The organism is Intestinibacter sp. (assembly GCF_034113885.1).
Taxonomy (GTDB): domain Bacteria; phylum Bacillota; class Clostridia; order Peptostreptococcales; family Peptostreptococcaceae; genus Intestinibacter.
This window is the reverse complement of the sequence record NZ_JAXEWM010000146.1, coordinates 1-57671: the sequence shown is the minus strand read 5'-3', so window position 1 is coordinate 57671 and position 57671 is coordinate 1. Positions and strand designations below refer to the sequence as shown.

The window sequence follows — 57671 nt, the reverse complement described above, 5'->3', positions numbered from 1 at the left end:
TTCTAGATGTCTAGAACCGGTGGAAGTGCCAATAAGTTATACAATTGATGGTTTCTTAGTTAGTGAAGGCTTTGACGAAGATGACTTTGAAGATTACGATGCTTTTATTGTAGAAACTGATGAAGTAGATTTAATTAAAGTAATAGAGCAGACTTTAGACTTTAACTTACCTCATAAGGTTCTTTGTAAAGAGGACTGTAAGGGTCTTTGTCCAGGATGCGGAGCTAATTTAAACAAAGAAACTTGCTCATGTAGCGAAACTGCAAGTGACGAGGATGATATAGATCCACGTTTTGCTAAATTAAAAGATTTGTTCAAAAATGATTAAGGAGGTGGCTTAAATGGCAGTACCTAAACGTAAAACAGCTAAATCAAAAACTAAAATGAGAAGAGCGGCTAATTCAAAAATGACAGTTAAAGGATTCGTAGAATGCCCACAATGTCATGAACCAAAATTACCACATAGAGTTTGTCCTTCTTGCGGACACTACAATGGTAAAGAAATCGTAGCTGAATAGTGATATAAAAAAACATGTAGTTTAGACTACATGTTTTTTTTTACTTAAATATAAGTTATAATATAATAGATAGTTTTAAATTTTGAATGAATAAAAGGGGAGTTAACTCATACTCCTCTAAATTTATTTGAGGATAGTTATATAAAATAAAAAATGGAAATACTATAAATTAATAATTTATAAAGAGGAGGAAATAAATGAAAATAGTAATAGATGCAATGGGTGGAGATAATGCTCCTAAATCTACAATAGAAGGCGCTGTTTTAGCTATAAATGAATACGGTGTAGATGTCATTTTGACAGGGGATAAGGACATAATAGAAAAGGAATTGGAGTCAAAAACTTACGATAAAAGTAAACTAGAAATAGTACATACGACTGAAGTTATCGAAAACGAAGATAAACCAGTACAAGCAGTCAGACGTAAAAAGGATTCTTCAATGGTTGTAGGATTGAAATTAGTAAAAGATAAAAAAGCTGATGCAATAGTTTCTGCTGGGAATACAGGAGCTCTTTTAGCGGGAGGATTATTCGTAGTTGGAAGAATAAAGGGAATCGATAGACCTTGCCTATGTCCAGGACTTCCAAATGTAAAAGGAGGAATAACACTTCTTGCAGACGGTGGTGCTAATGCCGACTGTAAACCTAAAAACTTAGTACAATTTGCCTTCATGAGTGATATATACTTAAGAAAGGTCTTAAATATCGAAAATCCTAGAATAGGTCTTGCTAATATAGGTGTAGAAGAAGGAAAGGGAAATGACCTCATGAAAAATTCTTTCTACGAGCTTAAAGAACTAGATTTAAACTTTGTAGGAAATGTAGAAGCTAGAGATGTCATAAATTCAGTATGCGACGCTATAGTATGTGATGGATTTACAGGAAATATACTTCTAAAGACATGTGAAGGTGTTGCTATGGGACTTATGGGACTTATGAAGGAAAGATTTATGTCTTCTTTCAAAGGTAAAATGGGAGCTTTAATGCTAAAAGATGATTTCAAAGCTATAAAATCTATGATGGACTATACTGAATACGGTGGAGCACCGCTTCTAGGAGTAAAAGGTGGAGTTATAAAGGCTCATGGAAGCTCTGATGGATTTGCTATTAAAAATGCAGTCAACCAAGCTATAAAATTTGCAGGTGGAAATGTAGTTGAAGATATAGAAAAGGTATTAAAGGAATTAGAAGAAAAAGAAAGCACTAAAAAAGATGCAGAAGAACAAGCTGATACAGATAAATAGATAGAGCTTCAAAGAAATTAAAAAATGACTAAAAATACTAGAGTAAATATTATATCTGGCTTCTTAGGCTCTGGAAAGACTACATTTATAAAAAAATACTTAGATCAAGCTAAAAACCTAGGCAAGGTTGTAATCCTAGAAAATGAATTCGGCGAGGTCTCTATAGATTCAGACACTTTAAATAGCGAAGAGATAAATATATATGAAATTAACGCTGGATGTATATGCTGTAGCCTTTTAATTGATTTTAAAGCTGGTTTAGAGTATATATTGAAAAAATTCAATCCCGATACTTTATTTATAGAGCCATCAGGTGTAGCAAAGGTCAGTGATATAGCAAAGATACTAGAAGACTTTGAAGGTATTGAATTAGACAAGATAATAACTATAGTAAATGCATTTACCTTCGATATGTATATAAAAGCATTTGGAGAACACTATAAAGATCAAATAGTAAATGCCGATATAATTTATTTGACTAGAGTTGAAAGACTCGAGAAAATAAGAAAAAATGGTCTAGATAAATTGATAAATGATTTAAAATTATTAAATTCAAAAGCTTTGATAGTAGATAAAAGCTTAGATCAATTAAACATAAATGATATTATTTATGAAAATCCAAAACATGATAATAATAGCCAGACAGTAGGCGAAAATAATTTAGATTTATCTAGCTATACATTTAATGTAGATAGAATTTATTTAAAAGAGCATTTAAATAGTTTACTAGACGAATTTATAAATTTTTCAAAATACGGATTAATAATAAGGTCAAAGGGCATAGTAAATGATACTGAAGGTAAATATCTAAAGTTCGATTATGTAGATGGAGAAATGCAAATACAAAAGCTTACAGATGCATCAAAAACAGGTATAGTCGTAATAGGACAAAATTTAAATCAAAAAAGAATACACGATTTATTCGAAAATCTCTCTTAATTACAGGAGAGATTTTTTTATGCAAATTTATAGGAATATAAGAGTAATAATTTTTTGATTAAATAAATATATATTTATAAACAAGTAAGGAGGATGCAATCATGAAGCTTTCTGATGAAATTATAAATTCACTTTCGATTAATCTTAGAAAAAAGATAAACAATATAAAAGACAGCTCTGTAAATATTGAAGAGATAAGACTTAGAATAAACAAACCGATGATAATAAATGGAGATAGTAAGGATTATTTCTACGATAATATAAATAATTGTCTTGATTTAAATATTAAGAACCCGTATATAGTCACAAAGGAGGATATAGAAGAGACGTTTCAGCTAATATGTAGGTATTCTGTACATTCGTTTATGGATGACATAAAAAAAGGATTTATAACACTTAGAGGAGGTCATAGAATCGGCATCGTGGGCAAGGTGATAATAGAAAATGGACAAGTAAAAAATATTAAGCATATTTCTTCACTCAATATAAGGGTATCTAGAGAAATTAAGGGATGCTCGAAAAAAGTACTGCCACATGTAATAAAAAATAAAAATCAGATAAACAACACAATAATTATTTCGCCACCACAATGCGGAAAGACGACTCTCTTAAGAGACATAGTCAGAAATATCAGCACAGGGAATAAGAGCTATGGGTTTAATGGTGTAAAAGTAGCTTTGATAGACGAGAGAAATGAAATAGGGGGATCGTATCTAGGTGCGCCTCAGCTAGATGTAGGTATTAGAACAGATATTTTAGAAACTTGTCCAAAGGATTTAGGAATAATGATGGTTTTGAGGTCGATGTCACCTGATGTAATAGTTACAGATGAAATAGGCGATGAAAAGGAAATAAAGGCGTTGTACACAGCTTTAAATGGTGGTGTAAGCTTAATAACCACAGTACATGGAGATTCAATTGAGGATGTAAGAAACAGAAGAGAGTTAAAAAAACTACTAGACGGAGATCTATTTAAAAAGGTCGTCATACTATCCTCTAAAAGAGGTCCAGGTACAGTAGAAAAAATTTACGATTTACAAGAAAAGAGATGGTATTTTGCAGATTAAAATATTTTTAGTAGGAATGTTAATAGGCTGTAGCTATCTACTTGGAGAGGAAATTTCTAAAAGGTATATCAAAAGAAATAGACAGCTAAACGATTTAATTAGGATCTTGGAGATAATCAGAATGGATTTATCGTTTGGAATGTACACCTTAGAGGAAATTTTTAGAAATATATCCTTGAAGGATGAATACGACTTTAAAGAATTTTTTTCATCATTTGCAGATTCGCTTTTAAAAGAGGATGGAAAGAGGATAGAAGATATTTTAGAGGAGAATATAGATATTTTATACAGGAATACATATTTAAGGAAAAATGAAATTGAGGAATTAAGAAAGCTTATTTTATCCCTTGGAAAAAGTGAATTAGAGTCTCAAGAAAGACTGATAGATTTGACAGTTGAAAATCTAAAAAAATTAACAGTAGAGAGCAAGGATGATATAAAAAATAAGGGAAATCTCTATAAGAAATTGATAGTATTCAGTGGGATATGTATAGGGATAATTTTGATTTAGGAGATGATTATATGGATATAGCTTTGATATTTAAGGTGGCAGGTGTTGGCATTTTGATATCGGTTTTAAATATGATTTTGGGCAAGGTAGACAGGAGCGACTGGGCGACGCTTACTACATTGGCAGGTGTGATAATAGTTTTAGGCCTTGTAATAGGAGAGATAAGTGAATTATTCAATACAGTTAGAACAATGTTTAGATTGTATTGATGGATAAATAAAATGGAGGTGGTATTTTGGAGATAATGCAAATAATTGGAATTGCCATAATATCGACTGTACTCTGTTTAGTTTTAAAAAAGGATAGACCAGAATTTGCAAATTTTATAGCTATAACTGCAGGAGTTGTAATACTTTTATCGGTTGTTTTGAAGTTGAATTTTATAGTAGAGGAGATAAATAGTTTGGCAGAGAGGGCGAATATTCCCTCTATGTATATATCTCTAATTATAAAATTAATAGGAATAGCTTATATAATGGAGTTTGCAGTGTCTCTTTGCAAGGATTGCGGTGAAAATAATATAGCCTCTAAGTTGGAGTTTGGTGGAAAGATAATAATTATGAGTATGTCTTTTCCAATACTTTTATCAATAATAGATGTAATAATTGGAATTATACCTTAGGAGAAAAATTATGAAAAATAAATTAAAAACAATTTTATTAGCTTTATTTTTTGTAATCTGCATAACTGGCATATGCTTTGCAAATCAAAATCAGGAGGATTTGAACTCAGAAGAGTACGAGGTATCCGAAGAAACGGCAGAAAATTATATAGACAGTCAATTAAATAAAATAAATATAAATCAGCTTGAACAGTATATAAAAGGAAATGATATTTTTAAGGATTTAGATTTAAAGGTATTTGTAAAGGATCTAATAAACGGAGATGCGAAAATTTCCGATTTAATAAACATAGAAAATCTAAAAAGCTCAATTCTAGCACAATTAAGTACAAGTCTAAAGGTAATTATAATGATAATAGTTCTAGCGTTATTATCCTCGATTTTAAAAAGCCTTGAAAATTCTTTTTCATCAGGGAGTGTCACGAAGGTAGTAAATTACATAATATTTATAACTATGGTAACTCTGGTTTTAATAAATTTTAAGGAGGTTTTAGAAATTTCATATAAGACAGTCGACAGTGTAATAGGAATTGTAAATGTATTAGCACCTATATTGTTGTCGCTTATAGCTATAGGAGGTCTAGTTGTGACATCTAGCACGATGTCTCCAGTATTTATAGGTGGAATATCTATAATAAACGTAATTTTTAAAAAGATAATTTTTACATTGATAACTCTAGGGTTTTGCGTTTTAGTAGTAGACAATTTATCCGAAAATATAAAATTAAAAAAATTTGCAGATTTACTCAAAAAGGCAAATGTAGTTATTGTTGGGCTGTTATTTACTATATATTTGGGACTTATATCGATACAGGGATTATATGTAACATCCTTTGATAAATTTACAGTTAAAAGCGCCAAGTTTGCCGTTGGAAGCTTTATACCTGTTATAGGAAATTTTATCTCGGATTCAGTCGATATACTGCTATCTTCATCTATTTTGATAAAAAATGTATTCGGGGTTGTAGGACTTGTACTGTTAATAGGTGTTTGCTTAATTCCTATGGTAAAAATATTTACGATAATTTTAGTATATAAAATAGGCGCTGCATTAGTAGAGCCGATAGGAGAGGAGAATATATCGTCGTTTATGGATGAAGCTTCTAAGCTTATGACAGTGCTCTTAGTATCTGTTTTAGCGATACTTGTAATGTTTTTCGTGACAGTCGGAGTTTTGACTTCGATTAGCATTGTTTCATAGATATTTAAATTTTTGCATTGGGAGGTGGAAGCTATTAAGAGCTGGATAATTTGCGTTTTGATAGGGGCTTTTATCGTGAACATAGTAGATATGATACTTCCGAAGAGTAAATTAAAGCCATATATAAATTTAGTATCCAATTTTATATTTGTATTTATTGTAATATCTCCAATAGCAGCTTTTTTTTCAGAAGAAAACTCGCTAGAGGATAAAATTTTAAAATCTATGACAGATTACAATCAAAAATATATCGAAAGCAATGCAGAAATTTTACAGGGAAGCCAAAGCCTAGATTTAAACAAAGAGTACGAGAACAATTTAAAGAGCGTAATCCAGTTGAAGCTAGATGAATACGGATATGAGCTTGAAGATATAGATTTGAATGGAACAGATATAGAGAGCTTGAAGCTAAAAGAAAAAACAGATCAAGATAAAGGTTCAAATCAAAATGATGGAAAGGAAGTTTTTGAGAATAAAACAGAAAGGGATTTAGATAAGGGAAGGTTAAAAGACGATTTGATAAAAATCTTAGAAGTATCGATTGATAAAATTGAAATTGATTGATAGGAGAGAAACTGATGTTTAAAAAACTAGATTTAAATGAAAAAGAAAAGAAAAAATTGATAACTTTGTTATCACTAGGTTTAGTGTGTTTGATTAGCTTAGTTTTGATTAATTTTCTTCAAAATAGAAATAATACAAACCAACAAAGTGTAAATACCGAGGTTCAAGATAATGAGCAATTGGAAACAAAAGAGACTGAAAGTGAAAGAGAGGATTTAGAATCAAGGCTTACCGATATTTTAAAAGAAATAAATGGCTCTGGAGATGTATCTGTAATGATAACCTACGACAACAGCGAGGAGATAGAGCCTGCCTACAATTCAAACTCTACAAAGGAAACTACATCAGAAACTGATTCTTCAGGCGGTGAGAGAACAGTTGAGACATCGAGTGAAAATAAGACTATGGTGACATCTGATTCCTCAAAGCCTATAGTAATAAAAACAAAGGAGGCTAAAATAAAAGGAGTGATAGTAGTAGCAAGTGGCGCAAGTAATCCACAGGTCAAGGAGACATTGTACGAAGCTGTCCAAACAGCACTTCAAATATCAGGACATCAGGTTCAAGTATATGCTAAATAGATAAATTAATATATAAAATGGAGGGATTTCATGAAATTTAATTATAAAAACAGGGGATTTGTAGTAGTTTCGCTGAGTATGATGCTAGTTGCAGTTGGGGTAGTCAATTATCAGCTCAGCAAAGATTCTGCTTTAAGCGTTTCAGATGAATTTAAAGCATATGAACAGGCTCAGATAGATAAGAATTCATCTGAAGATGATACAGTTGTAGATAGCATCGAGGGGAAGATCACAGTTGGAGATAAAGACGATAAAGATACAGCTGAGGCCAGCAATGAAAACAGCGAAGTGGAAAATATAGCTAAAGAAACTAGCAAGGAGATAGAAAATACTTTGAGCTCAAAGGAAAATATAGATAGCTCCACATATATAGTAGACATGAAGATGACTAGAGAAAAACAAAGAAATGAACTTACAGAGAGATTAAACGAAATAATAAATAATCCATCTACAACAGATGAGGCAAAAGTAGAAGCGTCAAATATGAAGGTACAAATGGTAAAAAATTCAGATAAAGAATTGCAGCTTGAAAATTTACTCTTAGCTAAAGGTTATAAAGATGCAATTGTCTACATAAATGAAGGAAAAGTAAACGTAGTAGTAAATATGGAGGAAATAACACAAAATGATGCAAATAAAATATTTGAATTAATAGGATCACAAGAAAATATAGATAGAGAAAATATTAAGCTTACAAATAATAGATAAATATTAAATTTTAGAATAAATCGGCACAATTAGGTTTATAATAAAATTAAGTCTTATTTCTTGCAAATTATATAAGTATTTGATATTATATAATAAATAATAGCCTAAAAATAGGGGGTAGTGTGTCATGGAAAATAACAATTTAGGACAAGTTAAAATATCAAATGAAGTCATAGTAACAATTGCTGGATTGGCAGCTTTAGAGGTTGAAAATGTAGAAACAATAACTACAATAACTGATAAACTACTTAAAAATAACGGTGTAAAAATTCAAATAGAAGACGAACAAATAGTTCTAGACATATATGTTAACATAGAATTTGGAGAATCTATACCAGATACAGCTTTCAAAATACAAGAAAATGTTAAAAATACAGTAGAAACAATGACTGGTTTAGAAGTATCAACTGTAAACGTACATGTTCAAGGAGTTACTTTCTATAAAGAAAAAGCAGAAAAAGAAGAAGCAAAAGCTCAAAAGAAAGAAGAAGCTAGATTAGCTAAGGCTGCTAAAAAGGAAGAAGCTAGATTAGCTAAAGAAGCTAAAAAAGCTGCTAAAGAAGCAGAACAAAACGGTGAAAGTGAAGACGAAGAAATAACAATAGCAGAGTAAGAAATAAAATTAAAACCCTCTGAAAATCAGGGGGTTTTTTTAATGCATTATAGTGTATAATAAGACTGAAGGAGGATGAACATGAAAAATAGAAGAGAAAAAAGAGAAACGAGCAGAGAATATTTAATGAAATTAATGTACCAAACTTATATATCAAATGGAGATATAACTGATTTAAATAACGAAATCGATATATTCCTAGAAAATAACGAGGAATACATAGTCAATAGATATGAAGAATTAGTTTTAAATTATTCAGATAAAGAAATAGAATTTGAAGGAATTTCAGTAAATGATTGTGTGGATAGAGTTTATCTAGATACAATGTGTGAAGTATTGAGAGATAAAATCGACGATATAAATGAATTAATAGAAAACAACGCTAAAAACTGGTCTATAAATAGATTTTCAAAAATAGATTTATCAATACTACAAATAGCAATAGCAGAAATGTTATCTGATTTAAATATACCAGATAAGGTTTCTATAAATGAAGCTATAGACCTTGCAAAGATGTATTGTGAAGAAAAAACACCTAAATTTATAAACGGAATTTTAGGAAGTGTTGTAAATGAAATCAAAAAAAGATAATATTGTAATAGGAATAGATACTAGCTGCTATACAACCTCTATAGCAGCTATATCTTTAAATAAAGAGATAATTTTAAATGAAAAAGTCATGCTTAAGGTTGACAAAAATGCAAAAGGACTTAGACAAAGTGAAATGGTTTTTCAGCATATATCAAATATAGGAAAAATAAGCGAATCTATAAATGATAAATTAAATGATTATAATGTAGTTGGTATATGTGCTTCTAAAGCTCCAAGACCTGTAGAGGGATCTTATATGCCTGTTTTTACTGTCGGATTAAATACAGCTAGATTATTGAGAGCTACACATAATTGCCCTATTTTTGAGACAACACATCAAGAAAATCATATTGAGGCGAGCTTATTAGGCAAGAGTTTATCAAATGAAAACAAATTTATTGCAGTTCATATGTCGGGTGGAACTCTAGAAGTAGTATTAGCGAGTAAAAATCAATTCGGATATGATTTAGAAATCATAGGCGGTACAAAGGACGTGAGCTTTGGGCAGCTCATAGACAGATTAGGAGTTAAGTTATCGTATGATTTTCCTTGTGGCAAATACATAGATAAAAACGCCCTTGATTTTACAGGGAAAATAAAAGAAGGCTTAAAAACAAGTGTAAAAGAAGGATATATGAATTTGTCTGGAATAGAAAATCAATTAAATAGAATAATAGATAATGAGGAGTCTGTAGATAAAAATTATCTATCGAGGTTACTTATGGATACTATTGTCAGATGTATGATTAAATCTCTGGCTTATCTATGTGAAAAATACGATACTTACGAGGTTGTATTTGCAGGAGGTGTATCCGCAAGTAAATATATTTCTAAAAGCTTAACTCAAAAATTGAGAAAATACAAAATAAAAGCTTATTTTACAGAGGGAGATTTGGCTACAGACAATGCAGTGGGGTGTGCCTTGATAGGAGTTAAAAATCTAAACTTAGGAGAGTAGATATGAAGATAAGAGCTTTAGATGTAAGTGAAGCAAATTCATACATAAAGCGAATTTTGATAAATGATCCAATACTCTACAATTTGAGAATTAAAGGAGAGATTTCTAATTTTAAATTACACAGCAGTGGAAATGTTTATTTATCATTAAAGGATCAAAATTCAAAAATAAACTGTGTCGTATTTAAAAGTGATTACAATAGAAGCTTGAATTTAGAGAATGGAACAAAGGTAATAGCGAGTGGATATATTTCTGTATATGAAAGAGATGGCTCGTATCAGTTTTATATAAAAAATATAGAAGTATCGGGAATAGGAAACCTATATATCGAATTCAACAAACTAAAGGAAAAATTACAAAAAGAAGGCTTATTTGATTACAAATACAAAAAGCCAATACCTAAGATACCTACATCAATTGGAGTAGTAACATCGCCAACTGGTGCTGTCATCCGAGATATAATAAATGTAACTAAAAGAAGATATCCAAAGGTGCATATAAAATTATATCCTGTCAAAGTGCAAGGACAGGATTCAAAGGAACAAATATGTCAAGGAATAAATTTCTTTAACAAAAAACATCCAGTCGACACTATAATTGTAGGACGAGGTGGGGGTTCTATAGAGGATTTGTGGTCTTTTAATGAAGAGGAAGTAGCTAGATGTGTTTTCGAATCAAAAATACCTATTATATCTGCTGTAGGCCATGAGACAGATTTTACAATATGTGATTTTGTAGCGGATATGAGAGCTCCTACACCATCTGCTGCAGCTGAAATAGCTACACCAGATATCGAGGAGTTGTATTTTAAGCTCGATAACATAAGAGGCAGAATGAATAAATCATTAAACAATGTAGTTGAATACGATGAGCAAAAATTAAAATATACATTTACGAGAATTAAAACTATATTAAATGATTATATTATTAACAACAAAATATATGAGCTGGATAAAATAACTGAGAGAATAAACTTAAATATGGAAAATAAAATAAACAAAGAGGAGATGAATTTAAAAAATTTAGGTTCATTACTTCATAATTTAAGTCCACTTAAAACATTAGACAGAGGATATAGTATAATAAATAAAGAAGATATAGTGGTAAATAGTATATCAAATGTATCAAAGGGCGACCAAATAGAAGTGATTTTATCTGATGGGAGCTTAGATTGTACTGTCGATAAAATAAATAAAAAAGAGGTATAAAAATGGAACTTACATACGAGCAAGCTTATTCAAAATTAGAAGAAATTTTAAATAAACTTGAAACAAATACGACATCATTAGATGAATCGTTAAAGCTTTATGAAGAAGGAATAAAATTATATGCAAGATGTAATAAATTACTTGAAGGAGCAAAGCTTAAAATAAGTAAATTTAACGAAGCTCAAGAACTAGAAGATTTCGACTTGGAGGAGGAATAACTATGGCATTTAAAGAAGAATTAAAAACAAAATCAGCATATGTTGAAGAATTATTAAATAAATATATGCCAAAGGAGGAGGGCTACCAAGAAACTATTTTTAAGGCTATGAATTATAGCTTAAGTGCCGGTGGAAAGAGACTTAGACCTATACTTACACTAGAAGCTACAAAAATTGTGGGGGGAGATGAAGAAAACGCAATACCATTTTCAGTTGCTATAGAGATGATACATACGTATTCTCTAATACACGACGATCTACCTGCTTTAGATAACGATGATTTAAGAAGGGGAAAGCCTACTAATCATAAAGTATTTGGAGATGCTATGGCTACTTTAGCAGGAGACGCGCTTTTAAATTACGCATTTGAAATAATGCTAAAGGAATCTATAGATACAGAAAATCCAAACTTAAAATTAAAGGCGATTTATGAAATTGCAAGAGGTGCAGGTATTTACGGAATGATAGGTGGACAGGTTGTAGATGTTGAGAGTGAAAATAAATCTATCGAAAAGGAAAAACTAGATTTTATACATATGAACAAGACTGCAGCTATGATTGTCGGTTGTATGAGAGCAGGTGCTACTGTAGGTGGTGCTACAGAAGAGGAGCTAGAAAATATAACTAAATACGCCAAAAATATAGGATTAGCTTTTCAAATAGTAGATGATATCTTAGATATAGTTGGAGATGAAAAGGTATTGGGCAAACCTATAGGTAGCGATATAGAAAATCATAAGTCTACATATCCCGCTTTAATAGGCCTTGATGAATCTAGAAAAGTTGCTAAAAATTTAATAGAAGAAGCTAAAGAAAGTATATCAAAGCTATCAGGAGATTCTGAATTTTTGAAGGATTTAGCTGATTATATAATTTCTAGAGATCATTAATTTATAGGATATTTAGGAGGAACAATAGTGGATATTTTTCAAAATAGAATTTTACTGATTAGTATATTCTCTTGTTTTTTAGCACAGTTTATAAAAATATTTACTGGCAAAGAAAGTAAAATAGATTTTAGAAGAATTTCAATTTCAGGTGGGATGCCTAGCTCTCACAGTTCATTTGTTACAGCTCTTGCAGTGCTTGTAGGATTTGATAAGGGATTTGCATCTACGGAATTTGCAATGACTGCTGTTTTTGCCATAATTGTAATGTACGATGCATCTGGAGTTAGAAGGGCTGTAGGCAAGCAAGCTGAAATTTTAAACCAAATAGTAGATGATTTTTTTCATGGAAAATTTGATCAACATGAGAGGTTGAAGGAATTAGTTGGACATACTCCAAAAGAGGTGCTAGTTGGAGCAGCATTGGGAATATTAATTGGAATAATTGGTTCCAATATATAAATTTTGAATAATTTCTTAAATTGAAAAAGTTACGAGAATATGATATAATTCAAGTGTTTAAAATAGAGAAAGAATATACTTTATTTAAGAGAGTATATTCTTTTTTTAGTGATAAATCTGATTAAAATGTTAAAAAAATGAAAGAATAAAAATATAATAAATAATTGAAAGGTAGTTTTATGAAAAAAAGAATAGATGTTTTATTAGTAGAACAAGGATTTTTTGAAAGTAGAGAAAAGGCAAAAAGATCTATAATGGCAGGTCTTGTATTTGTAAACAACCAAAAATGTGATAAAGCTGGTACAGAAGTAAAAATAGATGCTAAAATAGAAGTAAAGGGTAATCCTATACCTTATGTAAGCAGAGGCGGATTGAAATTAGAAAAAGCTATGAAAAACTTCGATTTAAGCTTAAAAGATAAGGTATGCATGGATATCGGTGCATCTACAGGAGGATTTACAGACTGTATGCTACAAAATGGAGCAAAAAAAGTATTTTCAATAGATGTTGGTTACGGACAGTTAGCTTGGAAATTGAGACAAGACGAGAGGGTTGTCTGCATGGAGAGAACTAATATAAGATATGTAACAATAGAAGATACTAAAGAATTTGCCGATTTTGCATCTATAGATGTATCATTTATATCTCTAAGATTAGTTTTACCAGTTGCCCATAATTTAATTATACCTGGTGGAGAGATTGTAGCACTTATAAAGCCACAATTTGAAGCAGGCAAAGAAAAGGTTGGTAAAAAAGGAGTCGTTAGAGAAAAATCAACTCATATTGAAGTAATAGAAATGGTTTCAAAATTTGCTGTAGAAAATGGATTTTCAATTTTAAATTTAGATTATTCACCTATTAAGGGACCAGAAGGAAATATAGAATATCTTATTCACTTAAAAAATAGCAATGAGGGTTATACATTTAATGAAGAAGACTATAAAAAGCAAATAATTAAGGTTGTGGAAGATTCGCATAAGCTGAATCATTAATCAAAAATAAATTTAGTCGAGAAAGAGGGGGTTTAATATGATCCTTGAAATGTATATGAAAAATTGCGCTTTGATTGAGGAGTGTAGGCTTAATATAAATAACGGTTTAAATATACTTACAGGGGAAACCGGAGCAGGTAAGTCTATAATAATTGAAGCATTAGGTTTATGTTTAGGAGAAAAATACGATAGATCTTTTTTAAGAAAAGGTACAAATAAGGGAGTAGCAGAAATATTAGTTTCATCAAAAAGCTCAAACCTTAGAGAAGTTTTAGACAAATACGGCATCGATTACGAAGATGACCAAGTTATAATAACAAGAGTTATTTACTCAGACGGTAAAAGCGTGGCTAGAATAAACGGCAGAACTGTAAAGGTTTCAGTACTTAAAGAGATTGCCTGTACAATAGTAGATTTACATAGCCAGCATCAAAATCAGCTTTTACTAAATAAAGATACACATATTAGATTTTTAGATTTATTTGGAGAAAAAGATATACAAAAATTAAAAATTAGCTATAAAGAGTTATATAATCAATTTAATAAAGTAAAAAAAGAATTAAATGATTTAAATGAAAATAAAGACGATATGGAAATCCAAAGGGAAATTGATTTAATCAAATTCCAAATAAATGAAATAGATTCAGCAAATTTAAACGAAGAAGAATACGAGGATTTGAAGACTCAAAGAGATCTATGCAGAAACAGTGAAAAGATTTACAACAATTTAAGCCTATCATATGAGAGATTATATGAAGGTGAAATAAACGCAGTAGATTTAATCGGCGTTGCTTCTAGAGAGTTAGCTGATATTGCTTCTTTTGACAAAAATATCGGCGAGTACAGTGAAAATATAGAGAGAATAATGTACGAGCTTCAGGATATATCTAGAGATATCAGAAATTACAAAGAAAACATAAGCTTTAACCCTTATGAAATGGAAGAAATAGAGCAGCGAATAGACCAAATAAACAATTTGAGAAGAAAGTATGGAAATTCTATAAGCGAAATATTTGAATATAGAGAAAAAATACAAAATAGATTAGATGAAATTTTAAATAGGGATGAAAAGGTAGCTGCTTTAAAAGAAGAGCTTGAAAAATTAGAAGCTGTACTTTACGACAAGGCTAGAGAAATAAGCAGAGAAAGAAAGAAGGTAGCTATAGATTTACAGGATATACTACTAGAAGAGCTTCGAAGCCTGAATATGAAAAACGTAGTATTTGAAGTTAATTTCAGAGAAATTCCATTTAATCAAAATGGCTGTGACGACGTAGAGTTTATGGCTTCATTCAATCTAGGAGAAGATATAAAGCCTATTTATAAGGTCGCATCAGGTGGAGAAATGTCTAGATTTATGCTTGCATTTAAGACTATTTTAGCTGATATGGACGAAATAGATACACTAGTATTTGATGAAATAGACACAGGAATAAGTGGTATAGCAGCGCAAATTGTAGGAGAAAAATTATCTAACATAGGTAAAAAGAAACAAGTTATCTGCATAACACATCTACCACAGATTGCAGCTAATGGAGACACTCATTATCGCATAGAAAAAAATACATCTAATAATAGAACTTATACTCATATAAAACAACTGACAATAGATGAGAGAATAGATGAAATTGCTAGATTGATAGCTGGAAATAATATAACAGAGAAGACTATAGAGCATGCTCATGAGATAATTCAGATGGCTCAGTGTGATTAGATTTAAAGAAGTTTGTAAAATAATAGTAAGGATTATTTTACAAGCTTCTTTTTTGTGTTTAAAAATATGAATAAATATAGAAAAAATACAAAATATAAAAAAAATATGAACATGTTAGGAGTGATTTTTATAAGAAAGACATATATGATTGTACTTGCCTTGGTATTGGGATTTATATTGTTTAATTTAAATAAGCTCGAAGCTTTAGATACTTTTTCTGACAGTCAAAGGTATGTATATGTACTTGGAGATGTCATAGGAATAAAGGCAAATACAGATGGAGTTTTAGTTTTGGGGGGAGAAGATCAGGTAGAATATGTAGATAAATTAAAAAAAGGCGACAATATACTATATATAAATGGCAAAAAAATAAATAGTAGCCAAGATGTATACGATATTTTAAATAGATTAAAGACAGAATATGTAGATATAACTTTTGAAAGAGAGGGACAATTTATAACAAAATCTATAAAGACTAAAAAAGAAAATGGAATTTATAAATTGGGATTTTGGGTAAGAGATAAAGTTTCAGGAGTTGGTACGATGACATGCTACGACCCTAAAGAAAATTTATTTTACGCAATAGGTCATCCTATTTGCGATATAGATACTCAAAAGATATTAAAAATAAATCAAGGCGATATTTACAGCTTACATGATTTAAAAATATCCAAGGGTGCAGAAAATAGGATAGGTCAAATTAAAGTAGATTTTGATTTAAAAAATAAAATAGGAAGCTTCAATAAAAATTCTGATTACGGAATAGAAGGAGTTTTATCAAAGGATTTATCTAATATAGATAAAAATAGAATATTGAAGGTTGCAGGTTTTAATCAGATAAAACTGGGAAAAGCTGAGATTTTATTTCAATCTGAAAATAATACTGTAAAATACTACGATATTTTAATAAAAAATATCGATAAAGAAAGTAAAATTTTGGAAATAGAAATAATTGATAGAGAATTGATAAACTACACTGGTGGGATAATTCAGGGAATGAGTGGCACTCCGATAGTTCAAAATAAGAAATTAATTGGAAGCATTGCTTATGTTTTGAAAAATAATCCAAAAAAAGGATTTGGTATTTTTATAGGAGAAATGATAAAATGGGGAAAATAAAATAAATTTAATTTTTAATGAAGGAATATAATTTTATAATGTCGAATATGCTTAATATCAGAGTTAACAGTAACAGTTAAAATTTTCTATATTATATAGGAAGATATATTTGATTTTAAAAATTATAAAAAGTTTAGATCAATTTAAGAGTATTTATATGAAGATTTTTACAAAAAATACCATGTTGATGGGGGGAATTATAATGAAGGATAAAATAAAAATAGTTTTAGCTGATGATAATAAAGATTTTTGCCAAGTACTAAAAGAATACTTATCTAATGAAGAGGATATAGAAATATTAGGTATTGCTAAAGATGGAGTCGAAGCATTACAGCTAGTACAAGAGAAGGAACCAGATTTATTAGTTCTAGATGTGATAATGCCACATTTAGACGGTTTAGGAGTTATAGAAAAACTAAATGGTATGAACTTAAGTAAAATGCCGAAGATAATAGTATTATCAGCTGTTGGACAAGATAAAATAACACAAACAGCCATAAATTTAGGAGCTGACTATTATATTGTAAAACCTTTTGATTTTGTAATATTTATAAACAGAATAAGAGAGTTAGTTTTAAATAAACCTGTATCTCCTCAAGTAAAGACAAAACCAGTCGCTGAATTGCAAATGATGAGAACGAATGAGAGCCCAAAAGCATCTGCTGGAAATATAGAAACAGAAATAACTAATATCATACATGAAATAGGAGTTCCAGCTCATATAAAAGGATATTTGTATTTGAGAGAAGCTATAAAAATGGTAATAGATAATGTAGAATTATTGGGAGCTGTTACGAAGGAATTATATCCAAGTATAGCGAAAAAATTCAACACTACTCCAAGTAGGGTTGAAAGAGCTATAAGACATGCGATAGAAGTAGCATGGAGCAGAGGTAAAGTCGATACTATAAATAAATTATTTGGATATACAGTACATACTACTAAAGGAAAACCTACAAATTCAGAATTTATAGCTATGATAGCTGATAAATTAAGATTAGAGCACAGTATAGTTAAGTAATTACTAAAAAGCCTTCTAGACAATAGGAGGCTTTTTTGATTACATAAAAAACTTAAATATTCTTAAAATAATATATAAAAAATTTTTAAACACTATTTATATGGTAAAATTTATATTAGAATAGAAGGGATGGAAAAATAGTGTAAAATGGCTATTCTTCCAAAATATTTATTTTATTTAAAAATAGTGTTATAATGTTCTAAGATTTAAAAAATTACGGAGGTCAATGAAATGAGAGTCGAAGCCCCAATTAAGGTAGACAGAAAAACAAAAAAGCTTGCAAAAAGACTTTCTGCTGGAGATATAGCTGTTATAAATCATATTGATATAGATGAAGTAGCGGCGAACTCTTTAGTTGAATGTAAGATAAAACTTGTTATAAATGCAGCTCCTTCAATAAGTGGTAGATATCCTAATAAGGGACCTAAAATACTTACAGAAAATAATATTCTAATTATAGATAATGTAGGAGAAGATGTATTTGAAGAATTAAAGGAAGGACAAGTTATTGAAGTTAATAATGGACAAATCTATAGAGATGGAAAATTGATAGGTCAAGGTGAAGTCATGGATGGGTCTGTTGTCAAAGCAAAAACTAAGATTGCATATGAAAATATGTCTGTAGAATTAGATAGATTCATAGACAACACTATCGATTACGCTAAGAGAGAAAAGGGATTTATATTAGGTGAGACAGAAATACCTAAAATGTCTACAGATTACAAAAATAGACATGTACTAGTTGTAGTAAGAGGACAAGATTATAAAGAGGATTTAGCTACAATTACATCTTATATAGAAGAAATGAAGCCTATACTTGTAGGTGTAGATGGTGGAGCAGATGCACTTATAGAGTGTGGATATACTCCAGATGTAATAGTTGGAGATATGGATAGTGTTACAGACGATGCATTAAGAAAGGCTAAAGAAATAGTTGTCCATGCGTATGTAGATGGTAGAGCTCCAGGACTTAAAAGAGTGCAAGATTTAGGATTAGATGCAGTAGTATTCCCTGCTCCTGGTACTAGTGAGGATATAGCAATGCTTACTGCGTATGAATACGGTGCAGAGCTAATTGTAGCCTTAGGGTCACATTCTAATATGATAGATTTCTTGGAAAAAGGAAGAAAAGGAATGGCTTCTACATTTTTAGTTAGACTAAAAATAGGAGCTAAGCTTATAGATGCAAAAGGAGTAAACTTACTTTATAAAAGTAAGCTAAAAATGAAGTATATATGGGCATTAATAGTTACAGCACTATTCCCTGTTTTAATAATTGCTTATTTATCTCCAACAGTACAACAGCTTATAAAAATACTACAAATAAAGATGAAATTTTTATTAAACATGTAAATTAGGAGGCAAAAGTTATGAATATAAATATGAAGTATTATATTGTTACTATAGGTGCTATATTTTTAGCTTTAGGTATAGGTATTATAGTAGGATTTAATTTAAATAACGATCAAGAGTTGACTAAGCAACAAAGTGAGGTTTTAGGAGAATTTGAAACTAGATTTGATTCTTTAAATAAAGAAAAAGAAGAGTTACAAAATCAAATAGATTCATTAAATGAAGATTATAATCAGTTAAAATCTTATATATCAAAAAATTATAGTATTTTAGTAAGTGATGAATTAAGTGATAAAAATACTGGAATAATACTTACTAATGAAAAAAATGACTATAGTGAAGATTTAGAACAAATAATAAAGGATGGAGATGGTGAATTAGCATTTAATATAGTCGTAAATGATGCTATTAATGATGAGAATAAATTAAAAGAATTATCAGATGAAATAGATACAGAAATAAAAACATCTCAAGACTGTATAGATTATGTAGTAGATGCTTTAAATACTGATTCTGCAAAGGAAGACTTAGAAAAATTACAAGATTTAGGATTAATAAAAGTAAAATCTCTAAGTGATAATTACACTTCATATGATTCTGTAGTTTTAGTAGGAGAAAATGAAGACGAAAATATAAAAACATCATTTGAAGTAAAAGACAAAAATATTATATCTAAGCTAAAATCAGAAAAGAAATATTTAGTTGCAGTACAAAGAGAAGATAGCAAGTCAGAATTTATAAAATTATGTTCAGATTCAAAAATATCAACAATAAACAATATTGATGAAGCAGTAGGAAAAATATCTTTAACTATGTTGATAAAAGATGAAAGTAAAGTAGGTAGTTTTGGAATAGGTGAAGATGTTCAAGATTTAATGCCATTTTCAAAATAAAAATTCACAATAATTTTGATTAAGGAGATGTAAGATGAGTTATATAAGTATAATAATACCGGCGTATAACGAAGAATTAAAAATAAAAGATACTTTAGAGAGCATTAAAAATATAAAGGAAATAGATGAAATTATAGTAGTCGACGATGGTTCTAGCGATAAAACATCAGAAGTCGCTAAAAGCGTAGAAAGCGATAAAATAAACGTAATAACACAAAGTCAAAATAGAGGTAAGGGATATGCTTTAAATAATGGCTTAAAGGAAGCAATGAAGAGAGCTGATATAATAGGATTTTTAGATGGAGATCTTGGAAGCTCAGCTAGTGAAGTAGAAAAATTAATAATTCCTGTTCTTAACAACGAATGTGATGTTACAATAGCTAAATTCCCTCCAGCTAAGAAAAAGGGGGGGCTTGGATTTGTAAAAAATCTAGCTAAAAATTCTGTATATGAAATGACAGGAGTAGAGCTTACTTCAACTTTATCAGGTCAAAGGGTATTCAAAAAAGAAGTACTTGAAATATTTGATGAAATACCATTTGGCTACGGTGTAGAAGTAGGAATGACTATAGACATACTAAAAAACAATTTCAAAATAAAAGAAGTTTTAGTAAATATGACTCATTCAGAAACAGGAAGAGACTTAAAAGGATTTATTCATAGAGGTAAACAATTCTATCACATTAAAAAAGTAATGAGACAAAAGAAAAAAGAATGGAGGTAGTTTTATGACACATTATATTTTCGAAGGGATAATATTTGTGTTGGGATTTTTAGGAACATATTTTATGATACCTTTATTCAAAAGTATGCTAGTAAATGGAAATATTATCAGACCTAACTACAAAAAAGAGATGATACCAGTAGGAATGGGAATAGTATTTTTACCTATGCTAATAATCAACAGCATAATAGTTATATATTTCATGTGGGGTATTATAGGTGCCATGGATACTGTAGGACTTGTATGTCTTTTACTATTTGTATTTTCTATAATGTGTATGTTTTTTGCAGGAGCGCTTGACGATTTAATAGGAAATAGAGATGTAAGTGGACTTAAGGGGCATTTTAAGAGTTTATTCAAAGGAGAGCTTACAACAGGCGGATTTAAGGCTTTATTTGGAGGCTTTGTAGGATTAGTTGTCTCAGTATGTCTTTCAAGTAGCATAGTGGAGATAATAGTAAATACATTGGTTATAGCACTTTCTACAAATTTAATGAATTTATTTGATTTAAGACCAGGAAGAGCTATAAAGGCTTATTTAGTCATTATAATACCAATATTTTTTACTTTGACAGGTTATATACAAATTCTTCCTCTGCTTATACTTCCTAATGTACTAGCTTACTTCAATACAGATTTGAAGGCTAGAGCTATGATGGGAGATACAGGTTCAAATGTATTGGGTATGTCAATAGGTGTGCTTATGGCGTTTGGATACGATATAAAGGTCAGAGCTTGTTGGTTAGTATTTTTAATATTGATGCATTTAATTACTGAAAAATTTTCACTTACAAAAATTATAGAAAAAAATAGAGTATTAAAATTTATAGATAATTTGGGAAGGTAGCAATATGATTAGTAAAAAGGTAGGTATAGTCGAATCTATAAAAAGTACAGATGATAATCTAGAGGACATAAGGGTAAATGTAAATGGACAGATTCAAAGAGCATACAATTACCCTAAGATGACTGGAAAGGTCAATATAGGAGATAAAATCGTATTAAATACTACAGCTGTTGAACTGAGCTTAGGTACAGGTGGGTATCATTTTGTAATAAGCAATTTAAATAATACGGAGTCAGATTTAGATGCTGACGGGCATATTATGAAGCTTAGATATACACCATATCAGCTAGTTGTGGACAGTGTAGAGGATCATGAGAGCAAATACCACGATGTAATAAATGAGTTTGAAAGCTTAGATGGTTTACCTGTCGTTGTAGGAACTTTACATAGCATGCTTACACCTTTTGTAGCATCATATAAAAGAAATAATCCAGATAAAAAAATAGCTTATATAATGACTGATGGAGCAGCGCTTCCACTTTATTTTAGCTTAAATGTCAAAAATTTAAAATCAAAGGGATTAATCGACTCTACTATTACAATTGGAAATGCATTTGGTGGGGATTACGAATGTATAAATATATATACAGGGCTTATAACTGCAAAGGAAATTGCAAAGGCAGACGTCGTATTTGTCAGTATGGGACCTGGAATTGCAGGTACAGGAACTAAATACGGATTTACAGGTATAGAGCAAGGTCCTATACTAGATGCTGTAAAAAAATTAGGTGGGATGCCTATAGCTATTCCTAGAATCAGCTTTGCAGATAAAAGGGAGAGACACCAAGGTATTTCTCATCACAGCATAACTGTACTAGACAAAATAATAAATGTAGATGTAAATATACCGATAACAATTTATGAAGAAGAAAAGTTAAATAAAATAAAAGCACAAATAGAAGAAAATAAATTAGATCAAAGACATAACGTAGTTTTTATTGAAAATGATAAATGCAAAGAGGATTTAGAGTATTTTGGTCTAAAAGTTAAGAGTATGGGAAGAAATTACGATGAAGATAGCGAATTCTTTGACTCTGCAAGTAGTGCTGCATATTATTTAATGGAGGTTTGTCATGATTGATAAGGAAAATACTGTAAGTAGTGATTTGATATATACAGGTAAGACTGTCAGTTTGAGAGTTGATACTGTAGAGGTCCCAAATAAGGGATATCAAAAGAGAGAAATAGTTGAACACAATGGTGTTGTGGCTATAATAGCTATAACAGAGGATAATAAAATTATTTTAGTCAGACAGTATAGAAAATCAATTGAAGATGTAGTTTTGGAAATTCCAGCTGGAAAATTAGAACTAAATGAAAATCCAAGAGAATGTGCTATGAGAGAATTTAGACAAAAGACTGGATATAGCGCAGAAAGCTTCAAATTAATACATAAATTTTATCCTTCAGTAGGCTTTTCAAATCAAATGATGTTTATATACCTTGCTAGTAAGCTTGAAAAATGCGAGGATAAAAGCGAGGATCAGCAGCTAATAGTAGAAGAAATAGACTTTGAAGAAGTATATAAAATGGTTTTAAACAATGAAATAGTAGACGGTAAGACATCTATAGGTGTATTACTTTCAAAAAATATGATTGATTAAATATAAAATGCATAACCTCCTCTCGGTTAACATAATAATTATATGTAAAGATAGAGGAGGTTTTTAAATTGGGAAAAAAAGATAAAAACACAGGTTTAATAATTGTAAGCTTAATTTTTATGTTGTTTGTGGTAGTAGGAGCATGCTTAAATAAATTTGATAGCTGTAATGTTGAAAATATATCTATTCAAATTGATGAGATTAGAAATTACTACAGTGGCGACATAGATATAAAAAATTTTATTTTTATGAATATAAAAGAATACATTAGGTATTTGGGATCTATAGGAATTTTAAGCTTGCTTTTCTTTACATTTCCATTAGCAATCGTAGTATTTGTAGTCAAGGCTGTATCGATAGGATACACGATAAATACATGCATTTTAATGTTTGGGTTTAGCAGTATTAAAATGTGTACAATAGTTTTTCTAAAAAATATTATCATGATCCCCATATCGATAATTTTAATAATATTATCATTAGAATATGTAAAAAATATTTTTAAACAGTTGAAAAAGAAAAGACAAGATAGTATATTATCTTTAGGAAAGAGGTTTTTGTTGAATTTAATAATTATTATGTTTAGTTCTATTATATTGCAATCATTATTAAATGTAATAGGCATCAGTATAATACAATTCCTAGCAAGATAAAGGAGTTAAAAATGAAGGTTTTAAAAGAGTATTTAGATTATATAGAAAAAAGTAAAAAGCTATCAAAAAATACAGTGGCATCTTATAATAGAGATCTAAAAAAATACTTAGATTATTTGAGTTGTAATAATATAGATATTTCAGATGTTGTTGAAAATGATATTATAAGCTATTTGATTGAGCTTGAAAAAGACGATGTTTCTGTATCGTCGATTTCGAGGATGATATCTTCCATTAAGTCGTATCATGATTATTTGTTTTTCAATAAGCTCGCAAGTACAGATCCTTCAAAGAATATAAAAAAGCCTAAGATAAATAGAAATGCGGTTGAAATTTTGACAGAAGAAGAGGTAGACAAATTATTGAGATTTGATGATTTATCTACGCCTAAAAAAATAAGGGATAAGGCTATATTTGAGGTTTTGTATGGGACAGGTATTAAAGTTTCAGAGCTTATACAGATGGATTTAGAGGATGTAGATTTAGATATTGATTACATATATTGTGGCAGTGGAAAAAATCAAAGGGTTATACCTCTTTGTGAAACTACAAAGTTATATCTATTAAAATATATAAACCATTCTAGAAATTCACTTGCATATGAGGATGAAAAAGCCTTGTTTGTAAATACGCAAGGACAGAGGTTTACTAGACAAGGGTTGTGGAAGGTAATAAAAAAATATGCCCAAAAGGCAGATATAAGAAAAAATATAAATCCGACAACACTTAGACATTCCTTTGCCATACATCTTTTAAATGGGGGTGCGAATGTAGCTGTTGTAAGTAAGATATTAGGAAATTCTAATTTGTCGAGTTTGCAATTATATTTAAAATATATAGACAAGAATTTAAGAAAAGAAATAAAGGAAAAACATCCTAGGAAGGATCAAATAAAATAAAGAGTCTTCATACAAAATGAAGGCTTTTTTTGTTTATAATTATTTTATTTGGAAATAATATATATATGAGTGTTTCTGAACAAGTATTTTCTTGTTGAAATATTTTTAGCTAAGTTTTATAATAAAGAAGATACAAATACAGCGAGGAGCAATAAAATATGAAATCAAATAAGAAAAAAGTTATCGTATTAATAGCGGCAATTATTTTATTAGTATTTACAGCGGTTCTATTTGTAGTATATCAAGGTGGACCTTGTGATAAAAATAATAGCAAAGATCTAGTAATTGATATACCTATGGGTTCTACAGTAGACGATGTAGCTCATATTCTTAAACAAAAAAATCTGATAAAAAATGAATTTGTTTTTAAAATAAATTTTAAAATAAAAGATAATAACTCACATATGAAATCTGGCAGCTATTTATTGAATCAAACTCTTTCAAATAGCGATATAATCGACAAATTAATCTCCGGTGAAATATACCAGGATGGTGTCAAAATAACTATACCAGAGGGCTCTACATCAAATGAAATTATAGCCTTATTAGTAAAAAATGAATTGGGCAAAAAGGAGGATTTTGAAGAATTAATCCAAAATCCAAGTGTTTTTTACGATGAATTTGATTTTTTAGATCAAAAAGACATAAAAACACTAGAAGGATTTTTATATCCAAGTACTTATTATTTTGATGAAGACTCAAAGCCAGAAGATATAATAAAAGAAATGGTTAAATTATTCGATAAAAGCTATACAGAAGAATTACAAAGCAAACAGAAGGAGATTGGATTGACTCTTCAGGAGGTCGTTAATTTAGCTTCTATAGTAGAAAAAGAAGCTATACTAGATGAAGATAGACCTATTATAGCGAGTGTATTTTACAATAGATTAGAAAAAGACATGCCTCTTCAATCAGATGCTACTCTTCAATATATTTTTGAGGCTAGAAAAAAGAGAATGACATACAATGATTTGAAAATAGACTCTCCGTACAATACTTACATTGAAAAGGGATTGCCACCAACACCTATTGCAAATCCAAGTATTAAATCTATAAAGGCAGTTTTATACCCAGAGGATACAGATTATCTGTACTTTGTAGCCGATATAGATGGAGGAAATGTCTACAGCAAGACTTATGAAGAGCATCAAAAAAACGTGGCAAAATACAGAAAAGATAGAGATCAAAGAAATAAAGAATTGGAGGAAGCTTCAGAAAAGTCCAATCAAAAATAGAGTTTAATATGGATTATATCTTAACGGGGTATAATCCATATTGTTGTGGTAACATTTAATTATAATAGAAATTAAGGAGTGAAAAATTTGAGTAATATAGTTAACGATGTTGTTGAGGATTATATAAGACATACATTAAAGGACACAGAAGGTCTTTTAAAGGAATTAGAAATATATGCAGAGGAAAATAGCGTGCCTATAGTTCACAAGGAGGTATCTGATTTACTAAAGGTACTTTTAAAAATTCAAAAGCCTAAAAGAATTTTGGAAGTAGGTTGCGCAATAGGATACTCTTCTATATTGTTTGCTACAATATGTGGAGAGGATTCTGATATCACGACTTGCGAGAGAAATCCAGTAATGATTGAAAAGGCAAAGGAAAATATAAAAAGAGCCGGCTTTGAAAAAAATATAAAAATACTTGAAGGCGATGCAGTTGAGAGCTTAAACAGTGTAGAAGGCGAATTCGATATGATTTTCCTAGATGCAGCTAAGGGTCAATACAAGTTATTTTACGATTTAGTTATAGATAAATTAAAAGTGGGTGGAGTATTGATATCAGATAATATTTTATATAAAGGTATGATAGCTGATAATAATTTAGTAGTTAGAAGAAAGAAGACTATAGTAAAGAGAATGAGAAATTACTTAGATTATATTTGTAGCTGCGACTACTTGACGACTTCACTTTTACCGATGGGAGACGGAGTTGCTATAAGCTATAAAGAAAGCGAAAGAGGTGACGGTGAGGATGCATAAGGTCGAGCTTACATGTTATGCAAGCAATTTAAAATGCCTAAAGGAAGCTATATCTAGCGGTGCAGATAGCGTATACGTAGGTGGTGAATCATTTGGTAGGGATACTTTATCAGATGATTTTTCGAGAGAGGATCTTATAGAGGGAATTAAATTTGCCCATGATAACAATAAAAAAGTATATTTAACTATTAATTTACTTCCTCACAACAAGGATTTTGATGGATTTAGAGAATTTTTAATGGAATTAGATAGATTAAAAGTAGATGCTCTAATAGTTTCAGAGCCTGGAACTTTAGTCACTGTTAAGCAAATTTTGCCAAATATGAAAGTGCACTTAGGCAATGTATCTAATGTTTACAACTACGAAACTGCCAATTTCTGGCATAACCAAGGTGCAAACAGAGTTGTAATATCTAGGGAATTATCTATAAAAGAAATGGAAACTATGAGACTTAAAACACCTGAAGATTTAGAATTAGAAGCATTTATACATGGACCTATGATTATGTCATATTCAGGAAGAAAGCTGATTACAAGCTATTTAGAAAGCAAAGGAAAAGACGATTATTCTCCTAAGAAGAGATATAATTTAACTGAAGAAAAGAGAAAAGGTCAATATTGTCCTGTTTACGAAGATGAAGGAGGAACAATATTCTTTGCAAGTAGAGATTTATGTATGATCGAGTATTTAGATAAAATAATCAAGTCTGGAGTTAATACTTTGACTATAGAAGCTAGAATGGAAGACGAAAATTATGTAAAAAAAGTCGTTTCGGTCTATAGAAAAGCGATAGACGACTTTTATCAAAATAATTTTGAATATAAATGTAGCGAGGATATGTTGGAAACATTGAAAGATGCTACTCATAGAAAGCATACGACAGGATTTTATTTAGAAGAAATTGTAAATTACGATTGATGAGTATATGCCCCTTAATTATTGTCAAAAATGACTATTAGTTAAGGGGTGATTTTATGTGTTTTAAAGGTGAAAATTTATTGAATAGGACTAGAATAAGTTTTTTAATTTTTGCAATTATTATAATTGGATTGATATGTAGGCTGACTTATTTAAGCATTTATAAATGCGAGTCTTATACAAATAAAATTGAAAATCAAAGCACTTATAAGGTAAATCTAAATTCTGGAAGAGGTATTATATACGATAGAAATAATATACCTTTGACTGATACAGAGAAGAAAAAAGTTATTATAATTCCAAAATATATAGTAAGTGGAGATTATAAAAATATAAATACAATAAAAGAAGCCACAAATTTGACCGAAAACGATATATTTAAAGCAGTTCAGGAACAATTAGATTCGGAATTAATAGAAGTAGAAGTAGGAAATTTAAGTAAATATAATATTGAGAAGTTAAAAAAAATAAACGTAGTAGTAGAAGATAAGGTATATAGATACAAGGACGATAATCTATTAAGCCATACAATTGGATATATAAATAAAAGTGAAAATAAAGGTGTAAGTGGAATCGAAAAAAGCATGGATTGCGAATTGAAAGGATCTAATCAAAAATATATATCTGTGTTTAAAGCAGGAGCCTTAGGAGAAAAAAATGGACTTAATCTAGTTGAAGGGAGTTTTTCAAAAGTATCAAATAACGATAAAAATCTAAAGCTAACTATTGATTCTAATATTCAAAACAAAGTTGAGAAAATCGTCGACAAAGAGGAAAATCCTACAGCGGTAATTATATCTGATGTTCAAACAGGAGAAATACTTGCTATGTCATCGAGACCAAATTTCAATCAAAATAAAATTGAGGACTCTCTAGATAAAAAAGACGGTCAATTGCAAAATAGAGTTATTTCTGCTACTTACCCAGCTGGATCTGTCTTTAAAATGGTAGTTTTATTTGCAGCCTTGGAAAATAAAGTCGTGACTGATAGCACATACTATTACAACTGTACAGGAAGTGAGCAGGTAGGAAATAGCGAAAGATTAAACTGCAATAATTTATCAGGTCATGGAATTGAGACTTTAGGACAATGCTTTGCAAATTCCTGTAATACAGCATTTTATGACATAGCTAAAAGAGTAGGAAAGTATGAAATATATAAAGCAATAACAAAGCTTCACTTAGATGAAAAAGTGGATATAGGCTTAGATGAAGAGGTAGATTCAAATATACCAGATGATATATCCTTGAGCAATTTGTCTATAGGACAAGGATCTTTAGAATTTACACCTATACAAATAAATCAAATGACACAGATTATAGCCAACAATGGACTTTATAAACACCTGTATATATATGATAGTGTAGTAGATGGCTCTATGAAGCAAATAAAAAAATTTTCCTCTTCAAAGGAAGAGGATTTGATATCTCCTTATACCTCAACTCAGATTAAACAGTTTATGATAGGAGTTGCAAATACTGGCACAGCAAAGGATTTAAAGGATTTAGAAGGTGGATGTGGTGTAAAAACTGGAACGGCTGAAAGTAGTATAAACAATACTAAAATAACTCATGGATGGATAACAGGATTTTATCCTATAAATGAACCTAAATACGCTATAACTGTTTTAGTAGAAGGTACTGAAAAAAGTAGTAAATCTGCAATACCTATTTTTAAAGATATTTGTAATAGTATAAATAATTATTAAAAAATTAAATGATTTAATAGAATATGCCACAATAACAAAAATTTTACATTATAAGGGAAACTTATCGAGCTGAGATTCATATAATTTAGAGTGACAGTTATATTAAGGGGGTGGCATATTGACTCTTATTAAATCATTTGAAAAACCATTAACCCCTAAAGAAGAGATGTACTATTTAACCTTATTAAAAAATGAGAATAATAAAGAAGCAAAGGAAATTTTAGTTGAAAGAAATATGAGACTAGTCGCACATATTTCTAAAAAATACAATAATTCTGGAGAAGATCTAGATGACTTAATTTCCATAGGTACTATAGGTCTTATTAAAGCGATAGACACATTTAATGTAGATAAAGGAATAAGACTTGCTACCTATGCTTCAAAATGTATAGAAAATGAAATTTTAATGAATATAAGAAGTAATAAAAAAAATAAAACACAAATATCCTTACAAGATCCCATAGGAGTAGATAAAGAAGGGAATGCAATTAGTTTAATAGATATATTGGGAACGGATGTGGATTATATTATAGATAAAGTTGAATTAAAGATAAAAATAAGTAAGCTCTACGAAAAAATAGATCAAACTTTAACAGAGAGAGAAAATGAAATAATTAAATTGAGGTATGGTCTTACACCTCATGGATATAAGACTCAGAGAGAAATAGCACAGAAATTAAATATATCTAGATCTTATGTGTCTAGAATTGAAAAAAAAGCTCTAAAAAAATTGAAAAAAGAATTAAAACTAGAAAAAAGCCTTATTTAAGGCTTTTTTGTCGTTTATTATTTGTATTATCTGTTCATAAAGTGACAAATTATTTAAATTTGATGTGTTAATATTTACATATATAGATAAAAAAGTCTTCAAATGTACTAAATAATAAGTGGGTGATGTATTATGTATGGATTAAATAAAATTTTTTTATTAAATGATATTAATATTATAATTGCAATTATTGTAGTTGTGATGTCTATTTTTATTTATAGTTTAACGAAATATCCGATTTATGTATCATTTGTGATAGTATATTTTTTCGAAATTTTGTTATTTATTAGATCGAATAGTAGCTATTTTGGCTATTATTTTTATATAATCTTGTCGATTGTTTTTCTAGTAAAGATACTCTGCATAATAATCAATAGAAATAATATAAAATTACATCATTTGGACAAGCTACTATTAATTAGTGTGTATTTTATTGGGTTGATATTGGTAGCAAACTACATTGTAACATCGACAATTATAAATTTATTGGGAAATACTATAGTTTTTTATAAATTTATATATAAGCAATTAGATTATATAAGTAAAAAGCTGCCTTATATTGAAAGAAAAATTATAAATAAAGAAAAATATATAGAAGATGTAAATAGACAAATAATTAGAGAAAATGATAGAAAAATAGATTTAATTAAAAAACAGAAACAGATTAATAATTTATATGATGCAATAATTTCTAAAATAGATTATCCAATGATTATTTTACAAGATTGCAAGTTAGTATATAAAAATGATAGTTTTAGCTATACTTTTGATCAAGAAAAAATGCAACATTTTGACGTAGAGAGATTTTTTAGGAATAATTTTTTTTACAGTAAAAAAATTATAGATTTTAAAAATATAGATGAAAGCTTTGCAAAGATAATTATAAATTCTTTTAAAAAACAAACCTATGAATTATATATGATAAAAGTAGATAGAGAAAAACAAACATTAAAAATATTTATATTTCGAGATATTACGCATATGAACAATATGGAGAAAACAATACAATTTAATGAAAAAAGCTATAAAAAATTAATAGAATTTATGGAGGATGGTGTGATAATTACAGATCAAAATCATATTAGCTATATGAATAAAAAGGTGTACGATATATTTGATATTGATCAAAAAAAATACCAAATTTCCTCAATAGAAGATTTATCAAATTACGTAATAAATGAAGATAAAGAAGTATTTATAAAAAATATTATTACAGATAACTTTTTTGATAGTGAAAAAATGTGGATGATAAAAACTTTTAACAATAAAACTGTAAAAGTAATAGAAAATTTTTTGGACTATGAAAATAAAAATTTCAAATTAGTAATATTTTCTGACGTTACAAAGAATCAAAATCTAATTGAAGATATAGAAGAAAGAGAAAAAATATATAGAGTATTGCTTGAAACTCTACCAGATGGAGTTATTATTGTAGATAAAATTACTAAAAAATACATCTATAGAAATAAATGTATGATAAACATGTTTAAAAAAGTTGGTATAGAAAAAATCAATGATATTGTAAAAGATTATATAAAATCAGGTGAATTTGATGTAGAAAAAAAAGTAGATTTAAACGAGAAACAAAATGCATCTATTATTATAACGGATATAGAGGAACAAAATATTTATATAGTAGTTTTTAAAGTTATGGATAAAAAACATAAAATAGACGATATCAAATATAAAATGCAAAAAATAAAAAAAGCAGAAGAATTCAAAACACAATTTTGTATGGATATAGTAAACAAAATAGAAAAACCAGTAAATGATATGCTATACAATAATAAGCAGATGGAAAAAAATATAGAAGCACCGATAATAGAAAATCATATAAGCTTAGTGAGACAAAATTTATATAGATTGAAGAAAGTATTGGAAAATATACATGATATTATGAGCATAGAAAATTATAGATATAACTTAAATTATACTGTTTTTGATATAGTCGAATTAATGAAAAATATAGTTGATTTGTCGAAGGCTTATGCCAATAAAAAGGATTTAAATATAGAAACCTATTTTAGCGAGGAGGAGATTTTAGTTTATTTGGATAGCATAAAAATGCAAAAGATATTATTAAATATTTTATCAAATGCTATAAAGTTTACAAATCAAGGCGGAAATATAAAAATGTCAATAGAAAAGAAAATTGACTTTATAGTTATTAGTATAAAAGATAATGGAATAGGAATTCCAAAGGAAAAAATAGATTTTGTATTTGAAAATTTTGAGCAGGTAGATAAAAGCTTATCTAGATTGGCAGAAGGTATGGGTATGGGTCTTTATGTATCTAAAAAACTATCTGATATACAGGGGATTTATTTAAATGTCGATAGTGAAGTAAATAAAGGCAGTGAATTTAAAGTTTTGATAAGAAATACAGAAAATTCATTTTTGAAAAATAAGTATAAAAAACATATAGTTGTTGAACCAGAATTTGTAGATATACAACTTTCTGATATATATTCTGCTTAATTTTATTAGCAGTTGGAGGGATAAATATGTTGAGATTATTTATTATATCGATATGTATATGTTGTTTGTTTTTTATTAAGTTTATTTCTTATAAAAATATTAAACGACTTATGAAGGCTACAATTTTATCTGTTTTTTTTCTTATATTACAGATAATAGGTATTTTTTTAAAGGAATTGAGTTTTTATTACAATATAGTAAGTGTTTTGAGTGCAATATGTACGATTTTTATTATGATAGGTTTGTTAAATAAAAATGATATGATAAAAAAAATAATAATTTTTTATACTGTGATTACGGCCTTAAATTTAACTTTGAATACAATAAATAGATATATTTTTTTAGACTGTATAGGTAATTTATGTATTTGGGCTTTGATTTTGAAAGAGATAATGGCAATTTATACAGAGGATGAATATAAATTATATAAAAATAAAAAGGGTAAATTAAATAGATTAAAAATAAATATAAAAATATATGACGATAAATTAAATATTTTAGAAGACAAAAATACAAAACAAGAGGAACAATTAAATCAAAATATAAATGCACTTGGACAAATAGTATTAAATTTAAAAAGCAAGGTATATTTTATCGATCAAACATTGAATTATGTATATAAATATAATTATGATATGAAAACAATGTATGAAATAGAGGATTTTAAGAGTTTTTTTTATAAAGAGATTTCAACGGATTTTATTGTATTAGAAAAGCTCTACAACGCATTATACGATTGTGAAGACCATTTTTTTGAAATAAAAGATAAAAAAAATAAACATTATCAGTACAGATTTTATCCAAATACTTTACTAGAGGGAACTTTGGGAGTTTTACTTATTAAGACCGACATTACGCACGAGAAAAATATAAAAAATGAGTATTTGCAAAATAATAGCTATTTCAAAAATATACTTGATAAAATGCCATATGATGTAATCTTAGAAAAAAATAATCAAATAATATATCAAAATAGAAAATCAAAATACGAAAAAAATATTGTAAATATGATACTAGATAGAGATATAAATGGTAATATTACATATACTTTAGATGGTTGTAAAGAAAAGCATTTTTATATAAATAGAATTTTACTAAATGACGAAGAAGAAAGTATGATTATTTTGAAGGATATTACTAGTCAAAGATCACTATTTAACAAAATGAATCTAGCAAAACAAAAGTATGAATTGTTTGTAGATATAATTTCTGAAGCTGTATTCGTGTTGGACTATAATACAAAAAAAATAAAATATACTAATAAAAGCTTTAATAATATACTTCAGCAAAATAAATTGAATTTAGTAGATATATATTACTTAATTAAAAATTCAGATTTAAATTATTGTGATGTATCGTTTAGCATCAAATTTGAAGAGAAAAAAATAAGAAATTCTTTAAATGAAGATGTATATTTGGAGTTTGCAAATATGATTTTGAATGTAAATCAAAAAAATATACTAATAGGGATTTTTAGAGATATTACTAAAGAGGTTAAAAGTAAGCTTTTACAGAAAAAAATCAAAGAAGAAGCATACACTAAAAAATTAAAAAATGATTTTTTTATAAATTTATCTCATGAATTGAAGACTCCTACTAATTTGATATATCTTAAAAATCAGCTTACAAGAAATCTTTGTGAAAAAAATAATAACATAGGATATGAAACGGTTGAATTTTTGAATATAGAGCTAGAAAATACAAAGGTATTAATTGATTTGATAGAAAGTATAGTTTCTATTGAAAACTTAAATACGGATTTTTATGATGGCGATAGGAATTTTTATATTTATTAGAAGATGAAGGGAATTGTGCCTTAAAGGCAGGATTCCCTTTTATTTGTAAATTACTAGATAAACACTTAAAGTTTAATCATTTATGTATATATATAGAAAAAATGGAAATAATTTAAGTAAAAAGGAATGAATACATTGAATAAGAGATGTGGATTTACAACATTAGAGTGTATTATAAGTATGTTTGTTTTGTCGATAATAGTTTATATGATGACATTTTCTATAAGCAATAGTTTTAATTTACTTGATAAAAACGAAGATTACTTAAAAATGCTAAACATAGCAAAAAACTATTTAAATGAAGCCAAATACGATGTAAAGTATAATCAAAACTACAAAATAGATAATCAGATTTTTACTGTAGATAATTTTCAAGTAAATAAAAAAATAGCAAGACAAGAAAATTATTATAATTGTTACCAAATTACATTGGAAGTAAAATCATCAGATAGGAGTGTAAAACTAAAGTCATATGTTACGAAAAAATAAGGGATCAATTTTAATTGTGACAGTATTTGTATTTTTATTGGTAAATATAATTGCGATTACTTGCTCGGCTTTAATACTTAGCAATAATAAATATACAAAATATAATTATGAAGAAGCATATATTGAGGAGCAGTGTTTGAGTAAAATAGAATTGGTTTATTCAAATATTTTAAAGGAGGTAGAGCTAGCTTTAGAAAAAAGCCATGATTACGATAGTTTTGAAAGCTATTTTACAGAAAATAATTCTTATAATTTTATAAATAGAATAAGCAATATATCAAATGTTTCGTTAAGAGATACACAATGTAGTATCCAAAAGATAGACTACTATAATGTTGAAAATATTATTTATTATAGGGTTTTAAGTAAAGTAGAGTATAACAACTTTAATAAAAGTATTGTAGCTTATATAAAAATAAAAAATCCATTTTCAAAAGATAGTAATAATGAACAAATTGATGAAAATGACCTAACAGTATCAGAAGAAGGTGAGATAGAGCAGCTTACAGATAAAGATAATATATCTGAAAATATAAATAATCAAGAAGATAAAAAACAATTAAAGCCTAGTGATTTAGTTGTAGTATTTGGTTGTAAGGAGGTCTAAGCTATGAAGAAGGAAGGAATGTGACTTTAGTAGAAGTTTTATTAGGAATAACTCTATTAGCTTTAATATGTACAATATCATTTTCAAAGATTAATTTAGATAATTATAAAGTAAATTCATTTATAAGACAACTCAATAGCGACATTAGATATGTGCGAATGGTAAATAAATTAGGTAATAGCAAAGTATACATAGTTTTTACAACGAAAAATAATTGTAAAGGATATATATTGATGGAAAATGGAAATACTTCAAAATGTGTATTTCTGCCTAAAAATATCAATTTAAATTATTCTGAAAGTAAAATATTATTTGACACTAAAGGCGCTTTTTATATGGGAGGGACAACTATTAATATAGGAAAAGATAAGGATTACACTGAAATAACTATAGTTCCTGTAAGTGGTCGAGTTTTGATCAAGGAAGGTATATATAAATGAAGAAAGGATATGTATTACTAGAGGTTATAGTATCTTTGTCTGTGATGATAATTATAATTATGTGTTTATACGGAGTTATTGTCGTTAGTCATAACGTCAAAGATAATATTGAAGATAGGATTGAATTGAGCCAACAGGTAGAGGAGATCGATTATCAAATTAAAAACTTAATTGAAGAATGTGTAAATATAATAAATATAACTACTGTAGATAAAAATACGGTAGATAATTTAGAATATAATAAAGTCTACGATGTTTGTTCTATAAAGCTTAATTTCAAAATAGAAGAGAATCAAGAAGACTTAAATTTAAAAAATAAAGAAATAAATTTAAAGAAGAATACAAATAAATTATTTGTAAATACGCTTAATAATGATAATTCTAGAGAAGCTGGTGGATATGAAATTGGCGATTATGTAAAAAATATATATATTAAATTAGAAAATCCAAAGATTGTATCTATTGTATTTTATTTATCAAAGAATGATGTAGATTTAGAAAAGGAAGTCAAATTGTACATAAGATACGATGATAGAATATAAGATAATAAAAAAAGAGTACAAACCTTGGGGAGATTTGTACTAAGCTTATTGGGGAATATTTTTAAATACAAATAATTTTATTTAAAAATATTTACATTTTGTATGGGATTTATATTTATCTAATATTTATTATTTATTTTATGATTATATTTTATATGAATATTATATATAAAACAAATTGTTAATAATAGTTAATCCTATAGAAAATATCTATATAATTGAGACTTATTTAAAATAATAAAATTATTCTGTTCGAACACGATATTTTTATTGATAAATATCGTGAGTTTATTTATACTATATGAATAGGTATATTTATTTGTGTACTATCTTTAGAATTTCTAAAGAATTGATTATTATTTTTTATATTTTTTTAGATTATTAAAGGATGGCTGAAATTAACTCAAGTCATCCTTTTTTCTAATATTAAATAATTCGATAAGAAATGTTATAATGTATAGTTTTCAATTACAAAAGATTTAAAATTTTCAGCAATAGGTGTTAACGTTTTATCTTTTAGTAAAGCTAGATAAAAATTTCTTTCCCAAGTAGGCGATGTAATCTCTATAGTTTTTACATTCATGAACTTAAGTATAGGCATATATGGTACTATTGCAATTCCAAAATTATTAGATACTAATCCTGCTATAACTTGATCTTCTTCTATTTCATATGCGATTATAGGTTTTTGACCAATAGTATCGAATAAATGGTCTATAATAGATCTTAAACCACTCTTTTCGCTGAATACAATTTGAGGATATTCAATTGTCTGTTCTAATGTAATTGAATCATACTCACTTAAAGGATGGTCGGATGGTACTATTAAAACTAACTTTTGGGTTGATACTGGTATAAACTCAATATTTTTTTCCTTTTCACGCTTAGAGCAGAATATCATATCGTATTTTTGCTCTTTCAAAGAATTTATAAGATCAGTTGTGGTGGCTTCTGTATAAAAATTAAAATTAATTTTTTTATCTTTATTGCTTTCTATGTAGTTTTTTGTTAATTTAGGAACAAAATTAGTGCCTAGAGTACGTAAAAATCCTAAATCTATATAACCTTCCCCGTTACTTATTGATTTTAACTCTAAAATACTGTCATCTAATATTTTCAAAGATTCTTGAACCTTTTCTAAAAATATTTTGCCACATTTTGTTAAAACGATGTTACGCCCTTCTTTTTGAAATAATGTTACACCGAGCTCTTTTTCTAGTAAAGAAATAGCATGACTTAGACTAGGTTGTGTGATACAAAGTTCTTCAGCTGCCTTAGTATAATGTTCTAGCTTAGCTAAAGTAACAAAATATCTTAAATGATATAAATTCAAAAATATTCCTCCCTTATTATAGAATACTATTTATTATGTTGCAATTTTATATATAACTCTAAATAATACATTTTAAACTTATAAAACTATAAAGAAAAATTATTATATATAAAAATAGTATATATAATTTATAGAAAGTTATAAAACTTGTACTTTAAAGTTTTAAATAAATGGTTCTTTATAGTTATTTATTTAAATTATAGATATTATAAAACTAATATACTAGAAATTATATATAAAATCAATGGATTGATAGATTATTATCAATTAGTCATAGAAAAAATACTGTGATAATATTTAGACATAAGATAAATCAAAGAAAAAAAGTAAAATAAAAAGATAAACTATTAACAATGAAAAACAAGGGGGATTAAGAATATGTCAAAACAATATCCATTGACAGTTAGTTCTTATACATTAGGAACAAAAGTAACTTTTGAAGAAAGAGTAATTGCAGCTAAAAATGCTGGATATGAAGGAATAGGATTAAGAGCAGAAAACTACATAGCAGCATTACAAGAAGGATTACATGATGAAGATATTTTAAATATCCTAAAAAAACACGACATGAAGGTAACAGAAGTAGAATATATAACTTTATGGGCAGATGATGAAAGAAGTTTAGAACAACAAATGAAAGAACAAATTTGCTTCAAGATGTGTGAATTATTTGATGTTAAACAAATAAACTGTGGTTTAATGGAAAACTATTCAATAGAACATACAGCTCAAAAATTAAAAGAATTATGCCAAAGAGCTGGCGATATAATAATAGGTGTTGAACCAATGCCATATAGTGGTATACCTGATTTAGAAAAAGGATGGAAGGTTGTAGAAGCATCTGGTTGCGATAACGCTAAAATAATATTAGATACTTGGCACTGGGTAAGAGCTAATCAACCTTATGAAAAAGTAATAGACATGATACCAGCAGATAAAATAGTATCAGTTCAAATAAACGATGTTCAAGCTAGACCATATGCAAAAGAAGTATTAAGAGATGAATCAATGCATGATCGTGTTGCACCAGGCTGTGGATATGGAGATACAGTAGGATTCTGTAAGATGTTACAAAAGAAAGGTGTAAAACCAAATGCAGTAGGTGTAGAAGTTATATGCGATGAATATGTAGAAAAAGGTGTAGATTTTGCGGCTAAATATACATATGAAAATGCAGTAAAGGTATTAAAAGAAGCTTGGCCAGAAGTTTTAGCTTAATATAAAAATTAAAATGCACAATGATAAATAGATAAATAATAGATAAAATAACAGAAAAATATAAATACTAGGAATTAAAAATCTTACAAATTAAATTTAACTTAAAAGAGAAGAGGTATTAATTATGAGTTTTGAAAGTATGTTTAAACCAATACAAATAGGTCCTATGAATGTACCTAACAGATTTGTTGTTCCACCAATGGGAAATAACTTTGCAAATACAGATGGAAGCTTAAGTGAAAGATCTAAAAACTACTATGCTGCAAGAGCAAAAGGTGGATTCGGTCTTATAACTATAGAATCATCTGTTGTATACTACAAATCAAAAGGCGGTCCAAGAAAACCTTGTCTATTTGATGACAGCGTAATAGACAGCTTCAAAAATGTAATAGATGCTTGTCATGCTGAAGGTGCAAAGGTTTCTGTACAACTTCAACATGCAGGTCCAGATGTAAATCAAGAGATAGCTGGATATCCAATAGTAGCAGCTTCACCAATTCCAGCAAAAGATGGTCATCCAACTCCAGTAGTATTAACTACAGAAGAAATATACGACATAATCGAAGCTTATGGAGATGCAGCTGTAAGAGCTATGAAAGCAGGAATAGATGCAGTTGAAGTTCACTGTGCTCATGGATACTTAGTAAGTACATTTATATCACCAAGAACTAATAAAAGAGTAGATGAATTTGGTGGATGTTTTGAAAATAGAATGAGATTACCTCGTTTAATAATAGAAAATATAAGAAAGAAAACAGAAGGAAAAATAGCTATTTTAGCTAGAATAAATGCACAAGACGATGTTTTAGGTGGGCTTACTGTACAAGACAGTACAGCAGTAGCAGTTTACTTAGAAGAAGAATGTAAAGTAGACGCACTACATGTATCTCGTGCTACTCACTTACACGATGAATGTATGTGGGCTCCTACTACAGTACATGGAGGATTCTCTTCTGATTTAGTAGCAAGTATAAAAGAAGTTGTAAACGTGCCAGTAATAACTGTTGGTCGTTTCACTGAACCACAATACGCTGAAATAATGGTAAGACAAGGAAGAGCTGACTTAGTAGCATTTGGACGTCAAAGCTTAGCAGATCCAGAAACTCCAAATAAAGCTAGAGATGGTAAATTAGAACTTATGACACCATGTATAGCATGTCTACAAGGTTGTGTTCCAAACATGTTCCAAGGTAACCCAATAACTTGTTTAGCAAACCCATTATTAGGACGTGAAGGCGAATTAACTATGGCTAAAGAACCTAAAAACGTATTAGTTATAGGTGGTGGAGTAGGCGGTATGGAAGCTGCTTGGGTAAGTGCTCTAAGAGGTCACAAAGTAACATTAGTAGAAAAATCAAATACTTTAGGTGGACAAATCAGACTTGCTGCATACCCACCAGGAAAAGGTGATTTAACTAATTTAGTTCGCAGTTTTGTAGCTAAATGTAATGAAGTAGGAGTAAAAGTATTATTAAATACAGAAGCAACTGAAGATTTTGTAAAAGAAATGAACCCAGATGTAGCAATAGTTGCTACAGGAGCAACTCCATTAATATTACCAATACCAGGTATCAATGATGTAGGTGTAATAAATGCTATAGATTTATTAGATGGTAAAAAAGCTTGTGGTACAAAAGTTCTAGTTGTAGGTGGAGGAATGGTTGGTGCAGAAACTGCAGAATTTTTGGCAGAACAAGAACATGAAGTATCAATAATAGAATTCAAAGATAAAATAGCTGGTGATGTAGGTAAAGAACATAGAAAATTCATTATGGAAGCATTTGATAAACACCATGTAGTTAGCATAACTGGAGCAAAAGTAGCTGAATTCTATGAAGATGGAGTTAAATATGAATTAGCTGATGGTTCTGTAAATGAAATTAGAGGATTTGACTCAGTTGTACTTGCAATGGGATCTAGAAATTACGATCCAATAAGTGAATCAATAAAAGGCATAGTAAAAGAAACTTATGTTATAGGTGATGCAGTTAGAGCTAGAAGAGCTTTAAATGCAACAGCAGAAGCATTAGATGTAGCTTTAAGTATATAATTTGTTAAATAATTACACTTAAAATATAGTTTTTAACTGTATATTGGTTGAATGTTGCAAAAGTTTATTTTGCGACATTCTATACCAGTATACACAAATAAATTTAAACGAAATAAATTCGGAGGAACAATAAAATGGAAATATCAGGAAGAACAGGATTATTAGGATTAATAGGAACACCAGTAGGACATTCAGGCTCACCTGCAATGTACAACTATAGCTTTGAATTATTAGATTTAGATTATAAATATTTAGCTTTTGACGTACCTGTAGAAAAAACAGAAGATGCAGTAAATGCTTTCAGAACTTTCAACATGAAAGGTGGAAATGTTACAATGCCTTGTAAAGGTGAAGTAGCTAAATACATGGATGAATTATCTCCAGCTTCTCGTATAATAGGTGCTTGTAATACAATAATAAACGACAATGGAAAATTAATAGGTGACATTACAGACGGTAAAGGTTATGTAAGAAACTTAAGAGAAAATGGTGTAGATATAAAAGGCAAAAAAATGACTATAATGGGTGCAGGTGGAGCTGCAACTGCTATACAAGTTCAAGCAGCACTTGATGGAGCTAGAGAAATATCTATATTCAACAAAAAAGACGCTTTCTTTGAAAAAGCTCAAAAAACTGTTGAATCTATCAAAAAAGAAGTTCCAGATTGTATAGTAAATTTATACGACATAGATGACACTGAAAAATTATACGCTGAAATAGCTACAAGTGATATATTAACTAATGCTACATTAATAGGTATGAAACCTTATGATGGAGAAACAAACATAAAAGATACAAGCGTATTTAGAAAAGATCTAGTAGTAACAGACGTTGTTTACAATCCAATCAAAACTAAAATGATATTAGATGCAGAAGCAGCTGGTTGTAAAGCTATCGGTGGAAAAGGAATGTTATTATACCAAGGAGTAGAAGCATTCAAATTATTCATGGGACAAGAAATGCCTGTTGAACAAGTAAAAGCTAAATACTATTCTGATTTATAAAATTAAAAATAGGAGGATGCCATAATGGAAAAAATTAATTATAAAAAATATTATCCTACAGCTGCAGCCTTATACTTTACGTACTTTATACATGGTATAGGAGCTTCTATATTAGGACAATATAAACAAGATTTTGCATCAATGTGGGGAGCAAAATTACTAGAAGATGGAACTTTTGATGTAAGTATGGTAGTTTCTGTAATTGCAGCACTTGGACTTGGACGTTTAATATCTCTTCCATTCTCAGGACCAATATCTGATAAATTCGGAAGAAGAATTAGTGGTATTATAGGTGTTATTTGTTATGCTTTATACTTAGGAGGAATAGTATTTGCTCCAAGTATGGCAGTGGGTTATATATTTGCTATAGTAGGTGGTATAGCTAACTCATTCTTAGATACTTGCGTATCACCATCATGTATGGAAATATTCCCAGAAAACGGATCTATAGCAAATATGTTTACTAAATTTTCAATGTCTATAGCACAATTCTTGTTACCATTTGGTATAGGATTTGTAGCTACAAGCATGTTACCATTTAGAACAATATTCTTAATTGCAGCAGTAGCAATAGCAATAGATGGTGTATTAATAGCAATATTACCATTCCCTAAAGCAAATGCTACAGCAGATGATGAAGGTAAACAAGAAGTTAAAAAAGAAAAAATGAAATTTACTCCAGCAAGTATAGCTTTAATATGCATAGGATTTACTTCTTCTTCAACTTTCATGATATGGTTAAACTGTAACCAAGAATTAGGTAGATTATATGGACTTGCTGATCCAAGTAAAATACAATCATTCTACGCTTTAGGAACAGTATGTGCAATATTAGTTTCATCAGTATTAATCAAAAAAGGATTAAAAGCAGCTAGAATACTTATAATATATCCAGCAATATCAGCAGCAATGCTTATAGCTATATACTTTATAAGAATACCTTCTATATGTTTAGTAGGTGGATTCGTATTAGGTTATGCAGCAGCAGGTGGAGTACTTCAACTTTGTGTATCAACTGCAAATGAAATGTTCCCTAAAGATAAAGGTAAGATAACTTCAATAGTTATGATCGCATCAAGTGTTGCAAATTACACTATATTAAATGTTGCATCTTACTTAACTAAAGTTGGTGGAGCTACTAACGGACCAACAAACGTTGTTTTACTTAACGTAGTAGTTACAGTAATAGGTGTATTACTTGCTATCTATGTAAATGTAGAAAGTGATAAAATGGAAAAACTTGAAAAGGCAGCTTAATTTGCTTAAAAACACATAAATATAAAATAGACTTTAAGACTTATTAATTTAAGTTTTAAGGTCTATTTTTTTTAGAAAAATATCGAATAAATTAAAATTCTTTAATAAATTATGAAAATTGATAGTATTTGTAAATTAAAATATATTTTTTTGGAAATAATTAGAAATAAATTATAAAAAATAAAGTAGAAGCAGTAAATTTTGAATTTAAAATACTCAGAAAATAACGAATTTTGCTTAAATAAAAAAAATCTAGATTGACAATTTATTTAAATTAGATAAAATTTAATATAAATAAAGAAATAAAATGTATTTTCTAAATTGAATCAGGATAATATATATTTATTAATACTTAAATGGAGGTAATGAAATGATTAGAAAAGATCTAAGCAAATTATATAGCTATTTCTATTTTATGTTCTGGGGCTTTTATTTTAGCGCTGGCTATTTTTATTGCAATAATATAAAAAATAAATCTTTTCTGATGAGTTCTAAATTGACCTACATTTAATATAAAATTTTAAAATTAGGTAAATAATTTTTATTTATAGAAGGAGAACTCGTGGGAGTTCTCCTTTTTAAATATTAAGGGAGTTGTAGGAGGATAATATGAATATAAGTTCAAAAACAAAGGTTTACAGTGTTATAGGCCACCCAGTTAGTCAAAGCTTTTCACCTAAGATACACAATTATTTATTCAATAAATACGGTATTGATGCCGTTTATGTAAGCTATGATGTAGACCCTGATCATGTAGGTGAGGCTATAAATGGAATAAGACATTTAGGCATAATGGGTACTAATGTAACAATACCTCACAAGATAGAGGTCATGAAATACTTAGATGAAATAGATGAAAGGGCTAAATTATTTGGGGCAGTAAATACTATCAAAAATGTAGATGGAAAGCTATACGGATATAATACAGATGGAACAGGGCTTACTAAATCACTTAAGGATGCAAGTGGTGAGACAATGGATGGAAAAAAAGTTCTAATAATAGGTGCAGGTGGAGCATGTAGAAGTATTGCAATACAGCTTGCTATAGAAAATGTAGCTTCAATAGAAATAGTAAATAGAAGTATCGAAAAAGCCCAATCGATAGTAGACACAATAAATGAGCATTTTGATACAAAGGCAATTGCGACATCTAAGATCATAACTCAAGAGGACATAGATAATGTAGATGTTTTGATAAATACTACACCAATAGGTATGGGAACAGATGAGTCACCAATAGATACATCTTTAGTGCCACCTAAAAATATGATAATAGCAGATGCTGTCTACAAGCCTCATGAAACAGCTTTTATTAAGTGGGGACTTAAACACGATTTAAAAATAGCTTATGGAATACAAATGCTTATAAATCAAGGAGTGCATTCTTTTAGTATATGGACAGGTGTTACACCTACATTAGAGGACACTCAAAATATATTGAAGATATTCTTAGAAGAACAACAAAAAAAATAAAAAATTCCCTATTAAAAAATAAGGAATTCAAATTGTATAAATATTGTTTAAAATAGTTTTTAGAAATAGGCTGCTTATTTTAAGGGATGTATTTAAGCAGCCTATAAATATATTATTAATATTCTAATTTAAATTAAATTGGGGAAAATAACTTATTTAGAATATTTTAAACATAAATATCAAGGTAATCGTGTTTAGTTAAAGTATTTATGATATTTCTACCTTCTTCAACACCTTCTATTATACGTCTAGCTCTAACACTATCTCCTATAGAAACTATTTCTACATTTGTATTACAATACTCTTCTTTTAAAGCTTCTAGTACAGGATTGTTAGATCTCATTCCTAAGCATACAAATCCATAATCGAATTCTAAATCTTCTAATCTTCCATCTGGATGTTCAACCAAGAATGCATTGTCTTTTACTTCAAGTAAACGAGTGCTAGTAAGTTGTTTTACTCCATGTTTGTTTAATAAGTCGAAAGTACCAACTTTTGATACTGGATCTATTCCATTTCCTATGATTGGAGCCATTTCAACTATAGAGCATTCAGCATTTCTTGGAGCGAAGAATTCTGCTACATCAAGACCAACTGCTCCACCACCGATTATAACAACTTTTTTACCTGTTAAATCTTCTGGATAATTTTCTACATTGTTTATCATGTCTAGTATAGAGAATACTTTAGAATTTTCTTTGGCCATTACTTCGTGAAGTCCTTTTATTGGAGGTAGTAATGGAGAAGAACCTGTAGCATTAACTATTAAGTTTGGTCTTAGATTTTTTATAAAGTCTACACTAGCTTCAGTGTTTTTAAATATATATAAATTTTCTAATTTTTCAGCTCTATTTATTAGATATTTAGGGAAGTCGTATAATCTCTTTTTATCTGGGATTTTTGAGATTTCAGTTGCAAGACCACCTAAAACATCTTTTTTCTCGATTAAGAATGTAGTACATCCGACTTCTGCAGCTGTACATGCAGCTTCAAGACCTGCAGTTCCTGCACCTATAACTACTACATTGCAAAGTCTTTTAACTTTTTGTTTTTTATAAAGCTCATCTTCATTTACAGATGGGTTTACAGTACATCTTATAGGTCTATTTATACCGATTCTGTTACCTGCACAACCTATATTACAAGATATACATTTTCTTATTTCATCTTCTTTGCCTAATTCTACTTTATTTACCCAGTTAGGATCAGCTATAAGTCCACGACCCATACCTATTAAGTCGGCATCTCCTCTTTCTAATATGTCTTCAGCTACTTGAGGATTTCTTATGTTACCCATTGTTATACAAGGTTTACCGAATTTTTCTTTTACTGCTTTTGCTAAATAAGATCTCCAACCATCTTTTAAGTAGTTAGAATCTATTTGGTATTGTATTGATCCGTTAAGAGCAGCAGATACGTCGAATATATCTACTTCATCGTTTAAGTATTCTAGGTATTCTAGGCAATCGTCGATTGTATTACCACCTTCCATAAATTCATCAGCACTTAAACGTAATAATATTGGGAAGTTAGGTCCTACATTTTTTCTAACTTCATCTATTACAAGTCTTGCAAAACGAGTTCTATTTTCTACAGAGCCACCGAATTCATCAGTTCTGTTGTTGTATAAAGGTGATAAGAATTGACTTATTAAATAAGAGTGTCCTGCATGTATTTCTACTGCATCAAAGCCTGCTGTTTGAGCTCTTTTAGCTGCTTCACCGTATTTTTTAACTATTTCGTATATTTCTTCTTTTTCAAGAGGTCTAGGGATTTCTCCGCCTGCCTTTGAAGGTATATTTGAAGAAGAAACTGGTTGCATTCCTGTTCTTGAAGACATAGCAGATGCTCCAGCATGATTTATTTGTATAGCTATTTTTGTTCCGTATTTGTGAACTCTTTCGCAAAGTTTGAATAATCTAGGTAAATAACTATCGTGGTCTATACGAAGTTGTGAAGTACCGTTTGATCCTTGAGGAGAAAATACGCTTGCATTTTCTACTATTATAAGTCCAGTACCGCCTTTTGCTCTTTGTTCATAATAATTAATATGTAAGAAACTCATTTCTCCGTTTTGTTCACCATAATTTGTACCCATTGGCATCATTACGATGCGGTTTTTTAAGTTCATATGTTTCACTGTTAAAGGTGAAAATATATTTTTATATTTGTGTGCCATTTTAGAACCTCCGTAAATTATATTTTGATTGATTATTATTTTTTATTTGTGTTTTGTTTGTTATTTTTTTATTTAAGATTATTCTAACAGCATTTATTTAAAATAACTAATAGCACTTTTTGTTATAAATTATAGATAAAAGTAATAGAAAAATGTTTTTTTGAAAAAAATACTTATAAATTATATTAGAATAAATATTTTTTTTGTTTTTAGAGAAATTTTTAAATTTATAAAAAAAATCTAAAAAAATTAGTGTTTATATAAATTTTATTTATGATTTATAGCTATATAAAAAATAAATTAATCACTTAAAAAATCGAAATATATATTGTATATTAATAATTAAGAAAGATATAAAAATTTGAGGTAGGTATTATGAATTTAAATCATTTACAATATTTTGTTAAATTAGCTCATTTGGAGCACTATACTAAAGCGGCTAAGGATTTATCTATAACACAGCCAAGTTTAAGCCATGCTATTTCTGCTTTAGAAGAGGAGCTGGGAACTAAGTTATTCGAAAAACAAGGAAGAAATGTTGTTCTTACAAAATATGGAAAAATATTTTTAAAATATGTAGAAAAGTCCTTAGACTATCTCCAAGAGGGGATAGATAAAACAAAGGCTTTGACTTGTTCTACAAGTGGAGTTATAGATTTAGGGTACATATACACTCTAGAGGCGGAATTTGTGCCTATGATAGTTAGAAGGTTTTTAAAGGAAAATGAAGATAAGAATTTTGGATTTACATTTTCGTCTTCAAATACAAAATCTATTATAGAAGGTCTAAAAAATGAGAGATTTGATATAGGATTTTGTTCAATGGTAGAAGATGAAAATAATATTGAATTTATAAAAGTAAAAGAAGAGGAATTAGTCGTTGTAGTTCCTAAAAATCACGAATTATCTAAGTACAAAGAAATTGACTTGATAAAAACTGTGGGATATAAACATATCGCTTTTACTAAATCTAGCGGTTTGAGACCTGTTGTAGACAATTTATTTAAAAAAATAAATAAAAAGCAAGATATATCTTATGAGGTCGAAAAGGATGAGTCTATGGCAGGATTAGTCGCAGAAGATTTTGGAATCGCTGTAATGCCAAATATTCCTTTCTTAAAGTATTTTAATGTAGATGTGATCAAATTAAAAAGTCCTGTGTACAGTAGAAATATATATATGGCTAAATTAAAGGATAAATACGTATCGCCGGCAGTAGATGAATTTAGTAAATTTGTACTAAAAAATTGTAATAGTCTATAGAGCAATATTTATGTATACAATATATAAAATTATATTTTATATTAAGTTATAATTTTTTGGTATAATAGTATTTAGTGATTTTAATGTTGGAAGGGAGATTTTAGGAGTATGAGTTATTTAAAGATTAGAAATGTAGAAATAGGAAAAGGAACCCCAAAAATAATTGCACCAATTTGTGATAAAACAAAAGAAGAGATATTAAAGACAGCGAAGAAATTTTCTATTATACCGGTAGATTTTGATATACTAGACATCGACATTGTAGAGTGGAGAGTTGACTGGTATGAATACTACAATGACTGTGAAAAAATTGAAGAAGTACTTGAAGATCTTAGAAAAATATTAAAAAATATACCACTTATATTTACAATAAAGACCAATAAAAGCCATGGAGAGGCTGATATAAAGGTAGAGGATTATGTGAATATATATAAAGAAGTTTGTGCAAGTAAGTTGGTCGATATTATAGATATTGAAGATAGCATTGGAAAAGACAACATGAAGGATATAATTGAATTTGCTAAGGATATGGGAACATATGTAATTGCAACTAATCATAATCTAACACATACTCCATCAAAGGCAGAAAGTATTGAAACGGCTAAGCAATTAGAAGATATGGGAGCTGATATTATAAAAATAATAGCAAAGCCACATAGCAAGTTAGATGTAGTTGAACTATTAGAGACAACGATTATTTTATCAGAGCATATAGTAAAGACTCCTATATGTGCAATATCAATAGGAGAAAAAGGTGGACTTAGCAGGATTTGTGGAGAATTTTTTGGATCATGTATAACTTATGGTGTCAATAGAAAGAAAAGTGCTCCAGGACAGCCTAATATTGAAGATTTAAGTAATTTACTCAAATTAATACATAAGAATATTGAAGCATAATGAGAAGTATTAAACTATAGATAAAATATATAAAAAAGAGCAGATAAATCAATTAGACTAAAGCATAATTTAGGTTTACTATCAAAATAAAACTAATTAAAAAGGGGAAAGAAAATGAAGAATATTGAAAATACTAGACAAAGAATTAGTGAATGTGATAGTAAAATAATAGAAATTCTGACAGAGAGAATGAATTATATTGAAGATATAATCGCATATAAAAAGGAACATGGTCTACCTATACTTCAAGAAGAATTCGAAGCTCAAAAAGAAATAAGCTTGATTAAGCAAGTAGAAAACAATAAGTTTAAAAATGAAATACTAGATGTATTTAGATATATTGTAGATAATGGTAAAAAAATACAAGCTAAAAACCTATTCTCATACAATATATTTTTAATAGGCTTTATGGGTGTTGGTAAAAGTACAGTATCTTCTTACTTAGGACATATGCTATCTATGGAGGAAATAGAAACTGATGCTCATATCGTAAAAATGGAAGGTATGACAATAAATGAAATGTTTAGTAGACGTGGAGAAGAATATTTTAGACAATGTGAAACTAATACGCTTATATCTTTAAAACAAAAAGAAAATACTATTATATCATGCGGTGGTGGTATGGCGCTTAGAGATATAAATGTAGAATATATGAAACAAAGTGGTAAGGTAGTATTACTTACAGCTTCTCCAGAAACTATATTTGAACGTGTAAGATACAGCAATGAAAGACCTATATTAAATGGTAACATGAATGTAGAGTTCATTGCAGATTTAATGAAAAAACGTGAACCTAAATATTTAGATGCATGCGATATTATAGTATCTACTGATAATAAGACAATAAATGAAATTTGTGAAGAAATAGTTAGTAAGCTTATAAAATCTGAATAATATGTTTAAATTTAAATTACTAGGTAATAATTTAATAGTTATTATTTGGTAACTTTTTTTATCTATTTTTTACAAATTAATAATATAAAAATTATATAAATATAACAAAATATATGTAAAATAAAAGTATAAATAGAATTTTTAATTAAAAAATAAAAGTATAAGCTCGAAATTTATTTGTAGAGGATAAAGAAATTAAAGTAAAAAAATATAAGAAATTAAAAAATAAAGAAAATTTCAAAATTTATTTTTTTATTTGTTTGGAATGTTGAAAATGCTTTAATATATTGCTATAATTTAGTAAAATACAATTAGGTAAGGTGGGTACACATGAACAATATAGAAAAAATAAGAGCAAAAATAAGTATGTATGATGATGAAATTATAAAAATTTTATCAAAAAGAATGGATTGTATCGATGAAATAATAGAATACAAAAAAGAAAATGGTATGCCAATACTACAACCTGAATACGAAGGTAAAAAAGAAATAGCATTATGCAAAAAATTAAAAGACAACAAATACCAAGATGAAATAATGAACGTATTTAGATATGTAGTTAAAAACGCTAAAAAATATCAAGCTAAAAACTTATTCCCATATAATATAATGTTAATAGGATTCATGGGATGTGGTAAGAGTACTATAGCAAGCTACTTAAGCCATATACTTGAAATGGAAGATTTAGAAACTGATGACTTCATAGTAAAAAGAGAAGATATGACAATAAATGAAATATTTCAAAGAAAAGGAGAAGACTATTTCAGAGCTTGTGAAACTAATGCATTAAAAGAACTACAAACTAGACAAGGAATAATAATTTCTTGTGGTGGTGGAATGCCAATGAGAGACGAAAACGTAGATTTAATGAAACAAAATGGTAAAATAGTATTACTTACAGCTTCTCCAGAAACTGTATACAACAGAGTAAAATACAGCAATCAAAGACCTTTATTAAATGGAAATATGAATGTTGAATACATAAGCGATTTAATGGCAAAACGTCAAGATAGATATGAATCTATAGCAGATATAGTAGTAAGTACAGATGACAAACCTATACATGTTATAGCAGAAGAAGTAGTAAGTAAGTTAGCTACTTTATAAGATATAAAATTAAGAAGAGCTAAAATCCTTTCTTTATTATATAATTTAGGAAGGATTTTATAATTTTTGAATAAATATTTTATATAAAGTCAAAAATAATTAAAACATAATCAACTAAAATATCTAAAAACTTGTTTAGTTAAGATAATATATGATATTATAGTATATATGATTAATCAAAATATATATTATAACTTGACAATTTGAGTTACATATATATAATAAAACTGATAAAACATAAGAAATTTATTTAGATGGAGGAATAATAATGGTAACAGCAGGAGATTTTAGAAAAGGTGTAACTTTTGAAAAAGATGGTCAACCATGTTTAGTAGTTGACTTCCAACATGTTAAACCAGGAAAAGGTGCAGCGTTCGTAAGAACAAAATATAAAAATTTAAAAACAGGAGCTATAAGAGAAGAAGCTTTCAACCCAAGTGATAAATTCCCAAAAGCAATAATAGAAACAAAACAAATGCAATATTTATACAATGACGGTGAATTATATTACTTCATGGATGAAGAAACTTTTGATCAAATACCACTAAACTATGATCAAGTTGAAGATGCTATAAAATTCTTAAAAGAAAATGAAGTAGCTACTATAAGATTCTACCAAGGACAACCATTCCAAGTAGAAGCTCCAAACTTTGCAGAATTAGAAGTAACAGAAACTGAACCAGGAATAAAAGGTGATACAGCAAGTAACGTTACTAAAGCAGCTACAGTAGAAACAGGAGCAGTAGTTCAAGTACCTTTATTCATAAATGAAGGAGATAAAATAAAAATAGATACTAGAACTGGAGAATATTTATCAAGAGTTTAATATTTTAGCATAAAAAAAGCTTATATATCTAATATTAATGGTATATGAGCTTTTTTAAAACATATAGGAAGTCTTTATTCTAAAGATTTTAAAAAAATGCAAAGGAGAGATTTATCATGAAAAAACTAGGTGAAGAGGTTGCATATTTAAAAGGTTTAGCTGAAGGATTAGATATCGATGATAAGACTAAAGAAGGTAAAATGATCTGCAAAATTGTAGATGTATTAGATAGTTTTGCAGGTATAGTACAAGATTTAGAGTATTCAGTAGAGGATTTAGAAGATCAAGTAGAAGAACTAGAATATGAAATAGAAGAATTACAACAAGAAGTAGAAGACTTAGAAGAATGGTTATACGATGAAGACGATGACTATGAAGAAGATGACGAAGACGACTACGATGATGAATACGACGAAGACGAAGATTACGATGAAGATGATTTAAGCTATATAGAAATGGAATGCCCAAATTGTTCAGAAGTTGTAGAAATCGATGAAGAATTACTATTCGATGATTCAGTAGATGTAGTTTGTCCAAATTGCCATGCTGTAATATTATCTTCTGAAGACGACTGTGATTGCGGTTGCGGATGTGGTTGTGAAGACGAAGAAGATTATGGAGATGACTGTGGTTGCGGTTGTGGCTGTGAAGACGGAGATGACGGTTGTAATTGCTAATAATGAATGTTTAGTTTAAAAAGCACCTATGAAGTTCAAATCTTCATAGGTTTTTTAAAGTAAATATGTTTTAATTACAATACGACCCGAAATCAATTTAATAGAACAATTAATAATTTAGATGGAGGATAATTAATGAAAATAAATAAAAAAATATTAAATAATATAGAGATGTTTGAAGAAATAATAAATTACAAATTTAAAGATAAAAATTATATACTAGAAGCTTTGACACATAGTTCTTATTCAAATGAAAATAAGAACTGTCCTTTCAATGAAAGACTAGAATTTTTGGGGGACTCAGTTTTGAGCATAGTTATAAGTGATTATCTATTTAAAAAAGAAAAAAATTTACCAGAAGGAGAGCTTACTAAGATCAGAGCAAATATAGTTTGTGAGGAATCTTTAAGTGAGATATCTAAAAATATACATTTAGGTAAATATATGTTTTTAGGAAAGGGTGAAGAGGCTACAGGTGGTAGAGAGAGAATCTCAATACTTGCAGATGCTTTAGAAGCCGTTATAGCAGCTATTTATCTAGATGGAGGAATGGAGCCTGCAAGAGAGTTTATTTTAAGTTATATGGATAAGATAATAAGTGATTCTATAAAAGGTAAAATATTTAGAGATTACAAAACATGCTTGCAAGAAGTGCTACAAAGCAATGGAGAAAATAATATCTGGTATAAATTAGTAGATGAAAAGGGTCCAGACCACAATAAAACATTCGTTATGGAAGTCGGCATAAACGATACTGTTTTAGGAAGAGGAGAAGGCAAGAGTAAAAAGGACGCAGAACAAGTAGCAGCAAAATGCGCATTAGATAAAAGAGTATAAGGTGGAGGATATTTATATGAAAAAGAGAATAATACCTATATTCGTTCCACATAGAGGATGTCCTCACGATTGTATTTTTTGCAATCAAAAGAAAATAACAGGAGTAAGTACTGAAGTTACAGCAGAGGACGCTAGAAATATAATAGAAGAATGTCTAGAGACTATAGATGAGGATACTGATGTAGAGATAGCGTTTTTCGGTGGAAGCTTCACTGCTATAGAAGAAGAATGCCAAAATAAATTACTAGCAGTTGCAAAGGAATACGTAGATAAGGGATTAGTACATGAAATTAGAATGTCTACAAGACCGGATTGTATAAGCGATAGGATTTTAGAGAGATTAAAAAAATATAAATCTAGCATAATAGAGCTAGGAGTTCAATCTATGGACGAAAAGGTGCTTATAGATAGCGTCAGAGGACACGATATAGATTCAGTAATAAGAAGTTCACATTTGATAAAAAAACACGGCATAAAGCTAGGATTGCAGATGATGGTAGGGCTTCCTTCTGATACAGAAGAAAAATGTATAAATACAGCTAGAGAATTTATAAAATTAAAGCCAGATTGTGTAAGAATATATCCTACATTAGTAGTTAGAGAAACTGGACTGGAAACTCTTTTAGCAGAGGGTAAATATACGCCGTTTACTTTAGAGGAATGTATAAATATTGTAAAAAAACTATTAGTTTTATTTTATGTAAACAATATAAATGTAATTAGAGTAGGGCTTCAAGCTACAGACGACATACAATTAGGTAAAGGAGTCGTAGCAGGACCTTATCACCCTGCTTTTAGAGAGCTTACTGAAAGCGAGATGATAAAGGACTTTTTGGATTACATTGTTTTAGAAAATAAAATAGAAGGAGATTTAGTTGTAAAGACAAACAATAAAAATATTTCTAAAATAATTGGAAATAAAAAATCAAATAAAATATACATGAAACAAAAATACAATATAAATTTAAAGACTGTTCCAGAAAATTTATCAAAAGAAGAGATAATTATATCTTCAAACAAGGGAGAGTTTTCTGTGAAGATGGATCAAATTTACGATAAATTACTAGATATATATAACCTTTAATATTGAAGGGAGATGAAAACGTGCATTTAAAGAGACTGGAATTAAAGGGATTTAAGTCTTTTCCAACAAAGACAGAGATAAATTTTAACGAAGGAATAACAGCGATTGTAGGACCAAATGGAAGTGGAAAAAGCAATATATCCGATGCAGTAAGATGGGTTTTAGGTGAGCAAAGTATAAAAAGTCTTAGAGGAGATAAGCTAGAAGATGTTATATTTGCAGGTACAAGCGATCAAAAGCCTATGAATTACTGTGAAGTAGCTCTGACTATAGACAATAGTGATGAAAAATTAGACATAGATTTTAGTGAAGTTACTATAAAGAGAAGAGCCTATAGAAATGGAGAGAGTGGTTTCTTTTTAAATGACAAGGCGTGTAGATTAAAGGACATAAAGGAATTACTACTAGATACAGGAATAGGTAAGGATGGATATTCTATTATAGAACAGGGAAAGGTAGACGAAATTTTGAGCAATAACCCTGTCAATAGAAGAAAAGTTTTCGATGAGGCTTGTGGAATATCAAAGTACAGATATAAAAAGCTCGAAGCAGAGAGAAATTTAAAAAATACTAAGGAAAACCTAGAGAGAATAGAGGATATCTATATAGAGATAGAAAATAGAATAAAGCCTCTTTTTAATCAACAAAAAAAAGCTCTTAAGTATTTAGATCTTAGAGAAAGCTTAAAAAAACTTGAAGTAAATAATTACATCAGGGAAATCAAAAAAATAGATCAAGAATTAGCCGAAATTACGAAGCACAAAGCTATACTAGTCAAAGAATTAAATGAAAAAGAAGAAATAAAAGAGAAAATGGAAAAAAATATAGATTTGACTAATGAAGAAATTGAAAAGCTAGAGGAAAATATAGCTAGATTAAATGAATATATAGAATCTATAAAAAATGTAATAAATCAAAATGACTCTCAAATTTCTTTAATAAACGAGAGAATCAGTAATTCGAAGCTAAATATAGAAAACAATCAAAAAACTCTAGAGGATTTTGAACTCAAATTAGCAGAAGACAAGAACAAATTAGTAGAGCTAAAACAAAAGAGAGAGCTAGAAAAAAGAGAAATTGAAGTATTAGAGCAAAATATTTCAGAAGTTGAAAAAGAAAGCAACAAGAAGGAGCAAAAGTTAAACGAATTAAATAAGAACATAGAAGTACTAAAGGACAATATAATTACTTACTTAAATGAAAAACAAGAGTTGAGCAATAATTTATCGACCTTGAGTGCAAATACTGAAAATATCAACCTTAGAAGTGAAACTATTGAAAATAATATTTTAGAGATAAAAGCTTCATTAGAAGAAAAAAATTCTATCTATAGACAAAAAGAAGAAAGTGTAATCCAGATGAAAAATAATTTAAAGGAAAAGAATTCTTCTTTAAACAATTTAAAAAACGATTTAGAGGATTACAAAAATCAAAATAAAAATATAGATATAAAAATACAAAACAACAACTACACTCTAAAGGAATGTTCTTCAAAGCTTCAAATATACGTAGATATGGAAAGACATTACGAAGGCTTTAATAGGGGTGTAAAGGAAGTATTAAAAAACAAAAATCTATCTGGAATATGTGGCGCATTAGGACAGGTTATAACTACTAAGGAAGAATACGAAAAGGCTATAGAGGCTGCCTTGGGAGCTTATATGCAAAATATTATAACAGTAGATCAATACGCCGCTAAAAATGCTATAAATTACCTTAAAAAAAATAATCTAGGTAGAGTTACTTTTCTTCCTATGAATGTAATTAAATCTAAAAAAATAAATGAAAATACTATAAATTCTAAGACTGAATATATAAAAATAGCGAGTGACTTAGTATCATTTGATGAAAAGTACAGAGATATAGTCGAGAGTATATTGGGTAGAACTATAGTAATAGACAATATAGACAATGGTATTAAATTCGCAAATGAGACTAATCATAAATTTAAAGTGGTGACTTTAGATGGAGATATATTAAATCCAGGAGGTTCTCTTACAGGAGGAAGCTTAAAGATAAGCACTAATATCCTTTCTAGAAAGAGACTTATAAAGGATTTTGAAGATAAAATAGAAAAAATAAAAATAGAAAATCAACAAAATGCTAAGTCTAAGGAATTGATTTTAAATTCAATTAAAGAAGTAAGAGAAAACATATCGAGCTGTGAAGAAGAAATAAATGATCTTGAAAAGGACATCGTAAAACAAAACACTAAGCTGAAATCAATCGATTATGAGAGAGCTTCTTTAAATGAAAATATAAGCAAGCTAGAAAAAGAAAAAACTGGTCTTAGCTCGAATTTAGATTATACATCTAATAAAATAAAGACGATTGAAGAAAAAATAAAAGAAATCGAGCGAAAGGAAGCTGAAAATAAAAGACAAATAGACAGCTTGACTAGTACTAAGGAGCTTCAAAGCGATGATTTTGAAGAAGAAAAGAAAAAAATAGAAGGCTTGAAATTAGATTTTGTTCAAAAAAGTGAAATATTTAAGTCTACAGATGCTGAAATAAAGAGAATCGACGGAGAAATAAGCTACAGAACACAAAAAATCGAAGAAAATAAAAATACCATAAAAAAATTACAAAAGGAAATAGAGGATCTACAAAGTGAATCTAAAATTCAAAAAAGAGAAAGCGACAATTTAAACGAGCAATTGAGCGAAAAGCATAGAGAGCTAGATGGTAAAAATCAAGCGAAAACTAAGCTTAAGGAAACAATAGCTGATTTAAATAAAAAATTAAAATCATTTGAAAGACAAAATATGGAGCTTAGACAAAGTGAATTTAAAATAGATTCAAAAATAGAGAGATTATCTGCAAATAAGGAAAATTACACTAATAGGCTATTTGAGGATTACGATTTAACTTATGTAAAAGCTCTAGAATTAAAAGATGACTCTATCGAAATAAATAAAAAAATACTTGAATCGATAAAAAGAGAGATAGCAAGCCTTGGAAATGTAAATATAGACTCTATACAAGAGTACAAGGAGACTAAGGAGAGATACGACTTCTACAGTGAGCAAAAGGCTGACCTAGAGGAATCTATAAATGCCATAGAAAAAATTATAAGCGAGCTAGAAGTGAATATGAAGGTTCAATTTAAAGAACAATT

At 28.8% G+C, this 57671-nt stretch carries 58 protein-coding genes (1 of these 58 running past the window's edge); 56 read left to right on the top strand and 2 right to left on the bottom strand.

Annotated features, from left to right (window positions below; all coding sequences use genetic code 11):
* From SPD90_RS09155 to SPD90_RS08950, 42 genes are all read left to right on the top strand, one after another.
* On the top strand, nt 1-328 hold the 3' portion of the coding sequence (locus SPD90_RS09155) for a YceD family protein (RefSeq protein WP_320925017.1). It extends 203 nt beyond the left edge of the window; 328 of the gene's 531 nt are visible here — the last part of the coding sequence; its start codon lies beyond the left edge, outside the window; the stop codon is at nt 326-328.
* Nucleotides 329-341: 13 nt separating this feature from the next.
* Entirely contained in the window at nt 342-518 is a 177-nt protein-coding gene (rpmF, locus tag SPD90_RS09150) for a 50S ribosomal protein L32 (protein ID WP_290685579.1), read from the top strand.
* 197 nt (nt 519-715) lie between these two features.
* On the top strand, nt 716-1762 hold the full coding sequence (plsX, locus tag SPD90_RS09145) for a phosphate acyltransferase PlsX (RefSeq protein WP_320925016.1): 1047 nt from the start codon (nt 716-718) through the stop codon (nt 1760-1762).
* Between the two features lie 24 nt (nt 1763-1786).
* Nucleotides 1787-2701, top strand: a complete 915-nt coding sequence (locus SPD90_RS09140; RefSeq protein WP_320623781.1) for a CobW family GTP-binding protein — start codon at nt 1787-1789, stop codon at nt 2699-2701.
* A 101-nt stretch (nt 2702-2802) separates the two neighbouring features.
* Nucleotides 2803-3768, top strand: coding sequence for a stage III sporulation protein AA (gene spoIIIAA / locus SPD90_RS09135; RefSeq protein WP_320623780.1), 966 nt, complete (start codon nt 2803-2805; stop codon nt 3766-3768).
* Nucleotides 3758-4279 carry a stage III sporulation protein AB gene (locus SPD90_RS09130; protein ID WP_320623779.1) on the top strand — a complete coding sequence of 174 codons (522 nt, stop codon included), beginning with the start codon at nt 3758-3760 and terminating at the stop codon, nt 4277-4279. Before spoIIIAA ends, SPD90_RS09130 begins: the two co-directional genes overlap by 11 nt.
* A gap of 11 nt (nt 4280-4290) precedes the next feature.
* Nucleotides 4291-4488 (top strand): stage III sporulation protein AC, encoded by a 198-nt coding sequence (gene spoIIIAC, locus SPD90_RS09125; protein ID WP_320623778.1) that lies wholly within the window; start codon nt 4291-4293, stop codon nt 4486-4488.
* Nucleotides 4489-4523: 35 nt separating this feature from the next.
* Nucleotides 4524-4901: a stage III sporulation protein AD gene (gene spoIIIAD / locus SPD90_RS09120; protein WP_320623783.1), complete on the top strand. Its 378-nt coding sequence runs from the start codon at nt 4524-4526 to the stop codon at nt 4899-4901.
* Nucleotides 4902-4911: 10 nt separating this feature from the next.
* A complete protein-coding gene (spoIIIAE, locus tag SPD90_RS09115; protein ID WP_320925015.1) occupies nt 4912-6102 on the top strand; it encodes a stage III sporulation protein AE in 1191 nt (396 codons plus the stop codon).
* A gap of 75 nt (nt 6103-6177) precedes the next feature.
* The gene (locus tag SPD90_RS09110; RefSeq protein ID WP_320625813.1) at nt 6178-6666 is read left to right on the top strand and encodes a stage III sporulation protein AF; all 489 of its coding nucleotides are present in this window, start codon (nt 6178-6180) and stop codon (nt 6664-6666) included.
* A gap of 14 nt (nt 6667-6680) precedes the next feature.
* Entirely contained in the window at nt 6681-7247 is a 567-nt protein-coding gene (locus tag SPD90_RS09105; RefSeq protein WP_320625812.1) for a stage III sporulation protein AG, read from the top strand.
* Nucleotides 7248-7277: 30 nt separating this feature from the next.
* A complete protein-coding gene (locus SPD90_RS09100; RefSeq protein WP_320625811.1) occupies nt 7278-7955 on the top strand; it encodes a SpoIIIAH-like family protein in 678 nt (225 codons plus the stop codon).
* A gap of 127 nt (nt 7956-8082) precedes the next feature.
* Entirely contained in the window at nt 8083-8568 is a 486-nt protein-coding gene (locus SPD90_RS09095) for an Asp23/Gls24 family envelope stress response protein (RefSeq protein ID WP_320625810.1), read from the top strand.
* Between the two features lie 81 nt (nt 8569-8649).
* Nucleotides 8650-9159: a transcription antitermination factor NusB gene (gene nusB, locus SPD90_RS09090; RefSeq protein ID WP_320625809.1), complete on the top strand. Its 510-nt coding sequence runs from the start codon at nt 8650-8652 to the stop codon at nt 9157-9159.
* The gene (locus tag SPD90_RS09085) at nt 9140-10117 is read left to right on the top strand and encodes a Kae1-like domain-containing protein (protein ID WP_320925014.1); all 978 of its coding nucleotides are present in this window, start codon (nt 9140-9142) and stop codon (nt 10115-10117) included. The genes nusB and SPD90_RS09085 overlap by 20 nt, the downstream gene beginning before the upstream one ends.
* 2 nt (nt 10118-10119) lie before the next feature.
* Nucleotides 10120-11325, top strand: coding sequence for an exodeoxyribonuclease VII large subunit (gene xseA, locus SPD90_RS09080; protein ID WP_320925013.1), 1206 nt, complete (start codon nt 10120-10122; stop codon nt 11323-11325).
* Nucleotides 11326-11327: 2 nt separating this feature from the next.
* Nucleotides 11328-11543 (top strand): exodeoxyribonuclease VII small subunit, encoded by a 216-nt coding sequence (gene xseB, locus SPD90_RS09075; protein WP_320625850.1) that lies wholly within the window; start codon nt 11328-11330, stop codon nt 11541-11543.
* A gap of 2 nt (nt 11544-11545) precedes the next feature.
* Nucleotides 11546-12433 carry a polyprenyl synthetase family protein gene (locus SPD90_RS09070; protein WP_320625851.1) on the top strand — a complete coding sequence of 296 codons (888 nt, stop codon included), beginning with the start codon at nt 11546-11548 and terminating at the stop codon, nt 12431-12433.
* A 24-nt stretch (nt 12434-12457) separates the two neighbouring features.
* Entirely contained in the window at nt 12458-12892 is a 435-nt protein-coding gene (locus SPD90_RS09065; protein WP_320925022.1) for a divergent PAP2 family protein, read from the top strand.
* 179 nt (nt 12893-13071) lie between these two features.
* The gene (locus tag SPD90_RS09060) at nt 13072-13884 is read left to right on the top strand and encodes a TlyA family RNA methyltransferase (RefSeq protein ID WP_320625852.1); all 813 of its coding nucleotides are present in this window, start codon (nt 13072-13074) and stop codon (nt 13882-13884) included.
* A gap of 37 nt (nt 13885-13921) precedes the next feature.
* A complete protein-coding gene (recN, locus tag SPD90_RS09055; RefSeq protein WP_320625853.1) occupies nt 13922-15598 on the top strand; it encodes a DNA repair protein RecN in 1677 nt (558 codons plus the stop codon).
* Between the two features lie 66 nt (nt 15599-15664).
* Nucleotides 15665-16717, top strand: coding sequence for a SpoIVB peptidase S55 domain-containing protein (locus SPD90_RS09050; RefSeq protein ID WP_320925012.1), 1053 nt, complete (start codon nt 15665-15667; stop codon nt 16715-16717).
* 202 nt (nt 16718-16919) lie between these two features.
* On the top strand, nt 16920-17738 hold the full coding sequence (gene spo0A, locus SPD90_RS09045; RefSeq protein WP_320625855.1) for a sporulation transcription factor Spo0A: 819 nt from the start codon (nt 16920-16922) through the stop codon (nt 17736-17738).
* A gap of 231 nt (nt 17739-17969) precedes the next feature.
* Complete coding sequence (gene steA / locus SPD90_RS09040; protein WP_320625856.1) at nt 17970-19091, top strand: putative cytokinetic ring protein SteA; 1122 nt, start codon at nt 17970-17972, stop codon at nt 19089-19091.
* A 17-nt stretch (nt 19092-19108) separates the two neighbouring features.
* The gene (locus tag SPD90_RS09035) at nt 19109-19984 is read left to right on the top strand and encodes a copper transporter (RefSeq protein ID WP_320625857.1); all 876 of its coding nucleotides are present in this window, start codon (nt 19109-19111) and stop codon (nt 19982-19984) included.
* Between the two features lie 34 nt (nt 19985-20018).
* A complete protein-coding gene (locus SPD90_RS09030; RefSeq protein WP_320625858.1) occupies nt 20019-20708 on the top strand; it encodes a glycosyltransferase family 2 protein in 690 nt (229 codons plus the stop codon).
* Between the two features lie 4 nt (nt 20709-20712).
* The gene (locus SPD90_RS09025; RefSeq protein WP_320925011.1) at nt 20713-21555 is read left to right on the top strand and encodes a glycosyl transferase; all 843 of its coding nucleotides are present in this window, start codon (nt 20713-20715) and stop codon (nt 21553-21555) included.
* 4 nt (nt 21556-21559) lie between these two features.
* Complete coding sequence (locus tag SPD90_RS09020) at nt 21560-22636, top strand: DUF3866 family protein (protein ID WP_320625750.1); 1077 nt, start codon at nt 21560-21562, stop codon at nt 22634-22636.
* Entirely contained in the window at nt 22629-23159 is a 531-nt protein-coding gene (locus SPD90_RS09015; protein WP_320625749.1) for an NUDIX hydrolase, read from the top strand. Before SPD90_RS09020 ends, SPD90_RS09015 begins: the two co-directional genes overlap by 8 nt.
* 68 nt (nt 23160-23227) lie before the next feature.
* A complete protein-coding gene (locus SPD90_RS09010) occupies nt 23228-23812 on the top strand; it encodes a hypothetical protein (RefSeq protein ID WP_320625748.1) in 585 nt (194 codons plus the stop codon).
* 11 nt (nt 23813-23823) lie between these two features.
* Nucleotides 23824-24711, top strand: coding sequence for a tyrosine-type recombinase/integrase (locus SPD90_RS09005; protein ID WP_320925010.1), 888 nt, complete (start codon nt 23824-23826; stop codon nt 24709-24711).
* A 158-nt stretch (nt 24712-24869) separates the two neighbouring features.
* A complete protein-coding gene (gene mltG / locus SPD90_RS09000; RefSeq protein WP_320925009.1) occupies nt 24870-25946 on the top strand; it encodes an endolytic transglycosylase MltG in 1077 nt (358 codons plus the stop codon).
* A gap of 87 nt (nt 25947-26033) precedes the next feature.
* Nucleotides 26034-26705, top strand: a complete 672-nt coding sequence (locus SPD90_RS08995) for an O-methyltransferase (protein WP_320925008.1) — start codon at nt 26034-26036, stop codon at nt 26703-26705.
* On the top strand, nt 26698-27624 hold the full coding sequence (locus tag SPD90_RS08990; RefSeq protein WP_320625752.1) for a peptidase U32 family protein: 927 nt from the start codon (nt 26698-26700) through the stop codon (nt 27622-27624). Before SPD90_RS08995 ends, SPD90_RS08990 begins: the two co-directional genes overlap by 8 nt.
* 56 nt (nt 27625-27680) lie before the next feature.
* A complete protein-coding gene (locus SPD90_RS08985; protein WP_320625744.1) occupies nt 27681-29333 on the top strand; it encodes a peptidoglycan D,D-transpeptidase FtsI family protein in 1653 nt (550 codons plus the stop codon).
* Between the two features lie 118 nt (nt 29334-29451).
* Nucleotides 29452-30102 (top strand): RNA polymerase sporulation sigma factor SigK, encoded by a 651-nt coding sequence (sigK, locus tag SPD90_RS08980; RefSeq protein WP_320625743.1) that lies wholly within the window; start codon nt 29452-29454, stop codon nt 30100-30102.
* A gap of 444 nt (nt 30103-30546) precedes the next feature.
* Entirely contained in the window at nt 30547-32580 is a 2034-nt protein-coding gene (locus SPD90_RS08975; RefSeq protein WP_320925007.1) for a PAS domain-containing sensor histidine kinase, read from the top strand.
* Nucleotides 32581-32960: 380 nt separating this feature from the next.
* Nucleotides 32961-34376 carry a hypothetical protein gene (locus SPD90_RS08970; protein ID WP_320925006.1) on the top strand — a complete coding sequence of 472 codons (1416 nt, stop codon included), beginning with the start codon at nt 32961-32963 and terminating at the stop codon, nt 34374-34376.
* A gap of 135 nt (nt 34377-34511) precedes the next feature.
* Nucleotides 34512-34865: a hypothetical protein gene (locus SPD90_RS08965; protein WP_320925005.1), complete on the top strand. Its 354-nt coding sequence runs from the start codon at nt 34512-34514 to the stop codon at nt 34863-34865.
* 136 nt (nt 34866-35001) lie between these two features.
* Nucleotides 35002-35472 (top strand): hypothetical protein, encoded by a 471-nt coding sequence (locus SPD90_RS08960; protein WP_320925004.1) that lies wholly within the window; start codon nt 35002-35004, stop codon nt 35470-35472.
* 20 nt (nt 35473-35492) lie between these two features.
* Entirely contained in the window at nt 35493-35912 is a 420-nt protein-coding gene (locus tag SPD90_RS08955; RefSeq protein WP_320626220.1) for a hypothetical protein, read from the top strand.
* Nucleotides 35909-36454 (top strand): hypothetical protein, encoded by a 546-nt coding sequence (locus SPD90_RS08950; RefSeq protein ID WP_320626219.1) that lies wholly within the window; start codon nt 35909-35911, stop codon nt 36452-36454. Before SPD90_RS08955 ends, SPD90_RS08950 begins: the two co-directional genes overlap by 4 nt.
* Nucleotides 36455-36902: 448 nt before the next feature.
* On the opposite strand, the gene SPD90_RS08945 is transcribed toward SPD90_RS08950, so the two are convergent.
* Nucleotides 36903-37787 (bottom strand): LysR family transcriptional regulator, encoded by an 885-nt coding sequence (locus SPD90_RS08945; protein WP_320925003.1) that lies wholly within the window; start codon nt 37785-37787, stop codon nt 36903-36905.
* A 378-nt stretch (nt 37788-38165) separates the two neighbouring features.
* Here SPD90_RS08945 and SPD90_RS08940 point away from each other — a divergent pair, with 378 nt between their 5' ends.
* The 5 genes from SPD90_RS08940 to aroE (SPD90_RS08920) all read left to right on the top strand — a co-directional run bounded on the left by SPD90_RS08940 (nt 38166) and on the right by aroE (SPD90_RS08920) (nt 44789).
* Nucleotides 38166-39005 (top strand): sugar phosphate isomerase/epimerase family protein, encoded by an 840-nt coding sequence (locus SPD90_RS08940; protein ID WP_320626217.1) that lies wholly within the window; start codon nt 38166-38168, stop codon nt 39003-39005.
* A gap of 124 nt (nt 39006-39129) precedes the next feature.
* The gene (locus SPD90_RS08935) at nt 39130-41055 is read left to right on the top strand and encodes an oxidoreductase (protein ID WP_320925002.1); all 1926 of its coding nucleotides are present in this window, start codon (nt 39130-39132) and stop codon (nt 41053-41055) included.
* Nucleotides 41056-41189: 134 nt separating this feature from the next.
* The gene (aroE, locus tag SPD90_RS08930; RefSeq protein ID WP_320925001.1) at nt 41190-42059 is read left to right on the top strand and encodes a shikimate dehydrogenase; all 870 of its coding nucleotides are present in this window, start codon (nt 41190-41192) and stop codon (nt 42057-42059) included.
* Nucleotides 42060-42083: 24 nt separating this feature from the next.
* A complete protein-coding gene (locus SPD90_RS08925; protein WP_331680553.1) occupies nt 42084-43316 on the top strand; it encodes an MFS transporter in 1233 nt (410 codons plus the stop codon).
* A gap of 609 nt (nt 43317-43925) precedes the next feature.
* Nucleotides 43926-44789, top strand: coding sequence for a shikimate dehydrogenase (gene aroE, locus SPD90_RS08920; protein ID WP_320925000.1), 864 nt, complete (start codon nt 43926-43928; stop codon nt 44787-44789).
* 166 nt (nt 44790-44955) lie between these two features.
* On the opposite strand, the gene SPD90_RS08915 is transcribed toward aroE (SPD90_RS08920), so the two are convergent.
* Nucleotides 44956-46968 (bottom strand): NAD(P)/FAD-dependent oxidoreductase, encoded by a 2013-nt coding sequence (locus SPD90_RS08915; RefSeq protein ID WP_320924999.1) that lies wholly within the window; start codon nt 46966-46968, stop codon nt 44956-44958.
* Between the two features lie 375 nt (nt 46969-47343).
* Here SPD90_RS08915 and SPD90_RS08910 point away from each other — a divergent pair, with 375 nt between their 5' ends.
* From SPD90_RS08910 to smc, 9 genes are all read left to right on the top strand, one after another.
* Nucleotides 47344-48231, top strand: coding sequence for a LysR family transcriptional regulator (locus SPD90_RS08910; protein WP_320924998.1), 888 nt, complete (start codon nt 47344-47346; stop codon nt 48229-48231).
* 108 nt (nt 48232-48339) lie between these two features.
* A complete protein-coding gene (aroD, locus tag SPD90_RS08905; RefSeq protein ID WP_320924997.1) occupies nt 48340-49128 on the top strand; it encodes a type I 3-dehydroquinate dehydratase in 789 nt (262 codons plus the stop codon).
* Between the two features lie 114 nt (nt 49129-49242).
* The gene (locus SPD90_RS08900; protein ID WP_320626211.1) at nt 49243-50022 is read left to right on the top strand and encodes a shikimate kinase; all 780 of its coding nucleotides are present in this window, start codon (nt 49243-49245) and stop codon (nt 50020-50022) included.
* A 330-nt stretch (nt 50023-50352) separates the two neighbouring features.
* The gene (locus tag SPD90_RS08895) at nt 50353-51129 is read left to right on the top strand and encodes a shikimate kinase (RefSeq protein ID WP_320924996.1); all 777 of its coding nucleotides are present in this window, start codon (nt 50353-50355) and stop codon (nt 51127-51129) included.
* Between the two features lie 268 nt (nt 51130-51397).
* Nucleotides 51398-51955 carry an elongation factor P gene (gene efp / locus SPD90_RS08890; RefSeq protein WP_290686759.1) on the top strand — a complete coding sequence of 186 codons (558 nt, stop codon included), beginning with the start codon at nt 51398-51400 and terminating at the stop codon, nt 51953-51955.
* Nucleotides 51956-52071: 116 nt separating this feature from the next.
* Nucleotides 52072-52632, top strand: a complete 561-nt coding sequence (locus tag SPD90_RS08885; RefSeq protein ID WP_320626209.1) for a CD1247 N-terminal domain-containing protein — start codon at nt 52072-52074, stop codon at nt 52630-52632.
* Nucleotides 52633-52767: 135 nt separating this feature from the next.
* The gene (gene rnc / locus SPD90_RS08880; RefSeq protein WP_320924995.1) at nt 52768-53469 is read left to right on the top strand and encodes a ribonuclease III; all 702 of its coding nucleotides are present in this window, start codon (nt 52768-52770) and stop codon (nt 53467-53469) included.
* A 16-nt stretch (nt 53470-53485) separates the two neighbouring features.
* Nucleotides 53486-54553: an elongator complex protein 3 gene (locus tag SPD90_RS08875; RefSeq protein ID WP_320924994.1), complete on the top strand. Its 1068-nt coding sequence runs from the start codon at nt 53486-53488 to the stop codon at nt 54551-54553.
* A gap of 20 nt (nt 54554-54573) precedes the next feature.
* On the top strand, nt 54574-57671 hold a 3098-nt coding region (smc, locus tag SPD90_RS08870; RefSeq protein WP_320924993.1), incomplete at its 3' end, for a chromosome segregation protein SMC.

Bases quoted from the DNA above. Each gene is read 5' to 3' on its own strand.
- SPD90_RS09070 (WP_320625851.1), top strand. From the start codon at position 11,546: ATGGCATTTAAAGAAGAATTAAAAACAAAATCAGCATATGTTGAAGAA.
- SPD90_RS08935 (WP_320925002.1), top strand. From the start codon at position 39,130: ATGAGTTTTGAAAGTATGTTTAAACCAATACAAATAGGTCCTATGAAT.
- SPD90_RS08940 (WP_320626217.1), top strand. From the start codon at position 38,166: ATGTCAAAACAATATCCATTGACAGTTAGTTCTTATACATTAGGAACA.
- efp (WP_290686759.1), top strand. From the start codon at position 51,398: ATGGTAACAGCAGGAGATTTTAGAAAAGGTGTAACTTTTGAAAAAGAT.
- SPD90_RS09105 (WP_320625812.1), top strand. From the start codon at position 6,681: ATGTTTAAAAAACTAGATTTAAATGAAAAAGAAAAGAAAAAATTGATA.
- rnc (WP_320924995.1), top strand. From the start codon at position 52,768: ATGAAAATAAATAAAAAAATATTAAATAATATAGAGATGTTTGAAGAA.
- xseA (WP_320925013.1), top strand. From the start codon at position 10,120: ATGAAGATAAGAGCTTTAGATGTAAGTGAAGCAAATTCATACATAAAG.
- SPD90_RS08900 (WP_320626211.1), top strand. From the start codon at position 49,243: ATGAAGAATATTGAAAATACTAGACAAAGAATTAGTGAATGTGATAGT.
- SPD90_RS08885 (WP_320626209.1), top strand. From the start codon at position 52,072: ATGAAAAAACTAGGTGAAGAGGTTGCATATTTAAAAGGTTTAGCTGAA.
- SPD90_RS08910 (WP_320924998.1), top strand. From the start codon at position 47,344: ATGAATTTAAATCATTTACAATATTTTGTTAAATTAGCTCATTTGGAG.
- spoIIIAC (WP_320623778.1), top strand. From the start codon at position 4,291: ATGGATATAGCTTTGATATTTAAGGTGGCAGGTGTTGGCATTTTGATA.
- SPD90_RS09095 (WP_320625810.1), top strand. From the start codon at position 8,083: ATGGAAAATAACAATTTAGGACAAGTTAAAATATCAAATGAAGTCATA.
- SPD90_RS09140 (WP_320623781.1), top strand. From the start codon at position 1,787: ATGACTAAAAATACTAGAGTAAATATTATATCTGGCTTCTTAGGCTCT.
- rpmF (WP_290685579.1), top strand. From the start codon at position 342: ATGGCAGTACCTAAACGTAAAACAGCTAAATCAAAAACTAAAATGAGA.
- SPD90_RS08925 (WP_331680553.1), top strand. From the start codon at position 42,084: ATGGAAAAAATTAATTATAAAAAATATTATCCTACAGCTGCAGCCTTA.
- SPD90_RS09015 (WP_320625749.1), top strand. From the start codon at position 22,629: ATGATTGATAAGGAAAATACTGTAAGTAGTGATTTGATATATACAGGT.
- mltG (WP_320925009.1), top strand. From the start codon at position 24,870: ATGAAATCAAATAAGAAAAAAGTTATCGTATTAATAGCGGCAATTATT.
- SPD90_RS09060 (WP_320625852.1), top strand. From the start codon at position 13,072: ATGAAAAAAAGAATAGATGTTTTATTAGTAGAACAAGGATTTTTTGAA.
- SPD90_RS08990 (WP_320625752.1), top strand. From the start codon at position 26,698: ATGCATAAGGTCGAGCTTACATGTTATGCAAGCAATTTAAAATGCCTA.
- plsX (WP_320925016.1), top strand. From the start codon at position 716: ATGAAAATAGTAATAGATGCAATGGGTGGAGATAATGCTCCTAAATCT.
- SPD90_RS08985 (WP_320625744.1), top strand. From the start codon at position 27,681: ATGTGTTTTAAAGGTGAAAATTTATTGAATAGGACTAGAATAAGTTTT.
- steA (WP_320625856.1), top strand. From the start codon at position 17,970: ATGAGAGTCGAAGCCCCAATTAAGGTAGACAGAAAAACAAAAAAGCTT.
- SPD90_RS09035 (WP_320625857.1), top strand. From the start codon at position 19,109: ATGAATATAAATATGAAGTATTATATTGTTACTATAGGTGCTATATTT.
- SPD90_RS09050 (WP_320925012.1), top strand. From the start codon at position 15,665: ATGAATAAATATAGAAAAAATACAAAATATAAAAAAAATATGAACATG.
- SPD90_RS08895 (WP_320924996.1), top strand. From the start codon at position 50,353: ATGAACAATATAGAAAAAATAAGAGCAAAAATAAGTATGTATGATGAT.
- recN (WP_320625853.1), top strand. From the start codon at position 13,922: ATGATCCTTGAAATGTATATGAAAAATTGCGCTTTGATTGAGGAGTGT.
- spo0A (WP_320625855.1), top strand. From the start codon at position 16,920: ATGAAGGATAAAATAAAAATAGTTTTAGCTGATGATAATAAAGATTTT.
- aroE (WP_320925001.1), top strand. From the start codon at position 41,190: ATGGAAATATCAGGAAGAACAGGATTATTAGGATTAATAGGAACACCA.
- aroD (WP_320924997.1), top strand. From the start codon at position 48,340: ATGAGTTATTTAAAGATTAGAAATGTAGAAATAGGAAAAGGAACCCCA.
- SPD90_RS08950 (WP_320626219.1), top strand. From the start codon at position 35,909: ATGAAGAAAGGATATGTATTACTAGAGGTTATAGTATCTTTGTCTGTG.
- spoIIIAD (WP_320623783.1), top strand. From the start codon at position 4,524: ATGCAAATAATTGGAATTGCCATAATATCGACTGTACTCTGTTTAGTT.
- spoIIIAA (WP_320623780.1), top strand. From the start codon at position 2,803: ATGAAGCTTTCTGATGAAATTATAAATTCACTTTCGATTAATCTTAGA.
- SPD90_RS08875 (WP_320924994.1), top strand. From the start codon at position 53,486: ATGAAAAAGAGAATAATACCTATATTCGTTCCACATAGAGGATGTCCT.
- SPD90_RS09020 (WP_320625750.1), top strand. From the start codon at position 21,560: ATGATTAGTAAAAAGGTAGGTATAGTCGAATCTATAAAAAGTACAGAT.
- nusB (WP_320625809.1), top strand. From the start codon at position 8,650: ATGAAAAATAGAAGAGAAAAAAGAGAAACGAGCAGAGAATATTTAATG.
- SPD90_RS09100 (WP_320625811.1), top strand. From the start codon at position 7,278: ATGAAATTTAATTATAAAAACAGGGGATTTGTAGTAGTTTCGCTGAGT.
- SPD90_RS09030 (WP_320625858.1), top strand. From the start codon at position 20,019: ATGAGTTATATAAGTATAATAATACCGGCGTATAACGAAGAATTAAAA.
- xseB (WP_320625850.1), top strand. From the start codon at position 11,328: ATGGAACTTACATACGAGCAAGCTTATTCAAAATTAGAAGAAATTTTA.
- SPD90_RS08915 (WP_320924999.1), bottom strand. From the start codon at position 46,968: ATGGCACACAAATATAAAAATATATTTTCACCTTTAACAGTGAAACAT.
- SPD90_RS09025 (WP_320925011.1), top strand. From the start codon at position 20,713: ATGACACATTATATTTTCGAAGGGATAATATTTGTGTTGGGATTTTTA.
- spoIIIAE (WP_320925015.1), top strand. From the start codon at position 4,912: ATGAAAAATAAATTAAAAACAATTTTATTAGCTTTATTTTTTGTAATC.
- SPD90_RS09005 (WP_320925010.1), top strand. From the start codon at position 23,824: ATGAAGGTTTTAAAAGAGTATTTAGATTATATAGAAAAAAGTAAAAAG.
- SPD90_RS09085 (WP_320925014.1), top strand. From the start codon at position 9,140: ATGAAATCAAAAAAAGATAATATTGTAATAGGAATAGATACTAGCTGC.
- aroE (WP_320925000.1), top strand. From the start codon at position 43,926: ATGAATATAAGTTCAAAAACAAAGGTTTACAGTGTTATAGGCCACCCA.